Source organism: Actinokineospora bangkokensis, from assembly GCF_001940455.1.
Taxonomy (GTDB): domain Bacteria; phylum Actinomycetota; class Actinomycetes; order Mycobacteriales; family Pseudonocardiaceae; genus Actinokineospora; species Actinokineospora bangkokensis.
The window spans coordinates 1-56,555 of the sequence record NZ_MKQR01000009.1; the positions used below are offsets into that span (position 1 = coordinate 1).

Consider the following 56,555-nt stretch of genomic DNA (forward strand, 5'->3'; position numbering starts at 1 on the left):
TAGGGCCGTTCCGCGCGCACCCCCGGGCGCTCCTGCCCGGGGGTGACCGGCGCCGCCGCCACCAGCAGGGCCGCGGGCAGCGCGAACGCCAGCACCGGGGCCACCGCGTACAGGGGCCCGAACACCATCGGCGACACCGCGCCGCCGATGAACCGGAACGCCTGCACCACCGACACCGCCCCACCCCGGTCCGGCCCACCCCCGGACAGCGCCATCGCGTTCAGGCCCACCAGCAGCAGCTGCGAGAACACCCCCGCCGACGCCCAGAGCACCGCGATCGCCGCCACCGACGGCAGCACCCCCACCAGCAGCACCGGCACCGCGCCGAGCAGCACCCCGGCCACCACCGCCCGCCGCGGCCCCACCCGGTCGACCCCCTGCCCGACCAACCGGGCCGTCAGCAGCCCCACCACGCCGAACCCGGTGAGCAGCAGCCCGCGCTCGGCCGCGCCGAGACCGAACACCCCACCCAGCCGGATCGCCACCAGGAACGACAGCCCACCCAGGCACGACCAGCCGACCAGGGCCACCGCGCCCGCGCGTAGCACCCGCGGCCGCCACGCCGAGCGCACCGTGGCCCTGCCCTCCCGGCGCAGGTCGCCGGGCAGGCCCACCACCGCGAGCCCCAGCGCCACGACGCCCACGACGACGAAGGCCAGCCGCCAGTCGACCTCGGCGGCCAGCCCGCCCAGCAGCGGCGCGCTGGTCTGCCCGGCGGCCTGCATCGAGGCGAACAGGCCCAGCGCGCGGCCGAGCCGGTCCGGCGGGGTGATCGCCGCGACGGCGGCCAGCAGCAGGGGGGTGGTGAACGCGTTGGCCGCACCCTGCGCCGCGCGCGCCGCCAGGAAGGGCCACCACGCGGGCGCGAGCACGCACACCACCGAGGCCACCACGTAGACCAGGTAGGCCACCCGCACGGCGCGCTGGGCGCCCCACCGGGACCCCAGCGCGCCGGAGAACAGCATCAGCGCCGCGAACGGCACCAGGTAGGCCGTCAGCGAGTACGTCGCCACCTGCGGGGAGACGTCGAAGTCCGCCCCCAGCTCCGGCAGCATCGAGGTCGGCACCCCGCCCGCGAACGGGCCCAGGAAGCCGCCCGCGTAGAGCGCGAGCCGCGCGAGGCGCTCCCTCACACCCCCGTGGGCCCGGGGCCGGAACCGCCGCGGCCGGGACCAGGGCGGCGCCTGCGCAGGTACCGCTCGAACTCGGCGGCGATGACGTCGCCGCTGGCCTCGTCCAGGGAGTCGTCGGCGTCGCCGCGCTCCTCCAGGGCGCGCACGTAGTTGCGCACGTCCTCGTCCTCCTCGGCCATCTCGCTGACCGTGGCCGTCCACTCCTCGGCCTGTTCGGGCAGCGCCCCCAGCGGCACCTCCACGTCCAGGATCTCCTCGACCCGGTGCAGCAGGGCCAGCGTCGCCTTGGGCGAGGGCGGCTGGGAGACGTAGTGCGGCACCGCCGCCCAGATGGAGATCGCGGGCACCCCGGCCTGCACGCAGGCGTCCTGGAACACCCCCACGATGCCGGTGGGCCCCTCGTAGCGGGAGCGCTCCAGCCCGTAGCGGCTCGCGGTGTCGGCGTCGTAGGCGGTGCCGGTCACCGGCACCTGCCGGGTGTGCGGGGTGTCGGCGAGCAGCGCGCCCAGCGTCACCACGGTGCTGATGCGCAGGTCGTCGATGTGCTGGAGCAGCTCGGCGCAGAACTTGCGCCAGCGCATGTTGGGCTCGATGCCGTGCAGCAGGACCACGTCCCGGCTCGACCCCGGCGGCCTGCAGATCGACAGCCGGGTCGTGGGCCACTCCACCCGCCTGGTGACGCCGTCGACCAGCTTGACCGTGGGCCTGGTCACCTGGAAGTCGTAGTACTCGTCGGGGTCGAGCTCCAGCAGCGGTGTGGCGTCCCAGGTCAGCTGCAGGTGCTCGACGGCGGTGCTCGCCGCGTCGCCCGCGTCGTTCCAGCCCTCGAACGCCGCGACCAGCACGGGGTCGACGAGGTCGTGGGCGTCGGGGCTGGGCGCGCGCTCGGCGGCCTTCTGCGGGTCCGGATCGGTCACCCGTCCAGCCTACGGCCCAGGGCCGGTCCGGGGAGATCGTAGGCTGGGGACATGCCGAGCCAGCGCGTCGACCCAGCCCTGCCCGCCGCCGTGCTGTGGGACATGGACGGCACCCTGCTCGACTCGGAGAAGCTGTGGGACATCCCGCTCTACGAGTTCGCCGAGCGGCTGGGCTTCACCCTCTCCGCCGAGACCCGCCGCGCCATGATCGGCAGCAACGTCCCCACCACCATGCGGCTGCTGTTCGCCGAGGGGGGAATCGATCCCGCGCCCGAGCAGGTCGCGGAGGCGGTGTCCTGGGTCGACTCCCGGATGGCCGAGCTGTTCGCCACCGACCTGGTGTTCCGCCCCGGCGCCCCGGAGGCGCTGCGGGCCGTGCGGGCCACCGGCCTGCCCACCGCCCTGGTCACCTCCACCGAGCGCCCGCTGACCGAGATCGCCCTGGACGCCATCGGCCGCGACCTGTTCGACACCACCGTCTGCGGCGACGAGGTGGACCGGCGCAACAAGCCCCTGCCCGACCCCTACCTCAAGGCCGCCCACCTGCTCGGCGTCGACCCGGCGCGCTGCGTGGCCGTGGAGGACTCCCCGACCGGCGCCACCTCCGCGGTGGCCGCGGGCTGCCTGACCGTCGTCGTCCCCTGCGAGGTGCCCGTGCCCGCGGGCCCCCGCCGCGTGCAGCGCGACTCGCTGATCGGGTTCGACGCCGACACCCTGCGCGCGCTGGCCCCGCTGACCAGGGTGCCCGCCGAGGAGTGGCAGGATCGCACCCCGTGAAGACCTTCGACGAACTCTACGCCGAACTGCTCGACCGGGCCGCCACCCGCCCGGAGGGCTCGGGCACCGTCGCCGCCCTCGACGCCGGCGTGCACGCGCAGGGCAAGAAGGTCCTGGAGGAGGCGGGCGAGGTCTGGATCGCCGCCGAGCACGAGTCCGACGAGCAGCTGGCGCTGGAGGTCTCCCAGCTGCTCTACCGCGTCCAGGTCCTCATGATCGGCCGCGGCATCACCCTGGAGGACGTCTACCGCCAGCTCTGAGTCCCCTGTGGACGTGAGGACCCCGGCCGCGCGCCGGGTCGGGCCCGACCCGGCGCGCGCTCACCAGCGGGGTGCGCTCACCTGAGGTGCCGCGCGAAGAACCGCCCCACGTCGTCGGCCTCGAACCCCGGCACCCCCGTGTGCCCCCCGGTGTTGGCGTGCAGCGTCTTCTCCGCCGAACCGAAGGCGTCGAACAGGTCCAGCGCCAACTGCCGGTCGTTGTGCTCGTCGTCCCACTGCAACAGCACCAGCAGCGGGATCGACACCCGCCGCGCGTCGGCGAACATCACCCGCGGCACGTAGCTCCCCGCGAACAGCACCGCCGCCGAGATCCGCGGCTCCACCACCGCCAACCGCGTGGCCACGGCGATCACCCCGCCGGAGAACCCCACCGGGCCCCCGATCCCGGGCAGTGACAGCACCGCGTCCAGCGCGGCCTGCCACTCCGGCACCGCCAACTCCACCAACGGCAGCACCAACCGGTCGACGATCCCGTCGACCGGCTGCTTGTCGTGCAGCGCGTCGCGGAGGTCGGCTCGGGCTCGTTCCAGCTCGGGGATCCGCGGCCGCTCCCCACCCCCCGGCAACTCGATGGTCGCCGCCGCGAAGCCCTGGGCCACGGTGTGCCGCGCCCGCTCGGCCAGCCGGGGGTACATCCTGTCCACCCCACCGGGATGCCCCAGCAGGACCAACGGCACGGGCTCCGGGCCGCGCGCAGCCGCGGGTGTCCACAGGAGTCCTGGGACCTCGCCCAGGGTGAATCGACGTTCGAGGGCCCCGCCCTCAAGGACCTGCTCGGAATCGAACTTCATGGCACAGCCTTTCCAGGAGAACCGCAACCGGCGCTCCCGGACGACCTACCGCCCCACCGCGACCCCGAAGGGGAGCACCCACGTCACACCAAGCACGGGTACCACCCCCTTCTCTCCACACGGCGTGCCCGACCCTACCGCCTCTCCCTTCCCCTGCGCTCTCCCTTTTCCGCTGCGCTCTTCCTTCCGCTGCGCGGGGCCTTTCCGGCTGCGCCGGTTCTCCGCTGCGCGGGGCTCTGGACAAGCGGGTGGCTTGGGTGGTGGGCCCGGTTGGGTGGATCCGCTTGGTCGGGGCCCCTATGACGATCATGTGCTGTCGGGCGGGGAAAAGGCGGGCTGAAAAGACGCCCGCCCGTCCCGTTGGGTAGCACATGATCGTCACCCCCGACCAAGCGGATCCACCCAACCGGGCAGTGCCTGCTGTCCGGGCTCGGGTCCGTTGGTGGGCGACTCCTTGGAAGCACAAGCGTTCTTGCTTCGCTTGGGTTTGCCTGCGAGGTACCACTGGCGGTTCCACCGCGTCGAGCTGGCCGGAAACCCCCTGCGATCAAGGCTCGATACCGCAGACGAGGAGAACACGCAGCAAGCCTGCGAGCGGCCTCAGTCTGCCCTGTCCAAAGCCGACTCCTCGCCCGCGTCGGGCTCCGGCCAGCCGGGGTACTCCGGGGGGGTGCCGCCGAAGGCGGGGCAGAAGGCCTGGTGGGAGCACCAGCCGCAGAGCTTGCTCTGGTTGGGGCGGAAGTCGCCGGTCTTGCCCGCGTGCAGGATGGCCTTCCAGATGGCGTCCAGGGTGCGCTCGAAGCGGGCCAGTTCGGCCTCGTCGGGGGCGTAGGCGAGGTTCTGGCGGTCGGCCAGGTACATGAGCTGGAGCCTGCTGGGGACGACGCCGCGCAGGCGCCAGAGGGCGAGGGCGTAGAACTTCATCTGGAAGAGGGCCTTGGCCTCGCCGATCTCGCGGGGGGCGGCGCCGGTCTTGTAGTCGACGACGCGGATCTCGCCGGTGGGGGCGACGTCGACGCGGTCGATGAAGCCGCGCAGCAGGACGCCGGAGTCCAGTTCCGTCTCGACCATCAGCTCGCAGGCGTCGGGCTGGAGCCTGCGGGGGTCCTCCAGCTCGAAGTAGCCGTCGAGCAGGCCGCGGGCGGTGTCGAGCCAGGCGCGCAGCTCGTCGGCGTCGGCCTGGTCGTCGAAGATGGCGGCGAACTCGGGGCGCTCGGCGAGCAGGTCGGCCCAGGTGGGGTCGAGCAGGCCGTGGGCGGTGGTGGGGGTGCGCTCGTCGGCGGGCAGGGCGTAGAGGCGCTCAAGCACCGCGTGCACGACGGTGCCGCGGACTTGGGCCTTGGACGGCTGCTCCGGGAGCCGGTCGACGGCGCGGAAGCGGTAGAGCAGGGGGCACTGCTTGAAGTCGCTGGCCCGGGAGGGGGACAGCGCGGGGCGCCTGCGGGCGCGCCCCCGGTCGTCGACCTGGGGTGCCGCCGGTCCGGTGTCGGTGCCTGCTGCCATGCCCCCGACCCTAGTGAAGCCCACCGACAATCCCGCGCGCCCCGCCACGTCACACCGAGAATCACCGCCACGGAGAATCACCGCCACGCGGAGGATCACCGCCACACCGGGAATCACCGCCGCCCCACACCGCGCGGCCTACCCTGGGCTGATGACGAGCGCCGCCCACCCGTCGGCCGAGCCCGCCCAGGGCGGGCTGCTGCTGTTCCGGTACGCCGGGGTGCCGGTGGTGCTCGCCCCGTCGTGGTGGCTCGGGTCGCTGGCGGTGGTCGTGTTCTACGCGCCGCTGGTGCGGACCCTGCTGCCGGGGGTGTCGGCGGTGACCGCCGTGCTGCTGGCCGCCGCCTTCGCCGTGCTGCTTGGTGTGTCGGTGCTCGCGCACGAGCTGGGGCACTGCGTGGTGGCGCTGCGGCTGGGCCTGCCGGTGCGCCGGGTGCGGCTGTTCCTGCTCGGCGGGCTGTCGGAGATCGCCAGGACCCCGCGCAGCCCCGCGCACGAGGGCGTGGTCGCGGCGGCGGGGCCCGCCGTGTCGGTGCTGCTGGCCGCCGCGTGCGGGGTGGGCCTGCTGGCGATGCCGTCGGAGGGGGCAGTGTGGCTGCTGGTGCTGGAGTGCACCCTGGCCAACACCGCCGTCGCCGTGTTCAACCTGCTGCCCGGCCTGCCCCTCGACGGCGGCCGGATGCTGCGGGCGGGGGTCTGGGCGCTGACCGGGCGCCGCGGGTTCGGCACCAAGGCCGCGGTCGTGGGCGGGTGGCTGGTGGCCGCGCTGCTCGTCGTCTGGGCGCTGTGGGGCGTGGTCGAGGGCAGCGACGACCGGTGGCTGCGGTTGGGCGTGTGCCTGCTGACCGCGTGGTTCGTCGTCGCGGGCGCGGGTGGGGAACTGGCCGCGGAGCAGACCCGCCAGTGGCCCGCGGACCTGCGCCTGGCCGACCTGGTGCGGCCGGTGCTGCAACTGCCCGCCGAGAGCCCGGTGGCCGACGCGCTGGCCGCCGCCGCGGGGCGCGGGGTCGTGCTGGTGCGCGCGGACGGGGTCGCCGCGGGCCTGCTCGACGAACCCGCCGCGCGCAGGCTGGCCGAGGTGGCGCCGTTCACCCCCGCCGAGCGCGCCGCCGAGCCCATCCGCCCCGAGTCGGTGCTGCTGGCCTCCGAACCGGGCGAGGACATCGCCGAGCGCGTGCACGGCACCGCCGCCTGGCAGTTCGTGGTCGTCGACGACGAGGGCCGCCCGTGGGGCGTGCTGCACCGCGAGGACCTCAGCGCCGCCCTGCGCGGCCGCCGCTAGCGCGCTTCCCCAGGAGGCGACGTCAGCTCGTTTCTGGTTGTTCCCGGTTGCCCGGGGCGGGGCTGACGGCCGTGGTGGCAGGTGGGGGACGGTGCCGGGTGGGGACGCGGGGGTGGGTGGCGGGTTCGTGAACACAGCCCCGGCCGGGTGACCGCGGTCCGGTCTGCGACCATTCCAGGTCGATCCCCCCAGGCGAGGCCGGGTGCGGGGCAGCCGGAAGAAGAGAGGCCAGGCACGTGCGCAAGGTCAGCGGTCCGTTCGAGGTGGGGGACCGGGTGCAGCTCACCGACCCCAAGGGCAGGCACTACACCCTGGTGCTGGCCGAGGGGGAGAAGTACCACACCCACCGCGGCGCGCTCGCCCACGACGACCTGATCGGGCTGCCCGAGGGCTCGGTCGTGCACTCCGCCGCGGGCACCGGCTACCTGGCGCTGCGGCCGCTGCTCAACGACTACGTGCTGTCCATGCCGCGCGGGGCGCAGGTGATCTACCCCAAGGACGCCGCGCAGATCGTCATGCAGGGCGACATCTTCCCCGGCGCCCGGGTGCTGGAGGCCGGTGCCGGGTCGGGCGCGCTGACCTGCTCGCTGCTGCGCGCCGTGGGCCCCACCGGGACGGTGACCTCCTACGAGATCCGCCAGGACCACCTCGAGCACGCCGAGCGCAACGTGCGCCAGTTCTACGGCGAGCACCCGGCGAACTGGACGCTGACCCTGGGCGACCTGGCCGACCACGAGGGCGACGTCGACCGGGTCATCCTCGACATGGTGGCGCCCTGGGAGGTGCTCGGGACGGTCAAGCGCAGCCTGATCCCCGGGGGTGTGCTGGTGGTCTACGTGGCCACCACGACCCAGCTGTCCCGGGTGCACGAGGCGCTGCGCGAGCAGGAGTGCTGGACCGAGCCGCAGGCGTGGGAGACCCTGGTGCGCCCGTGGCACTCGGTGGGCCTCGCGGTGCGCCCGGAGCACCGGATGATCGCCCACACCGCCTTCCTCATCACCTGCCGCAGGCTCGCCGACGGCGTCGTGGCCCCCAAGCCGCAGCGGCGCCCCAGCAAGGGGTAGTCCGGGAACGGCAGGAGGGGGTGGACCGGGAACCGGTCCACCCCCTCCTGGGTCCTGGGGTCAGAGCGAGACGCACCAGCCCTTGTCGCCCTTGCGGAACACGATCGGGAAGTCGATCGGGTCGCTGGAGCCGATGGTGACCTGGGTGTCGACCTTGCCGTCGGACGGGCCGAACTCGGTGGGCGAGCCCACGACCTTCACCTTGCCGCCGTTGGGGGCGACGCTGGTGTACATGATGCCGGGGGAGCCGTCGCAGCTGAGCGCGGAGGCGGCCGCCTCGTCCTTGGCGTTGACCGCCGCGACGTACTTGTCGCCCGCGGCCTTGAGGTCGGCGCCGCCGCCGCCGGAGTCGCTGCCGCCGCCACCGCCGTTGTCCTCGGAGGTCTCCTCCGTGGTCTCCTCGTCGGAGGTCTCGGTGGTCTTGCGGGTGCTGGTCGACTTCTTCGAGGTGGTCGTCTGCTCAGCGCTGGTCTCGCCACCGCTGGGCGCGGCCGTGCCGCCGTTGTCGTCCTTGTTGCCGAACAGGAAGTAGGCGCCGACACCGGCACCCGCGAGCACGACCACCACGGCCAGCACGATCGCGACGATCTTGCCGGTGTTCTTCTTCGGCGGCTGACCGCCGGGGCCGCCGAACTGGTCGTAGCCCGGCTGCTGCGGGTACCCGGGCTGCTGGTAGCCCTGCTGCTGGCCGTACGGGTCCTGCGCGGGGGTGCCGTACGGGTTCGACGAGGGGTACTGCTGCTGGTTCGGGTCGTACCCGCCCTGCTGCGGCTGCTGGTACTGCTGGGTCGGGTCGTAGCCGCCCTGCTGGGGCTGCTGGTACTGCTGCGTGGGGTCGTAGCCGCCCTGCTGCGGTTGCTGGTACTGCTGGGTCGGGTCGTACCCGCCCGGCTGCTGGCCGTAGGGCTGCTGGCCCTGGGGGTCCTGGCCGTAGGGCCCTGGCTGCTGGGGTGGGTAGGTCATCGAACCCTGGCTCCTCGCTGCTCACCGGTGCCTGCACCGGTCGGTCGTCGCGCCGCGCGACGACCGGTGCCGGGGGCTGCCCGGCCGGACTCGCCCCGGGATGATACGCGTGCGGCCCGGGGTCGTGGACGATCACCGGGGGCGGGTCGTGGCGGGTCCACCCCGGCGGGTGGTCGCCCCCACCACCGCAGGTGAGCGGGGCGCGACCGGGTGTGCGCGGCTCAGGTCTTCTCGCCGCAGAACTTCCAGCCACCGGACTCCTTGACGATCTTGATCTCGATCGTCACGTCCCGGTCCTCGCCGAGGTCGCTGGTGAGGTTGAGGTCGAAGCGGCCGGTGGCCACCGTCCCGCTGACCTCCGGCTCGCCCTTCTCGGTGGCCTGGATCTTGTACGGGCGCAGCTCGTCCTCCAGCGCGCTCGTGTCGGTGCCGTACTTCTTCTTGTAGGCGGCGCAGGCGTTGGACACCACCGCCGAGAACGACTTGGTCTCGTAGGCCCGCATGTACTGGCGCACGATCTCCTGCGGCTCGGGCTCGCCCGACCCGGAGCCCTCCGAACCGCTGGTCGGCGGCGCCGACCGGCTGGTGGTGGGGCGCTTGGTGGTGGTCGATCCGTCGTCGTCGCCGCTGCTGTCGGAGGTGGGCGCCGCGCTGCTGCTGGGGCCGGGGGCGGCGGACTGCCCGTCGTCCTTGAGCAGGAAGTAGGCGCCGACGCCACCACCGCCGAGCAGCACCACCACGGCGAGGACGATGCCGACGACCAGACCGGTCCTGGACTTCTTGGGCGGCTGCCCGCCGGAGAAGGCGACCTGCTGCGGGTAAGCGGCGGTCTGCGGGTACTGGCTGCCGTAGCCCTGCTGGTCCTGGCCCCCGTACTGCCCCGTCTGACCGCCGTACTGGCCGTACTGGTCCTGACCCCCGTACTGGTCCTGACCCCCGTACTGGTCCTGACCGGAGTACTGGCCCTGGCCGGAGTAGTGCCCGCCGTACTGTCCGCCGTACTGACCGGTCTGACCGCCGTAGCCGCCCCCGCCGCCCTGTCCGCCCTGGTTGTCGCCGTACCCCCAGCCGCCGGGCTGGTCCGGCCCGCTCTGGTGCCCGGGCTGCGGAGGATAGGTCATGCTCGCCCCTGACTCGTGCTGCTCGCTGTCCCTGCTGAGGTGGACGCCCGGGAGCGGCGACCCGTTCCACCGCGGCCACCCGAACGGGCAACCCCACCTCGCCCCCAGCGTAGTGTCCGCCGCACCGCCCGTAGTCCCGGCGGTCCGGACCCGCGCGACCGGTGTCGGTGCGCCAGGGCGGCACCCCCGCCGAACCGGGACCCGCTTGCCTCAGTTGACGCCGATCCCGCCCACGGTCAGGTTCCGCACGCACCAGTCCCCGCCCGCCTCGCGCTCGCGCAGGTCGAGCTGGGCGGTGAACGAGCGGCCGTTGGTCAGCTCCACCGCGACCTCCGCCGAGGCCCTGCCGTTGGTGCCCTCGTCGTCGGCCCTGGTCACCTCTGCCCGCTTCACCTTCGTGGTGCTCTCGCCGCCGCGGGCCGCGCCGCGGCCGAGGTCGCCGTCGTCGAGCGCGTCGGAGGGGTCGCACACGAGCTTGTTGAAGGCCGCGACGTCTTGGGCCCCAATGGCGTCCGCCGCGCTCTCGGCGGTCGCGCCGGGGCTGCCGGTGCCCCCTCCGGAGGTCAGCACGAGCACCAGGGTGACTGTGAGCCCGATCACAGCGAGGGCGGCGATGCCGATCACCCACGGCGTCTTGCCGCGGCCCGGACGGGGTCCGAAGGCGTCACCCGGAAGGCCGTAGGGGTTCGACTGCGTTGCGTAGCCACCAACTCCCGGGTAACCCCCCTGGTAGGGGGGCTGCTGGCCCAGCGGCTGCCCGGTGGTCGGGTCCACCTGCGGGTACGGCCCGGCGGGATCCCCCGGGTACCCGGGAGCGGGCGGGTACTGGCCCTGCGGACCCCCGAACTGGCCCGGCTGCTGCGGGAACGGTTGCTGCTGCCACCCCGGCTGCGGGGGCGGGTAGCCGCCGGGCGGCGGGAACTGGCCGGGGTGCTGACCGCCGTCGTGGGGCGGCTGCGGCGGCTGGGTCATCGGGTCTCCCCCGGGGTTGTGGTGCGCGGTGGTGGGCTCGCGCTGCGTGTCCGGGTGGGTGCGCGCGGTCGGCCTAGTGCCTCGACGCACCGTAGCGGTCGACCGGTTCCCGCACGTACCAGGTGGACCGCCCGCGGGCCGCGCGGCGGGTGTTGCGGTGGGGTGACGCGCAAGTTCCGACATCCGGATGGTCTGTCCTTGTCGGTGATCGCCGGTACCGTAGGGGTACGAGTTCGGGAGGAGGTGCCGACATGCAGCACGATCGTCCCGGCAGTCGGCCAGAAGACGCCGAGAACGAGCACGGTGACGCGCCCGACGCCGGGGCCCAGCGCCCTGAGTCGGAAGCCGCGCAGATCCGTTTCCTCGAAGAGGAAGTCGCTCTGCTGCGCCGGAAACTGACGGAATCCCCACGGCATTCGAGGCTGCTGGAGCAGCGGCTGGCGGAGGCGTCCGAACGGGTGAGCCAGCTCACCGAGCGGAACGCCAAGCTGGTCGACACGCTGCGCGAGGCGCGCACCCAGCTGCTCGCCCTGCGCGAGGAGGTGGACCGCCTCGCCCAGCCGCCCAGCGGCTACGGCGTGTTCCTGGAGCGGTTCGACGACGGCACGGTGGACGTGTTCACCGCGGGCCGCCGGATGCGGGTATCGGTCTCGCCCTCGGTCGAGGGCGAGCTGCTGCGCCGCGGCCAGTCCGTGCGGCTCAACGAGGCGCTCACGGTGGTCGAGGGCGGTGGCTTCGAGCGCACCGGCGAGGTCTCGACGCTGCGCGAGCTGCTGCCCGCCGAGACCGACGACGGGCCGGTGCGCGCGCTGGTGGTCGGCCACGCCGACGAGGAGCGCGTGGTCTGGCTGGCCGACCCGCTGGCCGACGCGCCGCTCAAGGCGGGCGACTCGCTGCTGGTCGACGCCAAGTCCGGCTACGCCTACGAGCGGGTGCCCAAAGCCGAGGTCGAGGACCTGGTGCTGGAGGAGGTGCCCGACGTCGACTACCACGACATCGGCGGCCTGTTCCGGCAGATCGAGCAGATCCGCGACGCGGTGGAGCTGCCCTTCCTGCACAAGGACCTCTTCGCCGAGTACGAGCTGCGCCCGCCCAAGGGCGTGCTGCTCTACGGCCCCCCCGGCTGCGGCAAGACGCTCATCGCCAAGGCGGTGGCGAACTCGCTGGCCAAGAAGGTGGCCGCGGCCCGCGGCGACTCCGCGCCCAAGGACGCCAAGTCCTACTTCCTCAACATCAAGGGCCCGGAGCTGCTCAACAAGTTCGTCGGCGAGACCGAGCGGCACATCCGGCTCATCTTCCAGCGGGCCAGGGAGAAGGCCTCCGAGGGCACGCCGGTCATCGTGTTCTTCGACGAGATGGACTCGATCTTCCGCACCCGCGGCTCCGGGGTCAGCTCGGACGTGGAGACCACCATCGTCCCGCAGCTGCTCAGCGAGATCGACGGCGTCGAGGGCCTGGAGAACGTCATCGTCATCGGCGCCTCCAACCGCGAGGACATGATCGACCCGGCGATCCTGCGCCCCGGCAGGCTCGACGTGAAGATCAAGATCGAGCGGCCGGACGCCGAGGCGGCCAAGGACATCTTCTCCAAGTACCTCACCGCCAACCTGCCCATCCACGCCGACGACCTGGCCGAGTTCGGCGGCGACCGCAAGACCTGCGTGGACGCGATGATCCAGCACACGGTCGAGCGGATGTACGAGGAGACCGACGAGAACCGGTTCCTGGAGGTCACCTACGCCAACGGCGACAAGGAGGTCCTCTACTTCCGGGACTTCAACTCCGGCGCGATGATCCAGAACATCGTCGACCGGGCCAAGAAGTCGGCCATCAAGTCCGTGCTGGACACCCGCCAGCCCGGCCTGCGCGTGCAGCACCTGCTGGACGCGATCGTCGACGAGTTCGCCGAGAACGAGGACCTGCCGAACACCACCAACCCGGACGACTGGGCGCGCATCTCGGGCAAGAAGGGCGAGCGCATCGTCTACATCCGGACCCTGGTGACCGGCAAGAACACCGAGACCGGGCGGGCGATCGACACCGCGAACAACACCGGCCAGTACCTGTAGCACCCCGCAGCACCGAGCAGGCCCCGCGCACCCGCTGCGCGGGGCCTGCCCGCGTCCCGGGGTGCAGGATGGGGGCGTGTCCACCCCGCACCGCCTCGCCCTGGGCCTCGCCGCCCTGGGCCGCCCCGCCTACATCAACCTCGGCCGCGAGGACGCGCTGCCCGCCCACCGCGGCGTCGACGAGCTGCGCGCGCACTGCTGGGACGTGCTCGACGCCGCCCACGCCGCGGGCGTCCGCCGGGTGGACGCCGCCCGCTCCTACGGCTTGGCCGAGCAGTTCCTGGGCGGCTGGCTCACCGACCGCGGCCACACCGACGTCGTCGTCACCTCCAAGTGGGGCTACGCCTACGTCGGCGGCTGGCGGCTCGACGCGCCGGTGCACGAGCAGAAGGAGCACACCCTCGACCGGTTCCGCGCCCAGCTCGCCGAGACGCGCGAGCACCTGGGGGAGCGGGTCTCGCTCTACCAGGTGCACTCGCTGACCGCCGACAGCCCGCTGTTCACCGACGAACCGCTGCTCGACGCGCTGGCCGAGCTGGCGGGCACCGGGCTGCGCCTGGGCTTCTCCACCTCCGGGCCCGCCCAGGCCGACACCGTCCGCCGTGGACTGGCCCTGCGCCGCGGCGGGGTCCGCCTCTTCACCGCCGTGCAGTCCACCTGGAACCTGCTGGAGACCTCGGTCGGCCCCGCGCTGGCCGAGGCGCACGGCGAGGGCGTCGAGGTCACGGTGAAGGAGGCCCTGGCCAACGGCAGGCTCGCCGTGCAACCCCCGGCGGCGGTGCGCGCGGCCGCGGCGACCGAGGGGGTGGGGCCCGACGCCATCGCCCTGGCCGCCGCGCTGGCGAACCCCTGGGCCGACGTCGTGCTCCTCGGCCCGGCGGGCACCGGCCAGCTGCGGGCCAACCTCGCCGCGCTCGACCTGCCGACGCCGACCCTGCCGGGGCTGGCCGAGGACCCCGCGGCCTACTGGGCGGCGCGGTCGTCGCTGCGCTGGGGCTGACCACGCGGGCGGGTGGCACCCTCGCACCGGTCGGGTGATCGCTGCCGGTAAGTTGCCGGTGATCCCCACCGCCGAGCCGAAGGACGTCCGTTGCGCCGCGTGCACGCGTTGGCAGCCTGCGCCACGGCCCTGCCCGCCGCCCTGCTCGCGGGGTGCTCGGGTCGGGCGAACGACCTCTCCACCTACTACGACGACCCCGCCGCGGTGTCCTCCGCGCCGCCGTCGACGAGCACCGCCGCGCCCGCGACCAGCACCACCCCGCCGGGCCCCGCGCCCGCCGAGCTCGTCGCCGAGGCCGCGCTCACCCAGGCCGACCTCGTCGAGGAGGGCGTGACCCCGGTCGGCGCGCCCGCGTCCTCGCTCGCCATCGCGCTGCCCGACTGCGCCATCAACCTGGGCGCCGGGGCCGACGCGGGCCTCACCGCCCAGTGGCGCTACGCCCGCGGGTCGGTGCTGCGGCAGTACGTCGTGCACACCCCGGAGCAGTCGGGCGTCACCGCCGCGGTCGAGGCCGCGCGGGACGCGCTGGACTGCCGCTCCTTCACCGTCAGCGGCACCCGGTTCCTCATCGATGACGGGTTCACCCTCGACGAGGTCGACGGCGCCGACCGCCAGCTGTCCTGGTGCGCGGGCGCGAACACCCGGGTCAGCTGCACCGTCGTGCTGGCCAGCGGCGACCTGCTCACCGCTGTCTCCGTGGAGTCCACGACGACCAAGGCCGCCCGCGACGCGATCACCCGCGTCGCCCCTGTCGCGGCCACCGCCCTGGGCCGCGCGCGGGCTTGACCCGCGCGGCACCGGCCACCCGGGTGATCCGGCCCGCGCGGCGCGGCTCACGGCGCCCCCGGGCGGCCGGGGCCGTAGGCTGGCGGCATGCGGCGGATCATGGGGACCGAGGTGGAGTACGGCATCGCGGTGCCGGGCGACCCGACAGCGAACCCGGTGTTGACATCGACCCAGGTCGTGCTGGCCTACGCCGCGGCGGCGGACATCCCGCGCGCCCGGCGCGCCCGGTGGGACTACGAGGTGGAGTCCCCGCTGCGCGACGCCCGCGGCTTCGACCTGGGCGTGCCCGGGATGGCCCCGACCGACCCCGACGTCGAGGACCTGGGCGCGGCGAACGTCATCCTCACCAACGGCGCCCGGCTCTACGTCGACCACGCGCACCCGGAGTACTCCGCCCCCGAGGTCACCAACGCCCGCGACGCGGTCATCTGGGACAAGGCGGGGGAGCGGGTCATGGAGGAGGCCGCCATCCGCGCGGCCAGCGTCCCCGGCCAGCCCCGGTTGCAGCTGTACAAGAACAACATCGACAACAAGGGCGCCAGCTACGGCACCCACGAGAACTACCTGATGGCCCGCAGCACCCCGTTCACCGCGGTGATCGGCGGGCTCACCCCGTTCTTCGCCTCCCGCCAGGTGGTCTGCGGCTCCGGCCGGGTCGGCCTGGGCGCCTCCGGCGACGAGCCGGGCTTCCAGCTGTCGCAGCGCGCGGACTACATCGAGGTCGAGGTCGGCCTGGAGACCACGCTCAAGCGCGGCATCATCAACACCCGCGACGAGCCGCACGCCGACGCCGACAAGTACCGCCGCCTGCACGTCATCATCGGCGACGCCAACCTCGCGGAGACCTCGACCTACCTCAAGGTCGGCACCACCGCGCTGGTGCTGGACCTGATCGAGGCCGGGGTCCGCTTCGACCACCTCAAGCTGGCCGACCCGGTGCGCGCGGTGCACGTCATCAGCCACGACCCCACGCTCAAGGCCACCGTGGAGCTCTCCGGCGGGCGCAAGTTCACCGGCCTGGACATCCAGGCCGCCTACCACGAGCTGATCGCGGAGAACATCGAGCGCGCCGAGGTCGACCGGGTCGGCCGCGACGTGCTCGACACCTGGGGCCAGGTGCTCGACCAGCTGCGCCGCGACCCGATGGAGACCGCCGACCGGCTGGACTGGACGGCCAAGCTGCGGCTGCTGGAGGGCTACCGCGCCCGCGACGGCCTGAACTGGAACTCCCACCGGTTGCAGCTGGTGGACCTGCAGTACTCCGACGTGCGGCTGGACAAGGGCCTCTACAACCGGCTGGTGGCCCGCGGCTCGATGAAGCGGCTGGTCAGCGAGGAGGAGGTGCGCGCGGCCATCACCACCCCGCCGCAGGACACCCGCGCCTACTTCCGCGGCCGCTGCCTGGAGCGCTACGCGGCCTCCATCGCCGCCGCCTCCTGGGACTCGGTCATCTTCGACGTGGGCCGCGAGTCGCTGGTGCGCATCCCCACCCTGGAGCCGCTGCGCGGCACCAAGCAGCACGTCGGCGCCCTGCTCGACGCGGCGAACACCGCCGAGGAGCTGGTGGACGCGCTGACCGGGGCGAGCAGGAAGTAGCGGGCGGCGGGTTCGCCCGCAGCCGAAAACCGAGCACGGCACCGGCCCGGTCGCAGACGGATGTCGGTCCGGGTCGGTAGTGTTCTGGTAGGCCAGCCACGACCGGGAGGCGACATGTCCCAGGAGCAGACGCAGCGGCAGGGCGGCGGGGACGGCGACGAGGGGGTCGACGAGACCACCGCCGCCGGTCAGGAGCGCCGGGAGAAGCTCGGCGACGACACCGACGCCATCCTCGACGAGATCGACGACGTCCTGGAGGAGAACGCCGAGGACTTCGTCCGGGCCTACGTGCAGAAGGGCGGCGAGTGAGCCGCCGCTAGGCCAGGCGAGACGCTCACCCACCGCGCGAGGGAACGAAAGCAGGCATGGAACACAGCACCCCCACCGGGATGGGCGCCGCCCTCCCGCCCGCGTACCTGTCCGCGGGCACCTCGTCGTTCACCGACTTCCTGCGCACCCAGGCCCCCGAGCTGCTGCCCGGGGGCCGGGGCGGGCGCCCGGTGACCGTCGACGCCCGCCGCGGCGACCACCGCGACGACGTGCCGCACGGCACCACGATCGTCGCGCTGACCTACGACGGCGGCGTGCTCATCGCCGGTGACCGGCGGGCCACCCAGGGGCACGTCATCGCGCAGCGGGACATCGAGAAGGTCTACCTGACCGACGAGTTCTCCGCGGTGGGCATCGCGGGCACCGCGGGCCTGGCCGTGGAGATGGTCAAGCTCTACGCCCTCGAACTCCAGCACTACGAGAAGATCGAGGGCGTGCCGCTGTCGCTGGACGGCAAGGCCAACAAGCTGTCGAGCATGGTGCGCGGCAACCTCGACATCGCGCTGCAGGGCCTGGCCGTGCTGCCGCTGTTCGTCGGCTACGACCCCGAGGCGGCGGACCCGGCCCGGGGCGGGCGGATCGTGTCCTACGACATCACCGGCGGCAAGTCCGAGGAGCGCGCGGGCTTCCACTCCATCGGCTCCGGCTCGGTGTACGCCCGCGGCGCGCTGAAGAAGCTGTACGACCCCGCCGCCGACCGCGCGGCCGCCATCCGCGTCGCGGTGGAGGCGCTGTGGGACGCCGCGGACGACGACGCCGCCACCGGCGGCCCGGACCTGGCCCGCCGCATCTACCCCAGCATCGCCACCGTCACCGCCGAGGGCGCCGTCCGGGTGTCGGAGGAGGAGGCGGGCGCGGTCGCCGAGGCCGTGGTCGCCGGGCGCGCCGAGCGGCCCCGCGGATGAGCAGCAGCACCCCGATGAGCACCAGTGAGGAGCCCGCACCGTGACGATGCCGTTGTACGCCTCGCCCGAGCAGCTGATGCGCGACCGCTCGGAGTACGCCCGCAAGGGCATCGCCCGGGGCCGCAGCGTCGTCGCGCTCAAGTACGCCGACGGCATCGTGCTGCTGGCGGAGAACCCGTCGTCGACGCTGCACAAGATCAGCGAGATCCACGACCGGATCGGCTTCGCGGGCGTGGGCCGCTACTCCGAGTACGAGAGCCTGCGCCGCGGCGGCATCCGGCACGTGGACCTGTGGGGCTACTCCTACGACCCCCGCGACGTCTCGGCCCGCCAGCTGGCCAACGTCTACGCCCAGACCCTCGCCACCATCTTCACCGAGCAGGTGAAGCCGATGGAGGTCGAGCTCTGCGTGGCGGAGGTCAGCGCCAACCCCGACAAGGACCAGCTGTACCGGCTCACCTACGACGGGTCCATCGTCGAGGAGCCGCAGTTCCTGGTCATGGGCGGGCAGACCGACCCGATCACCAGCCACCTCAAGGAGCACTACACCGAGGGCGCGTCGCTGCGCGACGCCGTGGCGCTGGCCCTGGCCGCGCTGACGGCCCAGGCGAACGCCAACGGGGGCAACGGGGACGCCAAGCCGGGCAAGCTGGAGGTGGCCACGCTCGACCGGACGCGGCCCCGGCGGCTGTTCCGGCGGATCGAGGGCGCGGCGCTGGACGCGCTGCTGCCCGCGGGCGAGGAGCAGGTGGAGCCGGAGTCCCCCGCGCCGCCGGTGGAGGACGTCCAGCTGCCGCCGGACTCCGCTGAGTAGTCCGGGGGCCGTCGAGGTTCCCGGGATGTGAGACCGCCACGAGGGGTGGCCCGGTCCGAGTGGGCGGCTGTCATCAGCTGCTCCCACGGACCGGGCCACCCCTCGCGCGTCACGCCCGGCTTGAACCGCTGGACCATCCCCCGATAGACGATCCCGCGGCTAGACGATGCCGCCGTTGGCGCGCACGACCTGTCCGTTGACCCACCGGGCAGGCCCGGCGAGGAAGGCGACGACCTCCGCGATGTCGGCGGGCTCGCCCAACCGCTCCAGCGGCGGCTGCTTGGCCATCCGCTCGACCAGTTCCGGGCTCTTGCCCTCCAGGAACAGGTCGGTGGCGGTGGGGCCGGGGGCCACGGCGTTGACGGTGATGTCGCGGCCGCGCAGCTCACGGGCGAGGATCATGGTCAGCGCCTCCACCGCGCCCTTGCTGGCGGCGTAGGCGCCGTAGGTGGGCAGCGAGAGGCCGACCACCGAGGTGGAGAAGGTGATGACCGCGCCGCCGTCGCGCACCCGGCGGGCCGCCTGCTGCGCGACGACGAACGTGCCGCGGATGTTCGTGCGGTGCAGGGCGTCGAGCTCGTCCAGGGACAGCTCCGCGACCGGGGCGAGGTGCATCCTGCCCGCGGCGTGCACCACCACGTCGACGCCGCCGAAACGCTCCTGCGCCGTGTCGAACAGGGCGCTGACCTGCTGCTCCTCCGCGACGTCCGCCTGCGCGGCGACGGCCTCGCCACCCGCCGCCTCGACCTCGCGCACGACCTCGGCGGCCGCGTCGGCGCTGCCCGCGTAGCCGACCACGACGGCGAAGCCGTCCCGGCCCAGGCGCGCGGCGGTCGCCCGGCCGATCCCGCGCGACCCCCCGGTGACGATGGCGACCCTCATGGCGAACCTCCTGTTAGCGTTGCTCTCGTCCAACCAAGAACAACGCTAACACCGGAGCGTTAGCGACGCAAACGGTCGAGCGTTAGCGGCGTTAGCAGTCGCGGTAGATCGCCAGCGCCCCGGACACCGAGCGGAAGTGGAACCCGCTGCCCAGCGGCCCCACCTCGCCGTCGGTGGCCACCCTGCGGTGCCCGTCGAGCAGCCGCACGTCCAGCTCGGCCACGTCGCGCTGCCGGTAGACGTGGCTGCGGGCCAGCGTCCTGGTCAGCGTCGCCACCACGAACCGCGCCCGCGAGTAGGGCACGTCCGCGCGCAGGTAGCGCACGTCCAGCAGGCCGCTGTCCAGGTCGGGCCGCCGCGACGGCGCGAAGCCCTTGGGCCGGTACGACCCGTTGCCGACGAACACCATCCACACCAGCTGCGGCGCCCCGTCCAGCGCCACCCTCATCGGCTGGGCGGCGCGCAGCGTGCGCACCAGCGCCACCGCGCCCGCGGGCCACTTCGCCCACTTGCGCGACTCCAGGTGCTCGCGCAGCCGCACCATCTCCGGGTAGCCGCCCAGGCTGGCGGTGTTGACGAACCACCGGGCCTCGGGCTCCCCGCTCGGCCCGGTCACCCGCACCTCGCCCAGGTCGACCCGCACCCCGGTGCCGTGGCGCACCGACTCCACCGACTCGGCCACCGACTCCACCCCGACGTCCCTGGCGAAGTGGTTGAGCGTCCCGGCGGGGATGAGCACCAGCGGCAGCCCGAACTCCGCCGCGACCGCCGCGACGGCGGCCACGGTGCCGTCGCCGCCCGCCACGCCCAGCGCCCGGGTGTCGCCGGGGGAGGCGGTGATCAGGCCGGCGAGCTGCTCGATGATGCCGGTGTCCGGCAGCGGGTTCACCACCGTCGCCCTCGGCCAGCGCCGCGCCACCTCCTCGCCGGGGTCGACGGCCTGCGGCCCGGACTTGGGGTTGACCAGCACGAGCAGGCCGTCGCCCTGCCCCAGGGCGGGCAGGTCGGCGCACAGCGCGCTCTCGCCCGGCCCGGTCGGCCGGTCCGAGCGGGGCCACCAGTGCCGGGTCGCCCACGCCGCGCCCAGCCCGATCGCCGAGCCCGCGGCGACGTCGGTGGGCCAGTGCACGCCGTTGTGGACCCGGGAGTAGGCCACGGCCGCGGCCAGCGGCAGCAGCGCCAGCCCCACCAGCGGCGACTCCATCGCCACCGCCGCGGTGAAGGCCACCGCCGAGGCCGAGTGGCCGGAGGGGAACGACGAGCTGGTCGGCCGCTTGACGAGCCGCCGGTGCAGCGGCAGCAGCTCCGCGGCGGGCCGCCTGCGCGGGAACAGGTTCTTGGCGACGAGGTTGGCGCTGGTGCTCGCGATGGCGATGGCGCCGACGCCGCGCAGCGCGGCGCGCCGGTGCGCCCCGCCCGCCAGCGCCAGGGCGCCCGCCACGGCGAACCACAGCCTGCCCTTGTTCGCCGAGGTCGACAGCGCCTTCATCACCGGGTCGAGCGGGGTTCTGGGCAGGTCCGCGCAGCGGGTCATCAGGTCGAGGTCGACCCGCCCCACCGTGCGGAACGACTTGCGCACACGTCCGGACACGACCCCGGATTCAACCGGAGTCCGACCCGCTCCGCCGGGTGGGCGCGCCCACCCGGTCACGGTGCGCTGGATAACAAGATGTGGACCACCCCGATCGGCGCACGGTCAACGTCGGCCGGAGCGCCTAGGCTTGGGGGATGCAGCGGCGGATCTTCGGCATCGAAACCGAGTTCGGCGTGACCTGCACGTTCCACGGGCAGCGCAGGCTGTCCCCGGACGAGGTCGCGCGGTACCTGTTCCGGCGGGTGGTTTCGTGGGGGCGTTCCTCGAACGTTTTCCTGCGCAACGGATCACGCCTCTACCTCGACGTCGGCTCGCACCCGGAGTACGCGACCGCGGAGTGCGACGACCTCGTGCAGCTGGTCACCCACGACAAGGCGGGGGAGCGGATCCTGGAGGACCTGCTCGTCGACGCCGAGCGCAGGCTGGCCGACGAGGGCATCGGCGGCGACATCTTCCTGTTCAAGAACAACACCGACTCGGCGGGCAACTCCTACGGCTGCCACGAGAACTTCCTGGTCACCAGGGCGGGGGAGTTCTCCAGGATCGCCGACGTGCTGCTGCCGTTCCTGGTCACCCGGCAGCTGATCTGCGGGGCGGGCAAGGTGCTGCAGACCCCGCGCGGGGCGGTGTACTGCCTGTCCCAGCGCGCCGAGCACATCTGGGAGGGCGTCTCCAGCGCCACCACCCGGTCGCGGCCGATCATCAACACCCGCGACGAGCCGCACGCCGACGCCGAGCGCTACCGGCGGCTGCACGTCATCGTCGGCGACTCGAACATGTCCGAGTCGACCACCCTGCTCAAGGTCGGCACCGCCAACCTGGTGCTGGAGATGATCGAGGAGGGGGTGCAGTTCCGGGACTTCTCCCTGGACAACCCCATCCGCGCCATCCGCGAGATCAGCCACGACCTCACCGGCCGCAGGCTGGTCCGGCTGGCGGGCGGCCGGGAGGCCTCGGCGCTGGACATCCAGCGCGAGTACCACGCCAAGGCCGTCGAGCACGTCGCCCGCCGCTCGCCGGACCCGCTGGCCCAGCGCGTGGTGGACATGTGGGGCCGGGTGCTCGACGCGGTCGAGCAGCAGGACCTGTCCCGCATCGACCGCGAGGTGGACTGGGCCATCAAGCACCGGCTGATCGAGCGCTACCGGGCCAAGCACGACCTGGACCTGTCCAGCCCGCGCATCGCCCAGCTCGACCTGGCCTACCACGACATCCGCCGCGGCCGGGGCATCTTCGACCTGCTCCAGCGCAAGGACCTGGTGGCCAGGGTGACCGACGACAGCGAGATCGAGCTGGCCAAGGACACCCCGCCGCAGACCACCCGGGCCAAGCTGCGCGGCGACTTCATCGCCGCCGCCCAGCAGGCGGGCCGCGACTTCACCGTCGACTGGGTGCACCTCAAGCTCAACGACCAGGCCCAGCGCACCGTGCTGTGCAAGGACCCGTTCCGCGCCGTGGACGAGCGCGTGGAGCGGCTGATCGCCTCGCTGTAGGACCCCGGACGCGCCAGGGCCCGGCTCCCCGAGGGGGCCGGGCCCTTCGCTGTCCGCGCGCCGCGGGCTCGCCGCGGCCGGAGGTGCTACTGCGGGACGACCTTGTCCGCCTGCGGGCCCTTGGGGCCCTGCACGACCTCGAACTCCACCGCCTGGTTCTCCTCCAGCGTGCGGTACCCGTTGGTCTGGATCGCGCTGAAGTGGACGAACACGTCGGGCCCGTTCTCCTGCGCGATGAAGCCGTAGCCCTTTTCCGCGTTGAACCACTTCACGGTGCCAGTCGCCATGCCTGTTCCTGTTCACACCCCGGGTGCCGCCGATCAGCACCCTCGTCCCGATCAACGATAGCGCCGCAGGCCTGCTGGACCCACGTGTCTTTCGGCAGAAAATCCAGCAATCGCCCGGTCGGCCCCCTGCTGCGCGCGCCGCCCCTTCCGCTATCCCGATATGCGGCCCGGTGTTGCTCGTGCGCTTCCGGTGAGGGGTTTGCGCACCCCGGACCGGCATGCGCGCAACAGGGCTGCGCCCGGGTGCCAACTTTGTCGCTTGCGCACTAACAATCAACTATGAGCTATCAAGATAACCGGTTCGTCGAGCCTGTCGTTGCTCTCGCAAGAGTGCTGGTGCGGCCGGAACAAAGACACCCGGACCTGGTGAACTTTTCTGTCACCTCTCACCAGGTGTGAGCTTCGTGTCACGTTCGCGTGAACCCGGGCCGATCGCACGGGTGTTCGGGCGTGGTGGCTGTCGACGCACGGCTGGCGGGCGTTATGGTGCCCCGGTGTCCGTCGCACGCGCCGAACGACTAGTCAACCTGGTGCTGTGCCTGCTCTCCACGAGGCAGTACCTCACCGCGAACCGGATCCGGAAGATCGTCCCCGGGTACGCCGACGCGCCCAGCGACGAGGCCTTCTTCCGGACCTTCGACCGGGACAAGACCGAGCTGCGCGAGCTGGGCATCCCGCTGGAGGTGGGCCGCAACAAGGTCGACGACCCGGTCGACGGCTACCGCATCGCCCGCCGCGACTACGAGCTCGGCGAGATCGACCTAGCCCCCGACGAGGCCGCCGCGGTCGCGCTGGCGGTGCGGCTGTGGGACTCCCCGGAGCTCACCGGCGCCGCCCAGGGCGCGCTGGTGAAGCTGCGCGCCGCCGGGGTCGACGTGGACGTCGACCGGGGCGCCCCGACGCTGGTCGAGTCCAAGGTGCGCACCACCGAGCCCGCCTTCGGCCCGCTGCTGGCCGCGGTGCAGGCCGGGCAGGCGGTGGCCTTCGACTACCGCAGGCCCTCGCCCGCCGAGCTGCGCGAGCGGGTGCTGGAGCCCTGGGGCGTGGTGTCCTGGCGCGGCCGCTGGTACGTCGTCGGGCACGACCGCGACCGCGGCGCCCCGCGCTGCTTCCGGCTGAGCCGGGTCGTGGGGCAGGTGCGCAAGGTCGGCAAGCCCGGCCAGGTGCACCGGCCCGACGACGTGGACCTGCTGCGGTTCGTGGCGAGCACCGGCGGTGAGCCGCAGCCCCCGGCGGGCGTGCGGGTGTGGGTGGCCGACGGGCGGGCCGCGGGCGTGCGCCGGTGGGCCTCGGTCGTCGGGCGCCGGGAGGTCGACGGCGTGCCCGGCGACGTGCTGGAGCTGGACCTGGCCTACCCGGACTCGGCGGCCAAGTGGCTGGCCGGGTACGGCGCGGACGTGCTGGTGCTGGAGCCGGACGTGCTGGCCAAGGCGGTGCGCGAGCGGCTGCTGGCGGTGGCCGAGGGCTACCGGGTGGGCGGGGAACCGCTCGCCGCGGACGGGGCGGAGGCGCGCCGGTGAGCACCCAGGACCGGTTGCCCCGGCTGCTGTCGCTGGTGCCCTACCTGCTGGCCAGGCCGGGCATCCGGATCGACGACGCGGCCGCGGACTTCGGCGTGGCGCCCAAGCAGCTGCGCAAGGACCTCGAACTGCTGTGGATGTGCGGGCTGCCGGGCTACGGCCCCGGCGACCTGATCGACATCTCCTTCGAGGAGGACACCGTCACGGTGACCTTCGACGCGGGCATGTCCCGGCCGCTGCGGCTCACCGGTGCCGAGGCCACCGCGCTGCTGGTGGCGCTGCGGGCGCTGGAGGAGACCCCCGGGGTGGACGCCGACGCGATCCGCCGGGCGGTGGCCAAGATCGAGGCCGCGGCCGGGCAGGCGCGCCCGGTGGGCGTGGCGGTGGGGCTCGGCGTGCGCGAGGGGGCCGGGGCCGCGCGGGCCCGGGAGGTCGTGCAGGAGGCGCTGGCCGCGGGTCGGGCGCTGCGCATCACCTACTACACCGCGTCCAAGGACGAGGTGACCGAGCGCGTGGTGGACCCGATGCGGATGCTGCTGGTGGACGGGCGGGGCTACCTGGAGGCCTGGTGCCGCCGGGCCGAGGACACCCGGCTGTTCCGGCTGGACCGGGTCGACGGCGCCCGGGTGCTCGACGAGCCCGCCGCGCCGCCGCCGCACGCGGCGCCCACCGACACCTCGGCGGGGCTGTTCCAGGCGGCGCCGGACCAGCTGGTCGCGGTGCTGGTGCTCGACGAGGACGCGCGCTGGGTGTCGGAGTACTACCCGGTGGAGGGCGTGGAGGAGCTGTCGGGCGGGCGGCTGCGGGTGCGGATGCGCTACGCGGACCCGTCGTGGCTGGCCCGGCTGCTGCTCGGGCTCGGCGGGGACGTGACGGTGGAGCACCCGGTGGAGCTGGGGGAGCGGTTGCGGGCGCAGGCTGCGGCCGCGGTGGCCCGGATGGACCGCCACCTCGCGTCCACCTAGCCGATCCCGGTTGCACGTCCCGGGGAGTGCGGCCGGTCACCTCGGGGCGGGTAGGGTGGTCGCGTGCTGTACCTGCTGAGCGCCGCCCTGGTCGTGGTCGGGCTGACCGTCGTGGTCGTCGCCGTGGTCCGGGTGCTGCGCGGCGCGGGCCGGACCCGCTCCGCGGTGGGTGCGGCGCGGTCGGGGATCGACGACCAGGTCGGTCTGCTGCGGGCCAGGACCGCCGCGCTGCGGGTGGCCCTCGCCGACCGCGTACCATCGGGGAAGCGGACGAGACAGGAGGATGGGCGATGAACTTGGGTGCCACCGAGATCATCATCATCGCGGTCGTGGTGCTTCTGCTCTTCGGGGCGAAGAAGATGCCGCAGATGGCCCGCTCGCTGGGGCAGTCCATGCGGATCATCAAGGCCGAGACCAAGGGCATGCGCGAGGACGACCAGGCCGACGTGGCCAAGGCCGAGGCCGGGCAGCCGGTGGCGGCCACCCCGCCCGCGCAGCTGGGCGTGGCCAAGGCCGAGCCCGCGCCCACCGCGGCGGAGGCGGAGAACGCCGAGCTCAAGCGCCAGCTTGCCGTGGAGGCCGAGAACGCCGAGCTCAAGCGCCAGCTGGCCGCCTCGCGCGAGCAGGCGCAGAAGAACGCCGGCTGACCCGGCCGACCTGACGGAGAGGCCCGGTCCCCACGGTGGCGAGCGAGCGGCGGAAGCTGCGCAGCCGCAGGCACAACCCCGATGGCACGATGGCGCTGCGGGAGCACCTGTACGAGCTGCGCAACCGGCTCGGGTTGGCGGTCCTGGCCATCCTGGCGGGCGGGGTGTTCGGGTTCATCTGGTTCTTCACCCGCTTCGGCCCGGTGCCGTCGCTGGGCGACATCCTGCTCCAGCCGTACTGCTCGCTGCCCGCTGACCTGCGGTTCAACCCGAACGGGTCCTGCCAGCTGCTCCAGACCCAGCCGTTCGAGGCGTTCCTGGTGCAGTTCAAGGTGGGCATCGCCGCGGGTGCGGTGATCACCGCGCCGCTGTGGCTGTACCAGGTGTGGGCGTTCATCACCCCGGGGCTGCACAAGCACGAGCGGCGCTTCGCCGGGACGTTCGTGCTGTTCGCCTCGCTGCTGTTCCTGGCGGGCGGGTTCCTGGCGTTCTACGTGATCCCGCAGGGCCTGGAGGTGCTGGTCTCCTTCGGCGGGTCGTTCTTCATCACCGCGCTCAACGCCAGCGACTACATCTCGTTCGTGCTGGTCATGCTGCTCATCTTCGGGGTGAGCTTCGAGATGCCGCTGCTGGTGATCATGCTGAACCGGGTGGGCGTGCTGCCGTACGCCAACCTCAAGCGGTGGCGCCGCGGGATGATCTTCGCGCTGTTCGTCTTCGCGGCGTTCGCCACGCCGGGCACCGACCCGATCTCGATGGTCGCGCTCGCGGTGGCGATGACGGTGCTGCTGGAGGTCGCGGTGCAGGTCTCGCGGGTGCACGACCGGCGCAAGGCGCGGCGGGAGGCCGCGGCGCTGGGCGGCCCGCTCGACGACGACGAGGCGACGCCGTCGTCGGCGCTGTTCGCCACCGAGCCGGACCCCGCGGCGGACCCCCAGCCGGTCCAGCCCGCCGAGCAGGTCAAGCGGACCGACGACATCACCTGACCGGACCCGCCCCGCGACCCCCGCGCGCGGGGGATGATGTGCGCCGGTGATCGGGAGGTGGCGGTGGCGGGTCTGCGGGTCGCGGTGGTGGTGCACGCGGCGTCCGGCCACGGTGCGGCGGCGCGGGTGGCGCCCCGGGTCGTGGAGCGGTTGTCCGGCGTGGTGTCGCGGGTGACGGTGGTGGAGGCCGACACCGTCGAGCGGTCGCGGGCGGGGTTGCTGCGGGCCAGGGACGCGGGGCTGGACGTGGTCGTGGTGGTGGGTGGGGACGGGTCGGTCCACCAGGCGGTGCAGTTCTGCGCGGAGCACGGGGTGGCGCTGGCGGTCGTGCCGTCGGGGACGGGCAACGACCTGGGGCGCGCGCTCGGGGTGCCCGCGCGGGCCGCCGAGGCGGTGGAGGCGGTGGTGGCGGCGCTGGGCGCGGGTGCCCGGCGGCGGGTGGACCTGGGGCGGGTCGCCGGTGGGGCGTGGTTCGCGAGCGTGCTGTGCGCGGGGTTCGACTCGGCGGTGAACGAGCGGGTGAACCGGATGCGCTGGCCGCACGGGCGCAGGCGCTACGACCTGGCGATCGTGGCGGAGTTGGCGGCGCTGTCGCAGCGGACGCTGGTGGTGGACACCGACGGCGGGCGGTTGGAGTTGGCGGCGACGATGGTGGCGGTGGGCAACACCGGCTTCTACGGCGGGGGCATCCCGGTGTGCCCGCGGGCCGATCCGGCGGACGGGGTGTTCGACCTGACCGTGGTGGGGCAGATGTCGAGGTGGGACCTGGTGCGGATGCTGCCGACGCTGCGCACGGGGGAGCACGTCGGGCACCCGGCGGTGCGGACGCTGCGGGCGCGGCGGGTGTCGCTGGGCGGGGACAACGAGTGGGTGGCCTACGCCGACGGGGAGCGGTTGGGGCCGCTGCCGGTGGTGGTGGAGTGCGTGCCGGGGGCCTTGGAGGTGGTCGGGTGAGGGCTGGTCGGGTGGGGTGCGTGCGGAGTTCGCGCGACGAGTGTCGGGGTGTTGTGGAAGTCTTGGGGTGTGTCTGACAGTTCCCCCTTGTCCCCCGCCGAGCGGTACGCGGCGTCGCGGCGCAGGTCGCAGAACCCGAGGTTGACGGAGTTCGCGGCCGGGTTGTCCTTCGAGATGGACCCCTTCCAGGTTCGCGGGTGCGAGGCGCTGGAGCAGGGGCACGGCGTGCTCGTGTGCGCGCCGACCGGTGCGGGCAAGACCGTGGTCGGGGAGTTCGCGGTCCACTTGGCGCTGTCGGAGGGCCGCAAGTGCTTCTACACCACGCCGATCAAGGCGTTGTCGAACCAGAAGTTCGCGGACCTGACCGCGCGGTACGGGGCGAAGTCGGTGGGGCTGCTCACCGGTGACACCTCGATCAACGGCAGCGCGCCGGTGGTGGTGATGACCACCGAGGTGCTGCGGAACATGCTCTACGCGGAGTCGACGGCCCTGGAGGGGCTGGGCTACGTGGTGATGGACGAGGTGCACTACCTGGCCGACCGGTTCCGCGGCGCGGTGTGGGAGGAGGTGATCCTGCACCTGCCGGAGTGGGTGACGCTGGTGAGCCTGTCGGCCACGGTGTCCAACGCCGAGGAGTTCGGCGAGTGGCTGGTGGCGGTGCGCGGGGACACCTCGGTGGTGGTCGACGAGCACCGGCCGGTGCCGCTGTGGCAGCACATGCAGGTCGGCACCCGGATGATGGACCTGTTCGCGGGTGAGGAGCAGGGCGGCGGGGACCTGGCGATCAACCCGACGCTGCTGCGGCGCACCGAGGAGGCGGGCAGGCTGCACGCGCCATGGCACGGTCCCAAGGCGCGCGGGGGTCGGGCCGGTGGGCAGCGGGGGCCGCGGTTCCGGCCGCCGTCGCGGGTGGAGGTGGTGGAGCGGTTGGGGGCCGCGGACCTGCTGCCCGCGATCGTGTTCGTGTTCTCGCGCGCGGGGTGCGAGGCGGCGGTGTCGCAGCTGGCCCGGTCGGGGTTGCGGTTGAACTCCGAGGAGGAGGCGGCCGAGGTCCGGGTGATCGTGGAGTCCAAGACCCGGGAGCTGCCCGACGCGGACCTGGCGGTGCTGGGGTACTGGGAGTGGCGCGACGCGTTGGAGCGGGGGTTCGCCGGGCACCACGCGGGGATGCTGCCCGCGTTCAAGGAGACGGTGGAGGAGCTGTTCGTCCGCGGGCTGGTCAAGGCGGTGTTCGCGACGGAGACGCTGGCGCTGGGCATCAACATGCCCGCGCGCACGGTGGTGCTGGAGCGGTTGGTCAAGTACAACGGCGAGGCGCACGTGGAGCTGACGCCGGGGGAGTACACGCAGCTGACCGGTCGGGCGGGGCGGCGGGGGATCGACGTGGAGGGGCACGCGGTCGTCGTCTGGCAGCCGGGGGTGGACCCCAAGCAGGTGGCGGGGTTGGCCTCGACGCGCACGTACCCGCTGCGGTCGTCGTTCCGGCCGGGCTACAACATGGCGGTGAACCTGGTCGACCGGATGGGGGCGGGGCGGGCGCGGGAGATCCTGGAGCAGTCGTTCGCGCAGTTCCAGGCGGACCGGTCGGTGGTGGGCCTGTCGCGCAAGGTCGACCGCAACCGCGACGCGCTGGCCGGGTACGCCGAGTCGATGACCTGCCACCTGGGTGACTTCACCGAGTACGCCTCGCTGCGCAGGCAGATCGGGGAGCGGGAGAAGGCGTTGTCGCGGCAGTCGCGGGCGGTGGGGCGCGCGGAGGCGGCGCACTCGCTGGAGCAGCTGCGCAAGGGGGACGTGATCGCGGTGCCGACCGGGCGGCGGTCGGGGTTGGCGGTGGTGATCGACCCGGGGGTGGACGCGAGCGGTGAGCCGCGGCCGCTGGTGGTGACCGAGGACCGGTGGGCCGGGCGGTTGTCGGTGGCGGACTTCCCCGGGCCGGTGTCGGCGCTGGGGCGGGTGCGGTTGCCCCGGCAGGTGGACACGCGCTCGCCGCGGTCGCGGCGGGACCTGGCCTCGGCGTTGCGCGACAGCGGCATCAGCGTGCCGACGCGGTCGCGGCGCGGGCGCCGGGGTGGGGAGTCGGGGGAGGACGCGGACCTGGCCGCGCTGCGGCGGGCGCTGCGGGCGCACCCGTGCCACGGGTGCCAGGACCGGGAGGCGCACGCCCGGTGGGCCGAGCGCTACCAGCGGTTGCTGGCGGAGACGGAGTCGGTGGAGCGCAAGGTGGCGGCGACGACGCACTCGCTGGCGCGGGCGTTCGACCGGATCCGGGCGCTGCTGGCCGACCGCGGGTACCTGGCCCCGGGGGAGGGGGAGCGGGCGGGTGAGCAGGTGGTGACCGAGCACGGGCGGCGGTTGGCGCGGCTGTACTCGGAGTCGGACCTGTTGGCCGCGGAGTGCCTGCGCAACGGGGTGTGGGAGGGGTTGCCGGGGCCGGAGCTGGCGGCGGTGGTGTCGTGCCTGGTGTACGAGGCGCGGCGGGACGGGCCGATGGAGTCGCGGTTGCCCGGTGGGGCGGTGGCCGACGCGGTGGCCGAGACGCAGCGGTTGTGGGCGGAGCTGGAGGCCGACGAGCGCCACCACCGGTTGGACCGCACGCGCCAGCCGGACCCCGGGTTCGCCTGGACGGTGCTGCGCTGGGCGCGCGGGGAGTCGCTGGAGCGGGTGATCACCGCGGCGGAGTCGGTGGGCCAGGAGCTCTCCGCCGGTGACTTCGTGCGCTGGTGCAGGCAGGTCATGGACCTGCTCGACCAGATCGCGTCGGTGGTGGGCCGGGGTGACCCGGTGGGGGCCGCGGCCGACCAGGCGGTGCGGGCGATCCGCCGGGGGGTGGTGGCGCTGGCGGCCACCTGATCGCCCGATCAGGTGGTGGGACGGGCCGGTCGGGGCGGGTGCGCCGGGGTGCTGGTCCGTCCGGGTGACCGGCATAGGCCCGCCTTACGGCGGGGGTGCGACCGTGGGCGGTGCCGGGTGGGTGCGGTGGGTCAGGCTGTGGTTTGATCGCGCCCAAGCGGTGACCGGTGGGCTGGGCCCCAGGGGGTCCGGCCGCGCGACCTGAGGACTGGCGGAGGCGAGACCATGAGCAGCCCCTACGGGCCGTCCGGCGGGCAGGACCCCCAGCAGCAGTGGGGCCAGCAGCCCTACGGGGGCGGCAACCCGCCGGGGACGCCGTCCGGTGGGTTCCCGCAGCAGGGCGGTTACCCGCAGCAGCCGCAGTCGCCGTACCCGCCGGAGCAGGGCCAGTACGGCTACCAGCAGCAGTCGCCGTACCAGCCGACCCAGCAGCAGCCCCAGCCCGGTCAGCCCCAGCCGACGCAGCAGTACCCGAACCAGCCGCAGGGCTACGGGCCGCCGACCGGTCAGCAGGCGGCGCCGTTCGGGCAGTACAACCCGAACCAGCCGCTCAACCCGAACCAGCCGCAGGGTGGTCCCGGTGGGTTGCCGCCGGGCTACCCGGGCGCGCCGCCCGCGAAGAAGCGCGGTGGGGCGGGCATCTGGATCGCCGTGGTGGTCGTGGTGCTGCTGGTGGGGGCGTTCGCGGTGACGGCGTTCGTGACCCCGGGCTTCCTGGTGACGAAGGTGTTCGACCAGGGCGCGGTGCAGGACGGGGTGAAGGGCGTCCTGACCGGCAAGTACTCGGTGGCCGACGTGGAGTCGGTGTCGTGCCCGGCCGACCAGGAGGTCAAGAAGGACGCGCGGTTCTCCTGCAAGGTCACCATCGGCGGCCAGGAGAAGACGGTGAACATCACCGTGCGCAGCGATGACGGCGAGTACGAGGTCGCCCCGCCGCTCGACAACTGACCGGGTCCCACCCGTCGCGGCTCCCCGGGGGCGCGCGCCCGCTATTGCGGTCGCGCGCCCCCGGTGCGTGCGGGCAGTATCGGGTGGGTGAGCGACTTGGAGATCCGCCCGCTGCGCGAGGACGAGCAGCGCCCCGCCCAGACCTTGTTCATGCGCAGCCTGCACCGGCCGCCGGTGTCGGACGCGCAGTGGGAGTGGTTGGGGGACTCGTTCGAGCCGGGGCGCACCTGGGGCGCGTTCGCGGGGGACGTGCTGGCGGGGACGGCGTTGTCGTGGGGTTCGCGGTTGCGGGTGCCGGGCGGGCAGGAGCGCGGGGTGGCGCTGGTGACCAGGGTGGGGGTGCGGGCCGACCACCGGCGGCGGGGCGCGTTGACGGCGTTGATGCGCGCGCAGTTGGCGGACGTGGCCGCCCGGGGTGAGGTGTTCGCGGCGCTGCGGGCGACGGAACCGGTGATCTACGGGCGGTTCGGCTACGGCGTGGGGGTGCTGGCGCAGCGGGCGGTGGTGGTGCGGGACAAGGCCGTGTTCCACCCGGGGCTGCCGGTGGCCGGTGAGGTGCGGTTGGTGGGGACCGAGGGCGTGGTGGACCTGCTGTCGGCGCTGTACGACCGGGTGGCGCGCGACCGGGTGGGGTCGGTGGCGCGGCCGCGGGCGCTGTGGAACACCTCGATCGGGTGGTCGACCGGCACCGACACCCACCAGCAGGTCGCCGTCCACACCGGTCCGGACGGCGACGACGGGTTCGCGGTGTTCTCCACCGCGCGGTCCGGGGACAAGACGGTGGCGACGGTGACCGACCTCAAGGGCGCGACGCCGGAGGCGGTGAACGCGCTGTGGCGGTTCCTGGTGTCGATCGACCTGCTCGACGAGGTGGACGTGCTCTCCCGCCCGCTGGACGAGCAGGTGCGGGCGATGTTCACCGACCCGCGGGCGGTGCGGGAGGTGACCCAGTCCAACGACCTTTCCCTGCGCCTGGTGGACGTGCCCGCCGCGCTGGCGGCGCGGTCGTGGGCGGGGGAGGCGGTGCTGCGGGTGGCCGACCCGTTCCTGCCGGAGAACTCCGGCACCTACCGCGTCTCGCCCTCCGGTATGTCCACTGTGGAGGAGGTGGCGGACGTGGAGCTGGGGGTGGACGTGCTGGCGCAGCTGTACCTGGGCGCGGTGCGGCCGTCGGCGCTGGCCGACGTCGGCAGGCTGCGGCTGTCCGGTGTGGACGCCGCGGCCCGGGTGGACGCCGCGTTCGCGGTGGACCGACCCGCGTGGGCGGGCACGTTCTTCTGACCCGGCCCGCTCAGGCGCCCAGGGCGGTGAGGAGGCGGTCGACGGCGCTGCCGAGGCCCCAGCGCTCCTGCAACGACCTGACCCGGTCCACGTCGGCCACCGGGTGCGGCACCTCGGGCACCCCGGTGGCCTCGATGGCGGCGTCGGTGGCCACCTGCACCACCAGGGGTGCCTTGGCCAGGTAGTCCGCGTCGGCCTCGAACGCCGAGCGCACCCGCAGCGGCACGTCCCCGTCCCCGCGCGCCGCGGCGTCGACCAGGGCCGCCAGCGACCCGAACCGGGTGATGAGCTTGGCGGCGGTCTTCTCCCCGATGCCGGTGATGCCGGGCAGGCCGTCGGAGGGGTCGCCGCGCAGCACGGCCATGTCCGCGTAGGCCTGGCCCACCGGCGGCAGCCCGTACTTGGCCGCCAGTTCCGCCGGGCCCACCACCTCGGCCTTGGACCAGCCGCGGCCGACGTAGACCACCCGGACCGGCGTCGGCTCGTCGCGCACGCACTGGAACAGGTCGCGGTCGCCGGTGATGACCTCCACCGGGGCGGCGCGCTCGCGGTGGGCGAGGGTGCCGATGACGTCGTCGGCCTCGTAGCCGCGGGCCTGCGCGGTGGCGATGCCCAGCGCGTCGAGCAGGTCGAGGATGATCGGCACCTGCGGGGTGAGGGTGTCGGGGACCTCCTCCTCGTTGCGGGCGGGGTCGGCCACCCGCTGCGCCTTGTAGCTGGGGATCGCCTCGACCCGGAAGGCCGGGCGCCAGTCGGCGTCGAGGCAGGCGACCAGCCGCGAGGGGCCGCGCTCGGTGATGACCTGGGCGATCATGCCCGCGAACCCGCGCACGGCGTTGACCGGCACCCCGTCCGGGGAGGTCATGGACTCGGGCAGGGCGAAGAAGGACCGGAAGTACAGGCTTGCCGAGTCCAGCAGTACGAGGGGGCCGCTCACGGGGGCAGCCTGCCACACCGCGGGGCGTGGGCGGGGCGGTCCCGGTCCCCGTGTCGGGTGCGCTTCGCGGCTCCGCGGTGTCGGTGGGCGGCGATAGGGTGGGGCCATGGTGAGTGCGGACTTGTTGCGGGCGCGGCTGGACCGGGCCAGGGCGGCGGCGGCCGAGGCGGGGGTCGGGGCGCTGGTGGTGGCCCCGGGGTCGGACCTGCGGTACCTGGTGGGCGGGACCGTGGTGTCCCACGAGCGGTTCACCAGCCTCGTGCTCCCGGTGGCGGGTCCGCCCGTGCTGGTGGTGCCCAAGCTGGAGGCGCCCGGGTACGCCCCCTACGACCTGCCCGGCCTGGGCGTGGAGTTCGCGACCTGGGTCGACGGGGAGGACCCGTACGCGCTGGTGCGCGCGGCGGTGGGTGAGCCGGGCGCGGTGGCGCTGGGGGACATGCTGCCCGCGCTGCACGTGCTGGGGTTGCGCGCGGCGCTGCCCGGGGTCGAGCAGGTGCTCGCCGGGCCGGTGCTGCGCGGGCTGCGGATGGTCAAGGACGCCGCCGAGGTCGAGCAGCTGCGGGCTGCGGGCGCGGCCATCGACCGGGTGCACGCCAGGATGGGGGAGTGGCTGCGCGCCGGGCGCACCGAGGCCGAGGTGGCCGCCGACATCGCCGCGGCCATCGTCGCCGAGGGGCACGCGACGGCCAAGTTCGTCATCGTCGGCTCCGGGCCCAACGGGGCCAGCCCGCACCACGACGTGTCCGACCGGGTCATCGAGACCGGGGACGTGGTGGTCGTCGACATCGGCGGCCCGCTGGGGTCGGGGTACTGCTCGGACTGCACCCGCACCTACGCCGTCGGGCAGCCGCGCGACGCCGACGTGGCCGAGGCCTACGCGGCCCTGCAGCGGGCGCAGGCGGCGTCGGTGGCCGCGGTGCGCCCGGGGGTCAGCGCCGAGTCGGTCGACGCGGTGGGCAGGCAGGTGCTCGCGGACGCGGGCCTGGCCGAGTTCTTCATCCACCGCACCGGCCACGGCATCGGCCTCGACGGGCACGAGCACCCCTACATCGTCGCGGGCGACACCACCGAACTCGTCCCGGGCATGGCGTTCAGCGTGGAGCCCGGCGTGTACTTCCCCGGCCGCTGGGGCGCGCGGATCGAGGACATCGTGGTGGTCACCGACGACGGCGTGGAGCCGCTCAACACCCGCCCGCACGAGCTGGTGGTGCTGGGCTGATGGCCGAGCTGGAGCCGCTGGACAAGGCCATCGCCCGCGAGCTGGCCGCCGACGGCCGGTGCAGCTTCACCGACCTGGCCGAGCGGGTGGGGCTGAGCGTGTCGGCGGTGCACCAGCGGGTGCGCAGGCTCGAACAGCGCGAGGTCATCCGCGGCTACGCCGCCCGGCTCGACAGCCACGCCATCGGCCTGCCCCTCACGGCGCTGATCTCGCTGACCCCGATCGACCCGGCCGCCCCCGACGACTACCCGCAGCGGCTGGAGCACATCGCCGAGATCGAGTCCTGCTACTCGGTGGCCGGGGACGAGTCCTACGTGCTGCTCGTGCGCGTGCGCACCCCCGCCGACCTGGAGGAGCTGCTGCGCAAGATCCGGGAGGCGGCCAAGGTGTCCACCCGGACCACGGTGGTGCTGTCCACCCCGTACGAGGGGCGCTCGCCCGCGCTGTAGCCGGAAGGTGGCGATCCGCAGGCCGGGGACCGGGGTCGTGGTGCCCGTCCTGGTGAACCCGGCGGACTCGTAGAGGGCCACGGCGGGGGCGTTGTCGGCGCCGGTGGACACGGTGAGGTCGCCGGTCGTGCGGTCCAGCACCGCCGCCACCAGCCGAGCGCCCAGCCCGCGGCGGAACCAGGCCGGGTCCACGCACAACCGGTCGATGTCGTTGTCGGCGTAGGCGGCGAACGCCACCGGGCCCGGGGCGAGCACCCCCAACCAGGTCAGCGGCCGCGCCCGCAGCTGGGTGAGGTCCTCGCCCAGCGCGGGGATCCCGGCGAAGCCGATCAGCTCGGCCTCGACCCGGTAGGCGCGCAGACCCACCTCGTGCACGGCCGTGGCCACGGCGTCGTCGTCGATGTCGAGCTCCACGACCTCCACACCGGTGTTCTACACCCGGGGCGGCCGCGCCGCAGGCGCGGACCACCGCTGGGGCCTGCCCGATCGGCGGCGGGTCGCGCGGGGCAGGTCAGCTGGCGGCGATGGCGTCGGCGACCATCGCCATGGTGCTGCGGGCCCGCACGGGGTCCTCGGTGAGGAAGTAGTGGTCGACGCCGGGGGTCTCGTGGTGGGTGACCGCCACCCCCGCTTGGCCCAGCCGCCGCACGTAGGTCTCGCCGTCGTGGCGCAGGGTGTCGCGGCCCGCGGTGAGGACGAGCGCGGGGGGCAGCCCGGACAGGTCCGGGGCCAGGGCGGGGGAGGCGTAGGGGTGCGAGCGGGTCGCCGGGTCCGGGAAGTACACGCGGCGCACCAGGGCCCGCAGCTCCGGCGAGATCATGCCCGGACCGGTCGGCAGCTCGGAGGCCAGGTCGAGCGCGGGCACGCCGAGCACCTGCAACCGCGGCGCGCACGACCCGCTGTCGCGCGCTTGCAGGCACACCGACGCGGCCAGCCCGCCGCCGGAGGAGAACCCGCCCACGCTCACCCGCCCGTAGCGGCCCGCCGCCCACGCGGTCACGTCGTGGCACTGCTCCTGGGCCACCGGGAACGCGACGTAGGGCCCGGTGCGGAAGTCGACGTTGAGCACCGCGCGGCCGGTGGTGGCGGCCAGGTAGCGGCACCACCAGTCGTCCATCCCCGGGTACCGCATCAGCCACGCCCCGCCGTGGAAGTGCACGTGCGCGGCGGAGTCGTCGGCCTCCGGCGACCGGTAGACGCGCACCGGCACCCGCCCGTGCCGGGTGCCCACCCGCACCTTGGCGGGCCGGGGCAGGTCGCGCCCGGCGAAGCGCAGCCGCTCGCCGTAGCGCACGGTGAACCGCGCCGTGGCGTGCATGATCATCGCCGACACCCGGTCATCCAGACGCACCCCCTGGGTTCGCCGCCCGGCCCGGCGCGGATTGGCCGCGGGTCCTCAGCCCGCGCCGATGCCCTCCACGGCCGCGACCAGCCAGCCCCCGGGGGTGCGGGTCATCGACACCGCGTACGAGGCGTGGCGGGCGGTCGGCGCGCTGCCCGGGGCCTCCACCAGCACCCCGACCGCGGCCAGGACGGTGGCCGTGCCCGCGTCCGGGTCGACCTCCTCCACCGCCGCGTCGTGCACCACCGCCGTGCTGCGCGTGCGGGCGCCCACGACCGCCTGCCGGTCGGCCGCGCGGCGGGCGCGCACCGCCTCCAGCTGCGCGCCGGTCGAGACCTGCTCCTGGGCGTCGAGGTCGGCGTCGATCGAGGTCCACCGCTCGGTGTTGAGCGCGGCCACCCCGCGCCGGGCCGCGGCGAGTGCGCCGTCGCGGGCGTCGGTGAGGCGCACCTCCACCGGGTCCTGGTCGAGCGGGCTCGCCGAGACCCGGCTGCCGCCCGCGGACAGGGCCAGCACCAGCACCCCCGCCGCGACCGCCACCGCGACCAGCGCGCTCACCAGCGGCAGCGCCCACCCCCGGCGCGACCCGGGCCTCATCGCACGCCGTAGAGGTCGATGCCGGTCGCCTTCCACACGCCCTCGTCGCGCACCAGCGCCACCGTGAACCGGGTGGGCGTGGAGCGCACCAGGTCGGTGCCCGCCCGGCCGGTGCGCCGCTCGGCGAACACCACCGCGCTCGCGGAGCGCGCGTCCAGCGACCGCACCGCCACCCGGGACACCGTCGTCGTCTGCACCACCCCGCCGCCCGCCGCGCCGACCTGGCGCGCCAGGGTGCCCAGCTGGGTGGACAGGCTGCCCGCGGTCAGCTCGCGCACCCGCGCCCGGTACCCGTCGACATCGCCCGTGGAGTAGGACAGCAGCGCCTCGGACACCGCCACGACCTGCCGCCGGACCTCCGCGGTGCCCCGCGCGTCGACCAGCGCCCGGTTGACCCCGCCCATCGGCTGCGCGGTCGCCGCGGTCGGGCACAGCAGCGCCACCGCCGCGACCGCGACCGCCAGGCACGCCCCCCGCATGGCCCCTCGACCCATGCCCGGAGTATCCCAGACGCGAGTGCGCCTCACCGGGCGCCGAGCTGTCGGGCGGACCACAGCCCGCCTACAGCCAGGCCGGGTCCAGGTCGGTGGTGGTGCGGTCGAGCGCGGCCAGCAGGTCCAGCTGCGGGCCGGTGCGCGGCAGCTCGTAGCGGAAGAAGTACCGGGCCGCGGCCCGCTTGCCCGCCCGCAGGTCGTCCTCGCCGTCGCCCGCGGTGAGGAACTGCTCCAGCCACACCCACGCCACCACGACGTGCCCCGCCGCCTCCAGGTACAGCGACGCGTTGGCCAGCCGCACCGTCGGGTCCGGCTCGGTGTGCAGGGCGGCGGTGACCTCCAGCAGCCTGCCCAGCGAGCCGTCGAGCGCGGCGCCCAGCTCGGCGGCCTCGCCCCCGGCCGCGCGGGCGCGGGCCGCGGTGGCGGAGAGCAGCTCGGCCAGCGCCGCCAGGGCGGCGCCGCCCGCCATGGCCGTCTTGCGCCCGAGCAGGTCGATGCCCTGGATGCCGTGGGTGCCCTCGTGGATGGGGTTGAGCCGGTTGTCCCGGTAGTGCTGCTCCACGTCGTACTCGCGGGTGTAGCCGTACCCGCCGTGCACCTGGATGGCCAGGTCGTTGGCCGCCAGGCACCACTGCGACGGCCAGCTCTTCGCGATCGGCGTCAGCACCTCCAGCAGCAGCCCGGCGCGCGCCCGCTCGGCGTCGGACTCCGCGGTGCGCTGCTCGTCGAGCAGCCGCCCGCAGTAGAGCACCAGCGCCAGCGCCCCCTCGACGTAGGACTTCTGCGCCAGCAGCATCCGCCGCACGTCGGCGTGCTCGACCAGCGGCACCTGCGGCTGCGCCGGGTCCTTGCCCGCCACCGGGCGGCCCTGGGCGCGGGTGCGCGCGTACTCCAGCGACTTGAGGTAGCCGGTGTAGCCCAGCGCCGCCGCGCCGGTGCCCACGCCCACGCGCGCCTCGTTCATCATGTGGAACATGGCCGCGAGGCCCTGGTTCTCCTGCCCCACCAGGTAGCCGACCGCACCGGCCTCGCCGCCGGGGGTGTGCGCGCCCTCGCCGAAGTTGAGCAGGGCGTTGGTGGTGCCGCGGTAGCCCATCTTGTGGTTGAGGCCCGCCAGCGCCACGTCGTTGCGCTCGCCCACCTCGCCGTCGGCGTCGAGCAGGAACTTGGGCACCACGAACAGCGAGATGCCCTTGACCCCCGGCGGGCCGCCGGGCACCTTCGCCAGCACCAGGTGCACGATGTTCTCACCGAGCTCGTGGTCCCCGCCGGAGATCCACATCTTGTTGCCGAAGAGGCGGTGGGTGCCGTCCCCGCGCGGTTCGGCGCGGGTGGTGATGTCGGCCAGCGACGAGCCCGCCTGCGGCTCCGACAGGCACATCGTGCCGTGGAAGCGGCCCTCCAGCATGGGCCGCACGAACCGGTCCACCTGCTCGGTCGAGCCGTGCGCGGTGAGCAGGTTGGCGTTGCCGATGGTGAGGAACGCGTACGCCCAGGTGCCCACGTTGGCCGCGGCGAAGTGCGCGGCGCAGGCGGTCTGCACCACCTGCGGCAGTTGCAGCCCGCCGACCTCGGCGTCCATCGCCGCGCCGAGGAACCCGGCCGCCGCCACCGCGTCCAGCGCAGGCCCGACCTCCTCGTGCACCACCGCGCGGCCGTCGGCGAAGCGCGGCTCCTCGACGTCGTTGCGCCGGTTGTGCGTGGCGAACCGCTCCGCGGCGATGTCCCGGCACAGGTCCAGCACCGCGTCGAAGGTCTCCCGGGAGTGCTCGGCGAACCGCTTGCGCGCGGTCAGCCCCGCCACGTCGAGCCAGTCGTAGAGCAGGAACTCCACGTCGCGGCGGGACAGCAGCTGGGACGGCGCTGGCATCGGTGCTCCAGTGGTCGCGGCACGGGTGGGCGGGCCGGGTGGTCCGGCCCGGGCGGTGCGGCCAGGTTAACCCCGGGCGGTCGCGCCCGCGCCCGGTTGTCCACAGCACCGGGCGGACCACCAGACCGCGCGACACACCACCGGGGACACCGCCGAGGGCGCCGACCCGGACAAACACCCGGGTACGGTGTCCCCGTGGTGGCGGAGGCGGGTCGATCGCAGCGGGCGGAGCAGGTGGACGCGACCCGCCAACTGCTGCTGGGCACCGCCGAGCGGCTGTTCGCCGAGCAGGGCCTCTACGCGGTGTCCAACCGGCAGATCAGCGCCGCCGCGGGCCAGGGCAACAACGCCGCCGTGGGCTACCACTTCGGCACCAAGGCCGACCTGGTGCGCGCCATCCTGCTGCGCCACACCGCCCCGATGGAGGCGCTGCGCGCCCCGCTGCTGGAGCGCGCCAAGCGCACCGGCGAGCTGCGCGACTGGGTGGAGTGCCTGGTGCGCCCGCTCACCGACCACCTGTCCGCCCAGGACGGTCCCACCTGGTTCGCCCGGTTCTGCGCCCAGGTGCTCGCCGACCCCACCTTCCGGCCGCTCGCGGAGTCCGACGCGCTGACCTCCCCGGCGCTGCAGGAGGTGCTGGAGGGCCTGCGCGGCTGCCTGGCCGAGCTGCCCGAGCCCACCAGCACCGCCCGCCGCGACATGGTCCGGCTGCTGCTCGTGCACGGCATGGCCGAGCACGAGCTGGCCGCGCCGGAACCGGACTGGGAGACCATCGCGCGCACCACCGTGGACGCGATCACCGGCCTGCTGCTGGCACCGGTGTCCCCGGGCTGACCCCGGACGGCCTCAGGCGCGCCGCCCGACCCCCGTGGGCCTGGCCCCGCCGCGGCGCAGCGCGGGCTCCTGGAGCGCGGGCGGGGTGTAGTAGCTGTCGGCCCGGTTGAGGTCGACCCCCGGCGGCACGATCTCGTCGATGCGGTCCAGCACGTCGTCGCCGAGGACCGTGCCCGCCCCGTCGAGCAGGGAGTCCAGGTGCTCGGCGGTGCGCGGGCCGATGATCACCGACGTGATCGCCGGGTGGGCCAGCACGAAGCCCACGGCCAGGTGCGGCAGCGTCAGGCCCGCCTCGGCGGCCACCTCGGCCAGCGCCGAGACCGCCTCCAGCTTCCTGGCGTTGCCCGGCACCGACGGGTCGAACTTCTGCCCTTCGAGCTTGGCGCGCCCGCCGTCGCCGCGGGTCAGGTCCGCGGCGGAGGTGTAGCGGCCGGACAGCCAGCCCGCCGACAGCGGCCCCCAGCTCAGCACGCCCATGCCGTACTTCTGCGCGGTGGGCAGCACCGCCGCCTCCACCCCGCGCGCCAGGATCGAGTAGGGCGGCTGCTCGGTGCGGAACCGCACGTGCCCGCGCTTCTCCGACACCCACTGCGCCTCGACGATCTGCTCCGCAGGGAACGTCGAGCTGCCCACCGCCCGCACCTTGCCTGCGCGCACCAGGTCTGTCAGGGCCGCCAGGGTCTCGTCGACGTCGGTCGTGGGGTCGGGCCGGTGGATCTGGTAGAGGTCGACGTGGTCGGTGCCCAACCGGCGCAGGCTCGCCTCCAGCTCGCGCACCAGCCAGCGGCGGGAGTTGCCGCTGTGGTTGGGGTCATCGCCCATCGACCCGTGCGCCTTGGTCGCCAGCACCACGTCGTCGCGGCGCCCCTTGAGCGCCTTGCCGACGATCTCCTCGGACTCGCCGCGCGAGTAGATGTCAGCGGTGTCGATGAAGTTGATGCCCGCGTCCAGCGCCCGGTGGATGATCCGCACGCTGTCGTCGTGGTCGGTGTTGCCCATCGCGCCGAACATCATCGCGCCCAGCGCGTACTCGCTGACCGAGATGCCGGTCCCACCCAGGATCCTGTGCCGCATCAGCAGCTCCTCCCCGTCCAGGTCTTCGTCGTCCGCCCCCCACCGTGCCGGTGCCCGCCGTGGCCCGCCAGGGCAGGCGCATCCTGGGCCTGCCAGGGCCACCCGGCGGATAATGGGCCCATGGGCCACGTCGAAGTCGAGATCACCCCCTTCCTCAAGGCGCGCCGGGCCGCGCTCGACCCGGCCGAGCTCGGCCTGACCGACGGCCTGGCCCGCAGGCGGGTGCGCGGCCTGCGCCGCGAGGAGGTCGCCGCCCGCGCGGGCATCAGCGTGGACTACTACACCCGCATCGAGCAGGGCCGGGCGCCGACGATCTCCGACTCGGTGCTCGACGCGATCGCCAGGGCGCTGTGCCTGACCGCCAACGAGCACACCTACCTGCGCAACATCACCGCCCCCGGCCGCCGCTCGGCCCTCGGCGCCTGCGGCAGCGACGAGCGGCCCCTGGTGCGCCCGCAGCTGCGCGAGCTGCTCGACGCGATGGCCGACTCCGTGCCCGCCGTCGTCTACGGCCCCGGCGCCGACGTGCTCGCCTGGAACCGGCTGGGCGCCCGGATCGGGTTCGACTTCGACGCCCTGGCCCCCGAGGAGCGCAACGCCGCGCGGTTGCTGTTCACCCACCCCGACGCGCGGACCGTCTACCCCGACTGGGAGACCGCCGCGGAGAGCACCGTCTCGCAGCTGCGCGCCGAGGTCGGCCGGTTCCCCGACCACGCCAGGGTGCACCGGGTGGTGCACGAGCTGCGCGGGCTGAGCCAGGAGTTCCGCCGGTTCTGGGACGCCCAGGACGTGCTCGACCGCGAGCGCGGGGTCAAGCGGGTGGTCAGCCCGCACGTGGGGGAGCTGCTGCTGACCTTCGAGTCGTTCCTCGTCCCGGCCGAGCCGGACCTGCGGCTGTGCACCTACACCGCCCCCCGCGGCTCGGTCACCGAGGAGCGGCTGCGGCTGCTGGCGGGCGGGGTCACCGCGGCGGTGTGACGCGCGTCCCCCACCGCGCCCGGCCGGGAACAAAACCGGTCGCGCCCCGCGCTGGCCCTGGGGTACCTGTTGCCCCGGGGGTGGGAGACCATGACCAACTCGCAAGCGGTCGCGCGCGGACCGCGGGCCCGCGTCATCCTGGTGCTGGGCGCGCTCATCGCGCTCGGCCCGCTCACCATCGACATGTACCTGCCCGCCCTGCCCGAGCTGGGCACCGAGCTGCGGGCGGCGCCGTCGATGGTGCAGCTGACGCTGACCGGCACGCTCATCGGGCTGGCCCTGGGCACGCTGGTCATCGGGCCGCTGTCGGACGCGCTGGGCAGGCGCAAGCCGGTCGTGCTGGGCATCTCCGTGCACGTGGCGGCCTCGCTGCTGTGCCTGGTCGCGCCGTCGATCGAGGTGCTGGGCCTGCTGCGGGTCGTGCAGGGCATGGGCGGCGCCGCGGCCTCGGTGGTCGCCTTCGCCGTCGTGCGCGACCTGTACGAGGGGCACGCGGCCGCGGTCGCGATGACCCGGCTGATGCTGGTGATGGGCACCGCGCCGGTGCTGGCGCCGTCGCTGGGCGCGGCGGTGCTGCTGGCCGGGTCGTGGCGCTGGGTGTTCGCCGTGCTGGCCGGGCTGGGCCTGGTGCTGATCGCGGTGGCCCACTTCCTGCTGCCGGAGACCCTGGACCAGGCCCGGCGCAGGCCGCTGGCCCTGCGCTCGGTGCTGGGCACCTACCGGGGGCTGCTCGCCGACACCCGGTTCGTCGTGCTCGCCGCGGTGGCCGCGCTGTCGATGGGCGTGCTGTTCGCCTACGTCGGCGGGTCGAGCTTCGTGCTCCAGGACCAGTTCGGCCTCGACGAGCAGCAGTTCGGGCTCGTCTTCGCCGTCGGCGCGGTCTCCCAGTTCGGGCTGTCGCAGTTCAACCCGCTGCTGCTGCGCCGGATGCCGCCGGAGCGGGTGGTGTTCTGGGCGCTGAGCGCGGGGCTGTTCTTCGCCGTCGTCCTGCTGGTGGTCACCACCACCGGGTTCGGTGGGCTGGTCGGCTTCCTGGTGCCGGTGATCGCGCTGCTGACCTCGGTGGGCTTCGTGCTGCCGAACGCGCCCGCGCTGGCCCTGTCCCGCCACGGCGAGGCCGCGGGCACCGCCTCGGCCCTGCTGAGCGCCGCGCAGTTCACCACCGCCGCGCTGGTGGCGCCGCTGGTGGGCGTGCTCGGCAACGACGGCCCGGCGATGGCGGCCACCATGGTCGGCGGCCTGGTCATCGCCTGGGTGGCGCTGGTCGCGGTCAACCGCGCCGGGGCGAGGCGCGCGGAACTGGTCACGGCCTAGGCGTCAGCTCGTTCGTCGTCGTGTCGGGCTGCCTCGGGCGTTGGTGGCTGATGTGCGGCGGTATGTCCAATCCTGGCTCAGCGGCGCGGGTGGTCGCGGAAGACGACGTCGCCGTGGATGGTGCCCGCCTGGATGACGTTGCCCGCGTTGCCGGTGATCGTGTTGTGCACGGTGATCCGCTCGCCGGGCGCCTGCTGCGCCCGGCGAGCACCGTGCCAGCCGGGGGCGCCGTCGTCGGGGGAGGCCGTCACCGCCAAGGCGTTGTCGACGACCCTGGCCGCGAGCGCGGCGGTGTCGGCGATGAGCGCCCGCGGGGGTTCGCTCGCCAACCGGGCCCTGAGCGCGTTCGCCTCGGCGTGGATGTCCTTTTCGGTCATCAGCTCCCCCTCGACCAGTGGGCGGCGGTGTGGTGGCAGTCGGCCGCCAGCAGCACCCCCAGGCGCACCGCTTCCAGCGCGTGCTGCGCGCCCGGCAGGCGGGTGCCCATCTTCTCCAGCGACTCCGCGAGGTCCGCGTGCCGCCGGAAGACCTCGTGCAGGGGCTTGCCCAGCTCTCGCGCGAGGGCCTGGTGCTCCTGGGACCGGGTGAGCGCGGCGCGCAGTGCGTAGACGTCGCCGTTGAGCACGTGCGCGGTGTGCACCAACTCGGTAGGCGTATCCCCCAACTCGGTGACGAGCGCTGTGCTGTTCCCGCCAGCAGAGCGGATTGCCGCATGCGCGGTGTGCAGGTGTGCGCTGACGTCGAGCACACCGCGCAGCACGTTCGCCGTCAGCACCTCGACCGTCTCCCCGTTGTCGCACAAGGCCGGGTCCAGTGCGGGGGAGTCGACCAGCGCCCGCGCGACGGCGTGCACGCCCCGCCGGTAGACCCCTGACTCCGGCGACTCGAACCGCAGTTCGCGCCAGTCGCGGAACTGGTAGCGGTTCACCAGCGCCACCGCCGGGTCCGGCGCGGACGAGCGCGCCGACGGGTAGTCCAGGTACAGCAGCGGCAGCACCACCCGCCCGTCCTGCCGCCCACCCCGGGTGAACACGTTCAGCTCGCGCCTGCACTCGACCCGCTGGAAGAACCGCGGTGTGAGCACCGGGATGAAGTAGGCGACCGCGCGCAGCGCCTCGCCCACCTCCTCGTGCCAGGGCGCGCCCCAGTCCAGGTGGTCGAGGTCGAGCCACACCTCGGTGGGCACCCCGCTCGTCATGGTCAGCTCCGCGCCGAGGTCGCGCGCCAGCCGGGAGATCCGCCCGCCCTCGGCCTCGTCGTCGTGGCGCGAGTAGGACCAGAACGCGATCGTGCCGCTCATCCGCCGTCCCGTCAGCAGTCATCCCCCGGGGGAGCAGGGTAGCCGTCCCGCTCGCGGCGGGAGAAGGACAGAAGGCTGTCAGCTCACCCCCTTCGGCGTGGCGGCACCGAGCCCCGCAGCCCGGGTGGCGGTCGCGGAACGGCCACCCGGGCAACGGGTCACAGCAGGCCGAGGGCGGCCAGGTCGTCGGCGTACTTGGTGATCAGCGCCGGGGTGAGGTGCGGGATGTCCGAGCCGGTCGCGCGGACGGCCGCGTGGAACAGCGGTGCCGGGACGACCGAGGAGTTCACCGCCGGGGTCGGGTGGGCGAAGGCGTCCATCAGCGGCAGCAGGGATCGTTGGCGCTGCTGCTCGGGCAGGCCGCGCAGGGCCGTGGTGAGCCGGTCGACCCACTGGCCGTGGTCCTCGATGCGGACGACGCGGTGGCCCGCCTCGACGAGCCAGTCGACGAAGGTGTCCAGGCCGATCCCGTCCGCGTGCGGGTTCAGCACGTTGTACGTGGTGTACCCGTCGGTCGGGGCCGCGCCGAGGTCGCTGATGGCCTTGGCGGTGAAGTCCACGGGCAGGCCGTCGTAGTGCGCGGGCCCGCCACCGGTGTGGAACGAGCGCGGGGCCAGACCGGTGACCAGGACGCTGAACAGCAGGCGCGTGAACATGTCCGGCACGTTGAGCTGCCCGGTGTAGCGGGTGTGCGCGAGGATCATGTCCGACCGGAACGCCCGCACGGGCAGACCGAACGCCTCGTGCGCCTCGCGCAGCAGCACCTCGCCCGCCCACTTGCTCGCCGCGTACCCGGTGGCGTACGAGGAGCCCAGCGCCCGCACGGGGGAGGCCTGGCGGATGTCGGCCTCCTCGTCGATGGCCGGGTCGTCGAGCACGGCCACCGTCGACAGGTACAGCAGCGGCTTGAGCCGGGTGGTCAGCGTCACGCGGATCAGCTCCGCCGTGCCCACGACGTTGGGCCCGAACAGCTGGTCGTAGGGCAGCACGTGGTTCACCAACGCCGCGGGGTGCACGACCAGGTCCACCGACTCGGCCAACCGCCGCCACGTCCCGGCGGGCAGCCCGAGGTCCGGGTCAGCCACGTCCCCGGCCAGCACCTCCAGGTGGTCGGCGGCCACGGCGCGGAAGCGCTCCAGCAGGGCCTCGTCGCCGCTGTCGAACGCCGACTCCAGCCGGGCGCGCGCCGCGGCGGCGTCGGCGCCGCGCACCAGGCAGACCACCGTGCCGCCCACGGCCGCCACCCGGTCGAGCCACTCCAGGCACAGGAAGCGGCCCAGGTACCCGTTGGCGCCGGTCAGCAGGACCGTCCTCGGGGTGCCGGTGGGGCGGGGGAGCGCGGCGGCCGCGGCGAGGGTGTCGGCGTCGAGGAACTTCTCCAGGGTCAGGTCGGCCGCGCGGACCTCGGTGGCGCCCGCGCCGTGCACGCTCGCCGCGGTGGGGCGGGTGCCGCCGGAGGCGCGCTCGGCCTCGATGTGCGCGGCGATCGCGCGCAGGTCGTTGGCGGGGCTGATGACCACGCCCACCGGCACCGGCACGCCGAAGGTCTCGTGCAGCACCGTGGAGAACGACAGCGCCGACAGCGAGTCGCCGCCCAGCTCGGTGAAGTGGGCGTCCGGGCTGATCTGCGCGCCCGGCTGGCCCAGCAGCGCCCGCGCGGCCGAGCGCACGGTCTCCAGTACCGGGCGCTCGGCCGCGGTCCGGCGCAGCTCGCGCAGCTCCTCGACCTCGGCGCGGGCCAGGTCGGCGTAGAGCTGCTCCAAGCGGTCGCCGTAGCGCTCCTTGAGCCGGGGGCGCAGCAGCTTGCGGAGGTCGGAGAGCAGGCCGTTCTCGGTGGTGAAGGGGGTGTGCTCGACGAGGAAGTCGCGGGGGATCTCGTAGGAGTTGAACGAGCGGTCCGCCGCGACCTGGCGCAGCGCCGCGGCCAGCAGGGCGCGCAGCGCGTTCTCGTCGCCGCCGGACTCCGCCAGCGCCTGCTCGGACGGGACGAGCACCGCCAGCAGGTAGGCGCGCTCGCTGTTGCCGTAGACGTAGGACTGGCTGATCGCCGGGTGGGTGTCGAACGCGGCCTCCAGCACCGCCACCGTGACGAACTCGCCCTGCGACAGCTTCAGCACGTTCTTGCGGCGGTCGAGGTAGGCCAGCCGGTCCGGGCCGATCTGGGCCATGATGTCGCCGGTGCGGTAGAAGCCGTCCTCGTCGAAGACCTCCGCGGTCAGCTCCGGGCGCTTGTAGTAGCCGGGCACCTGCTGGGCCGACTTCACCAGCAGCTCGCCGCGCGGGTGCGGCACGTCGGTGGTGAAGTACCCCAGCTCGGGGACGTCCACCAGCTTGTAGTCCAGCACCGGGGGCCGCATGACGTAGCCCTCGACGATGATCATCCCCGCCTCGGTGGAGCCGTAGGCGTCGAACACCGGCCTGCCCACCACCGAGGCCAGGAACGCCGCCAGCTCCGGGGCCACCGGGGCGGTGCCCACCGCGGCGTGGGTCAGCCTGCCGCCGAGCACCCGCTCGCGCAGCTCGGCCTTGACCTGCTCCTCCTCACCCGGCCTGCGGTCGAGCTCGGCCTGGTAGCGCTGGAAGAGCATGTCGCACACCCGCGGCACCAGCAGCACCTCGGTGGGCCGCGCCAGGCCCATGTCCTCCAGCAGCGTCGACAGGTCGCTGCGCGCGGTGAAGTAGCCGCAGCCGCCCATGCTCAGCCCGCCGTAGAGGGCGACCCGGCCCGCAGCGTGGCTCATCGGCATGAAGTGGAACGTCACCGGGTCGGTGTTGTCGTTCCACCGCGCCGCCCACAGGCTCGCGACCTTGCGCTCGGTGTAGATGGCGCCCTTGGGGGCCCCGGTGCTGCCGGAGGTGTAGATCAACAGGCGCAGCGGGTCCGGGTCGCCGCCGGGGTCGGGGGCGGGGGCGGGTACCTCGGGCAGCGCGGCACCGGCCTCCCGCACCGACGCCAGGGTGCTCAGCCGCACCTGGGAGCCCGCCTCCGCGAGCGTGCGCCGGGCCTCGGCCACCGCCTCGCGCTCGTCGTCGACCTCGGGCCGGTGGTCGAACACCACGACCCGGCGCACGCACCCGGTGGCCAGCGCGATCCGCACCGCGGCGCCCACCCGCTCGGCGCTGGTGGCCAGCACCAGCGGCTCGGCCTCCGCGACCACCGGGATGAGCTGCTCGGCCGGGGAGTTGGCCTGCAACGGCACCGCCACCGCCCCCGCGATGAGGATCGCCAGGTCGACGGTGGTGTACTCGCGGCTGGTGAAGCCGAGGGTGGCGACGAACCCGCCCGGGGGCAGCGGGTCGCGCTCGTCGTGGTGCCACTGGGCGGCGATGGCGGCGGCGTCCGCCCACAGCCGCGCGTAGGTGGTCGTGGAGAACGACGGCAGCAGCCGCGCCGCCGTCCGCCCGGTGGCCGGGTCGGTCACCAGCTCCACGTCCCGCTCGGCGAGCGCGGGCCGGTCGGCGTGCTGCGCCATCGCCGCGCCCACCACGTCGCGCAGCCGCGGCCCGCCGGGCGACCCGACTTCCCGCAGCGCGCTCAACACCGTCGTCATGTGCCGCCCCTCGGTCCGCCCCACCCCGCCGGGTGGGTGCACCAGGAAAGGTACGTCGTCGGCACCGGTGCCCCCAGTGAGATCAACGACACGGCGCGTGACACCCCCGGTACGCGGCGTGCGGCTGCCGGATGTGCCCGGAAGGTCCGCTCCCGCCGTTCGCTACCGTCGTGGTGTGGCACTCCTCGACGTCGACCCCGAGCCCGGTTCCGCGCTGTCCGACCCGGACACCCGGGAGCTGGTGGCGCGGCGGGTCGTCGACCGCGAGTGGGGTGCCCTGGAGCGCCGGTCGTGGGTCGTGGAGCAGTCCTACAACCCCGAGGCCATCGTCAACGTCCTCGCCCACCACCCCTGGCGGGAGCTGCGGTACAAGTACGGGCGCTGGTACCACGACCTGGTGTTCGCCGAGCTGAGCGGGCTGCTGCCCTGGCGGCAGTGGGCGCTGCGGAAGAAGACGCTGCTGCTGCTCGACGCCGACGGGGACGAGGTCGGGGAGTTCGGCGGGCTCAAGATCCCGGTCGCGGGCGCGGAGGGGACCCTGCTGTTCGCGGGCGACCCCGCCTACGCCGGGGTGATCAGCGCCGTGGGCGAGGACGGCGAGCGGGACGTGGTGCTGGTGGGCAACGTCCGCCTGGGCCACCCCGACCTGCCCGTGACGATCGGTGAGCGCGCCCGCGACGTGGCCAGGACCCTGCGCCCGGGCCGCGACGTCGACGTGGTGCTGCACGACGTGCCCGAGGCCGAGGCGGCGCACTTCGGGCCGTGGGTCGTCGACCACCCCAAGCGCCCGCCCAAGCCCGCCAAGCGCCGCCGAGGCGCGAACCAGTAGCGCGCCGACCAGCCTGGTGCCAGCTCGTTCGTCGTTGTGCCGGGTTGTGAAACGACTCAACGCTCTGGCCGGGGCAGACGCGTGTGCTGCGCGTCCAAGTGGTCGCGCAGGTCGGTGAGGGCGGCGCGGTAGTTCTCCGAGTGCACGTCCGGGTGCGCCGACGCCGCTTCCCGCCACAGCGCGACCGACTGGCGCAGCGCCGTCAGCGCCTCCGCGCCCCGGTCCACCCGGTCCAGGCAGTGCGCCGACCGGCGCAGGGCCGCCGCGAGCGGGCCGATCCCCGCCTCCCGGTTCACCTCGTGCAGTTCGCGCAGCAGCGCGACGGCCTCCTCCGCGACCTTGACCGCCTCGGCGTCCTCGCGCACCCCCAGCAGGTGCCCGGCCAGGGCGTGCAGCCACGCGCCCAGGTGCGGCAGGGCCCGGTGCCGGTTCCACTCCGCCAGCTCCCGGCCCGCCTCCACCGCCGCCCGCATCGACCCCGCCGCGTCGTCCGGCCGCCGGACGGCGCGCAGGCACTCCGCGCGCAGGGCGAGCGCGGTGCCCAGGCCGCGCAGGTGGGTCCGCCGGTCGACCGCCACCAGCACCCGGAAGTGGCCCAGCGCCTCGTCGGCGACCGGCAGCGCCTCGGCGGCCCGGCCCGCCGCGCGCAACCGGTCGGCCACCGCCAGCAGGGTCGTGGCCAGGTCGGGGATGCCGTCGCGCAACCGCCGCCGCTGCGCCAGCGCCTCCTCGACGGCGGAGAGGGCCTCGGCGGGGCGGCCCAGCTTGTCGAGCCGGTCGCTCAGGCTCGTCAGCACCGTCGCCAGCGCCGCCACGTGGGAGACCTCGTCGTGGCCGCGCAGCAGCGCGATCGCCTGCCTGCCCGTGGCGACGGCCTCGTCGGGGCGGCCCGCGAAGTCGAGGCTCACGCTCAGCTCGTCGAGGTCCGCCGCCCGCGCCAGCCGGGTGCCCGAGGCGGGGGAGCGGCGCGCGACGTCGACGGCTTCCTCGTAGCGGCCCAGGTAGCGCAGCCGCTCGACCAGCGTTCCCCGCACCCACCACAGCAACCCGGGGGCGTCCGCGTCCGGTGCCCGCTCCACCGCGGCCACGGCGTCCTGCGCGGCGGCGAGCGCCCCCTCCGGGTCCCCCAAGTCGGCCAGGCAGTCGCTCACCGCGGTCAACGAGCGGGCCACCCCCTGCGGCGCGTCGTCGCGGTCCCACGCCCCCTGCCACAGCGCGAGCGCCTTGCGGTGCGAGGACAGGGCGTCCGCCGAGTGCCCGAGCACCCGCCACTGCATGCCCAGCAGGTCCCACGCCCGCGCGGTGTCCACCCGGTCCGCGCGCGGGTCGGCCAGCACCACCTGGATCTGGCGGATCGCCAGCGCCAGCCGCAACCGGGCGAACCCGCGCGGCGCCTCCTCCACCGCCAGCGACGGCACCTCGGGGGCGTCGCGCACCACGGCCGCCAGCATGGCGTCCACGGCGATGTCCCCCGGCAGGACCGCGAACACCGCGCGCAGCCCCGGGTCCAGCACGCCGCGGTTCGCGGTGAAGACGTGCTTGAGCAACCCCAGCACGTGCTCGGGGAAGTCCTGGTGGGTGCGGGTCAGCAGCCGGACCACCGGGCCCGCCGTCTCCGGGGTCAGCCGCGTCAGCGCCTCGGGCTCCAGGTGGTTGGCCACCAACCACTCCGCCACCGCCATCGGCCGCAACCGGGGGCGGTGGTCGGTGCCCGGCGGGTAGCGCTGCCACACCCACTCCACCACGGCCACGAGCGCGGCGGTGGGGTGGTCGGCGAAGCGCGGCAGGCACCGCAGGGTGATCACCCCCGCGTAGGGGTCCGGGGCGGGCACCGCCACCAGCGCGGCGACGGCGGCGAGCAGGTCGTCACCGGGCAGCGGCGCACCGCGCCACCGCACGGTCTCCAGCGTCAGCAGCTCCGCGGCGACGTCCCGGGCGGTCACCGAGCGGGAGTCGGTGCGGTGCGCCACCGCGAGCAAGGCCCTGGCGTGCACGAGGAACACCGTGTCGCCGTCCGCACCCACCCCCGCGGCGCCGAACGGCGGCACACCGGTGCGCAGCTCCTTGGCGTAGGCGCGGACGGCGTCGGTGTACCAGCGCACCCGGTCGGTCGGCCCGCCGAACGCCGAGAGCACCACCGGTGGCGCGTCGACGCCGAAGCCGAGCGAGGCGCGCAGCCGCTCGGCGTCGCGCGCCAGCAGCAGGACCCGCACGGGCACGGTCGCCCGCGCCACCACCGCCAGCAGCTCGGGCAGGTCCGACCGCAGCTCGGCGTCGTCCACCAGCACCAGCGAAGGCCCCCGCACCGCACCGGTCAGGCCGTCCACCCGACGCAACCACCCCGCCGACCACGGCCGCGGCAGCGCCTCGGCCACCGCCACCGCCAACCGGGTCTTGCCCACCCCCGCGGGTCCGCCCAGCACCCGCACCGACACGCCCGTCCCCGAACACCACTCCACCAGCTCGGCGCGCTCGCGCCGCCACCCCCACAACCGCGTCACCGGCGCCGAGAGCAACCACAGCGGTTCGGTCGACCGCGTGGGCCGGACCGGCGCGAACACCCGCTCCCACGCCACCGCGCGCCGGTCCCGGCGCCTGCGCCGCCGCCGGAGCACCACCCACACCGCGGTCGCGAGCAGCACCGAGGCGCCGGCGGCCGCGGCGTAGCGCCCCCAGCCCCGCGTCCACGCCTCCGCCAGCCAGCCCACTGCCCACCTCCGCGGCGCACGCCCAGCCTTCCCACGGTCGCACACGCGGGCGCCGATGCCCACCGCCATTCCGGGGGTGCGCCCGGCGGCGGCGGGCACGCGCGGTGACACCCCGGGCCCCCGTCACCTGTCGGGTGGCGGACCCCCGGGGTGCCGAACTATGGTCCAGTCCAATCGGACGTCCCCGGGACAGGTCGTCCACACGCCCGCCCCGTGAGGAGAGCTGTGAAACGCCTGTTCCTGCCCGCCGCCGCCGTCCTGGCCGCGGCGGGGGTCTGCGCGGTCGCCCCGGCGGCCACGGCGGGCGCCGGCCCCGCGCCCGCCGCCTGCGCCCAGCCGTCCGACCCCGACTTCGGCCCCAACACCAGGGTCTTCGACCCCGGCATGCCCGCCGAGTCCATCCAGTCCCAGCTCGACGCCGACTTCGCCGCGCAGAAGGACACGCTGGTCGACCAGATGGCCGACGGCCGGGTGGCGCACCTGTTCAAGCCCGGCCAGTACGCGGTGCACGACAACGTCGGCTTCTACACCTCCGTGCACGGCCTCGGGCAGAACCCCGGCGACGTCGTCATCAACGGCGACATCACCGTCGACGCGTTCAACGAGTCCGACGGCGGCGTCGCGCTGCAGAACTTCTGGCGCTCCACCGAGAACCTGGCCGTCAACCCCAGCGCGGGCGCGACGCGCTGGGCGGTGTCGCAGGCCGCGCCCTTCCGCCGCATGGACATCCGCGGCGACCTCCAGCTCTACCCGGCCAGCTACGGCTACTCCAGCGGCGGGTACATCGCGGACTCCAAGGTGTCCGGCAAGACCGCGTCGGTGTCGCAGCAGCAGTGGTACACCCGCGACAGCGCGTACGGCAGCTGGGAGGGCGGCGTCTGGAACATGGTGTTCTCCGGCACGTCCGGTGCCCCGGCGAACACCTTCCCGAACCCGCCGGAGACCACCCTCGCCACCACCCCCGTCTCCCGCGACGTGCCCTACCTCTACGTCGACGGCGGTGGCGCGTGGCGGGTGTTCCTGCCGGACCTGCGCACCAACGCCTCCGGGCCCAGCTGGGCAGGCGGCAGCACCCCGGGGAGTTCCCTGCCCATCAGCCAGTTCTACGTCGCCACCCCCGGTGCCAGCGCCGGTGACGTCAACGCGGCGCTGTCCTCGGGCTGCAACGTCCTGTTCACCCCCGGCATCTACCACCTCGACCAGACCCTGCGCGTCACCAACCCGAACACCGTGGTGATGGGCCTGGGCTACGCAACCCTGGTGCCGGACGGCGGGATCACGGCTATGGAGGTGTCCGACGTGGACGGCGTGCGGCTCAAGGGCCTGCTGTTCGACGCGGGCACCACCAACTCCGCCAGCCTGCTCACGGTGGGGGAGCAGGGTTCGGGCGCGGACCACGCGCAGAACCCGACGACCGTCCAGGACGTGTTCTTCCGCGTCGGCGGCTCCATCGCCGGCCACGCCACGAACAGCCTCGTGGTCAACAGCGACGACGTCGTCATCGACCACACCTGGGCCTGGCGCGCCGACCACGGCAACGCGGGCACCTGGGGCTGGACCGAGGCCACCGGCGACACCGGCGTGGTCGTCAACGGCGACGACGTGCTCGCCACCGGACTGTTCGTCGAGCACTACCAGAAGTACCAGGTGATCTGGAACGGCGAACGCGGGCGCACCATCTTCTTCCAGAACGAGATGCCCTACGACGTCCCGGACCAGGGCGCGTGGAACGCGCCCAACGGCGTCACCGGGTACGCCGCCTACAAGGTCGCCGACGGCGTGTCCGCGCACGAGGCGTGGGGCCTGGGCAGCTACTGCTTCTTCAACGTCAACCCGTCGGTGCGCGCCGAGCACGCCTTCGAGGTGCCGGACAACGGCGGCGTGCGGCTGCACAGCCTGCTCACGGTGTCGTTGAACTACAAGGGAACCATCACCCACGTCGTCAACGGCGTCGGCGGCACCACCCCGGACGGCACCGTCCCGGTGAACGTCGTCAGCTACCCCTGACACCCTGGCGCGCCGCCCGGGACTGCCCGGGCGGCGCGCCCCTCACAGCAGGTCGCGCAAGGACTCGACGGTGTAGTCCAAGTCCTCCAACCAGAAGCTGTGGCGCACCTGCGGCGCCCGCCGCACCTCCCAGCCCCGCCCCGCCAGGCCCGCCGCCAGCTCCTCCGGCACGACCTGCCCGCTCTCCGCAGACAGCAGGACCGTCGACGGCACGGCCGGGTCCTCCGGCGCGCGCATCTTCGTCAGCGCGGCGTCGTGGAACGTCGGGATGATCATCGCCGGGTCCGCGTCCGCCTTCGCCCGCTGGAGCAGCGCGCGCACCCGCTCCGAGCAGCCCGCCTCCCGCTTGCGGGTCGCGGGCAGCCCCAGCAGGCCGACCACGCCCAGCGACAGCTTCGGCGCCGCCCAGAACAGCTTCGCCGCCGCGCCCTCCACCGGCAGCCTGATGCCGAACCCCGGGTCCAGGTAGACCGCGCGGGCGGGGGCGAGGCGTCCGGCGGCGAACCGCAGCACCGACCCGCCCAGCGAGTGCCCCACCACCAGGTCGAGCCCGGCGGGCAGGGTCTCGACGAGGTCGTCGGCGTAGGCGGCCATCGTGTAGTCGTCCGCGCGCGGGCTCGCCCCGTGCCCGCGCAGGTCCGGCGCCAGCACCGTCCAACCCCGCTCGGCCATCCGCTCGGCCAGCGGACCCCAGGTGGCGCCGGAGTTGCCCAGCCCGTGCACCAGCGCCGCCCGCCGGGGGCCGCTGCCGGTGGTCGCCACGCGCAGCTTCACGCCGGGATCACCTTCCCCGGGTTGAGGATCCCCGCGGGGTCCAGCGCCGCCTTGACCGCCCGGTGCATGTCCAGCACGGCCGGGGACAGCTCGGCGGCGAGCCCGCCGCGCTTGAGCAGGCCGACGCCGTGCTCACCGGTCACCGTCCCGCCCAGGTCCAGCGCGTCGGCCACGATGTCGTCGAACGCCGCCTGCGCGCGCACCCGCGCGTCCTCGTCGCCGCGCGGGGTGATGAGCAGCGGGTGCAGGTTGCCGTCGCCCGCGTGGGCGATGTTGGCGATCAGGGTGTCCCGGCGGGCCGCGGTGCGCTCGATCCGGGCCAGCATCTCCGGCACCGCCGCCGCGGGCACGCACACGTCCTCGGTGAGCACGGGGCCCAGCCGCTCCAGCGCCGGGTAGGCCAGGCGCCGGGCGGCGAACAGCGCGTCCGCCTCCACCGGGTCGGTCGAGCGGGCGGCCCACGTGGCGCCCGCGCCCTCGAAGCAGGCGAGCACCGCCGCCGCGGCGGCCTCCCCGGCCTCGCCCGGCTCGTCGACCCGGCCGAGCAGCAGCACCTCCGCGTCGACGGCCAGCCCCATGTTCTTCCAGTCGTCCACCGCCTTGAGGCAGTGCCGGTCGACCAGTTCCAGCGCCGAAGGCGTCAACCCCGCCTCCGCCACCGCCCGCACCGCCGCGCCCGCGTCCACCACCGACGCGAAGTGCCCGGCGATGGTGCGCGGGGCGGGCGGCAGGGGCCGCAGGCGCACAGTCACCTCGGTGACGATGCCCAGCGTCCCCTCCGACCCCACCACCAGGCCCACCAGGTCGTACCCGGCGACGCCCTTGGCGGTGCGCCTGCCCAGCCGCACGACTTCGCCGGTGCCGGTGACGACCTCCAGGGCCAGCACGTAGTCGCGGGTGACGCCGTACTTCACGCAGCACACGCCGCCCGCGTTGGTGGCCACGTTCCCGCCGATGGTCGACCAGGGCGAGCTGGCCGGGTCCGGCGGGTACCACAGCCCCCGCTCGGCGACCGCCGCGCGCAGGTGGTCGTTGACCACCCCCGGCTGCACCACCGCCAACCGCTCGACCGGGTCGACCTCCACCACCGCGTCCATCTTGTCCAAGGCGACGACCACGCAGCCGTCCACCGCGTTGGCCCCGCCGGACAACCCGGTCCCGGCGCCGCGCGCCACCACCGGCACCCGGTGCCGGTGGCAGGCCTTGACCACCTCGGCCACCTCCCGCGCCGAGCGCGCCCGCACCACCGCCACCGGCTTGCCCACGGGCGCCCACTCCGCCTCGTCGTGGCTCAGCGCGGCGGTGACGTCGGGGTCGGTCAGCACCCGGTCGGCGGGCAGGGCGGCGCCGATCTCGGCCAGCAGGTCCACTCAGAGCTCCTTCAGGAAGGCCAGCAGCACGGCGTTGAACTCCTCGGGCCGGTCGAGGTTGGCGGCGTGGCCGCAGTCGTCGAGGACGTGCGACCGGCCGTCGCGGGTGCGCTCGACGGCGGCCGCGGCGTGCTCGCAGGGCCAGTACTGGCTGTCGCGGCCCGCCACCATCAGCACCGGCACGTCCGCGCGGG

The 56,555-nt window shown here is 74.2% G+C and carries 51 protein-coding genes and 1 pseudogene (1 of these 52 running past the window's edge); 28 read left to right on the top strand and 24 right to left on the bottom strand.

Going from position 1 to position 56,555, the window contains the following annotated elements; genetic code table 11:
• Both BJP25_RS08550 and BJP25_RS08555 read right to left on the bottom strand, forming a co-directional pair.
• Positions 1–1,133, bottom strand: a 1,133-nt coding sequence (locus BJP25_RS08550; protein ID WP_075974306.1) for an MFS transporter, incomplete at its 3' end; no start/stop codon positions are given.
• Positions 1,130–2,050 carry a PAC2 family protein gene (locus tag BJP25_RS08555; protein ID WP_075974307.1) on the bottom strand — a complete coding sequence of 307 codons (921 nt, stop codon included), beginning with the start codon at positions 2,048–2,050 and terminating at the stop codon, positions 1,130–1,132. The genes BJP25_RS08550 and BJP25_RS08555, both read right to left, overlap by 4 nt.
• Before the next feature lie 51 nt (positions 2,051–2,101).
• Here BJP25_RS08555 and BJP25_RS08560 point away from each other — a divergent pair, with 51 nt between their 5' ends.
• Positions 2,102–2,827 carry an HAD family hydrolase gene (locus tag BJP25_RS08560; RefSeq protein ID WP_075974308.1) on the top strand — a complete coding sequence of 242 codons (726 nt, stop codon included), beginning with the start codon at positions 2,102–2,104 and terminating at the stop codon, positions 2,825–2,827.
• Positions 2,824–3,087 carry a phosphoribosyl-ATP diphosphatase gene (locus tag BJP25_RS08565; protein ID WP_075974309.1) on the top strand — a complete coding sequence of 88 codons (264 nt, stop codon included), beginning with the start codon at positions 2,824–2,826 and terminating at the stop codon, positions 3,085–3,087. Before BJP25_RS08560 ends, BJP25_RS08565 begins: the two co-directional genes overlap by 4 nt.
• Before the next feature lie 77 nt (positions 3,088–3,164).
• Here the strand turns inward: BJP25_RS08565 and BJP25_RS08570 are convergent, their stop codons facing one another.
• A complete protein-coding gene (locus tag BJP25_RS08570) occupies positions 3,165–3,899 on the bottom strand; it encodes a dienelactone hydrolase family protein (protein WP_075974310.1) in 735 nt (244 codons plus the stop codon).
• Between the two features lie 600 nt (positions 3,900–4,499).
• Positions 4,500–5,402, bottom strand: a complete 903-nt coding sequence (locus BJP25_RS08575; protein WP_075974311.1) for a RecB family exonuclease — start codon at positions 5,400–5,402, stop codon at positions 4,500–4,502.
• A gap of 151 nt (positions 5,403–5,553) precedes the next feature.
• Here BJP25_RS08575 and BJP25_RS08580 point away from each other — a divergent pair, with 151 nt between their 5' ends.
• Complete coding sequence (locus BJP25_RS08580; RefSeq protein ID WP_075974312.1) at positions 5,554–6,684, top strand: site-2 protease family protein; 1,131 nt, start codon at positions 5,554–5,556, stop codon at positions 6,682–6,684.
• A gap of 236 nt (positions 6,685–6,920) precedes the next feature.
• On the top strand, positions 6,921–7,748 hold the full coding sequence (locus tag BJP25_RS08585) for a tRNA (adenine-N1)-methyltransferase (protein WP_075974313.1): 828 nt from the start codon (positions 6,921–6,923) through the stop codon (positions 7,746–7,748).
• A 60-nt stretch (positions 7,749–7,808) separates the two neighbouring features.
• Here BJP25_RS08585 and BJP25_RS08590 read toward each other — a convergent pair whose 3' ends face one another.
• From BJP25_RS08590 to BJP25_RS08600, 3 genes are all read right to left on the bottom strand, one after another.
• On the bottom strand, positions 7,809–8,711 hold the full coding sequence (locus BJP25_RS08590; RefSeq protein WP_075974314.1) for a hypothetical protein: 903 nt from the start codon (positions 8,709–8,711) through the stop codon (positions 7,809–7,811).
• A 221-nt stretch (positions 8,712–8,932) separates the two neighbouring features.
• Positions 8,933–9,832 carry a hypothetical protein gene (locus BJP25_RS08595; RefSeq protein ID WP_075974315.1) on the bottom strand — a complete coding sequence of 300 codons (900 nt, stop codon included), beginning with the start codon at positions 9,830–9,832 and terminating at the stop codon, positions 8,933–8,935.
• A gap of 210 nt (positions 9,833–10,042) precedes the next feature.
• Positions 10,043–10,804: a hypothetical protein gene (locus tag BJP25_RS08600; protein WP_075974316.1), complete on the bottom strand. Its 762-nt coding sequence runs from the start codon at positions 10,802–10,804 to the stop codon at positions 10,043–10,045.
• 251 nt (positions 10,805–11,055) lie between these two features.
• Between BJP25_RS08600 and arc the strand changes: the two genes are divergently transcribed.
• From arc to prcA, 7 genes are all read left to right on the top strand, one after another.
• A complete protein-coding gene (gene arc, locus BJP25_RS08605) occupies positions 11,056–12,873 on the top strand; it encodes a proteasome ATPase (RefSeq protein WP_075974317.1) in 1,818 nt (605 codons plus the stop codon).
• Between the two features lie 76 nt (positions 12,874–12,949).
• Positions 12,950–13,873 carry an aldo/keto reductase gene (locus BJP25_RS08610; RefSeq protein WP_075974318.1) on the top strand — a complete coding sequence of 308 codons (924 nt, stop codon included), beginning with the start codon at positions 12,950–12,952 and terminating at the stop codon, positions 13,871–13,873.
• Between the two features lie 99 nt (positions 13,874–13,972).
• On the top strand, positions 13,973–14,659 hold the full coding sequence (locus BJP25_RS08615) for an RAD23 family protein (RefSeq protein WP_075974319.1): 687 nt from the start codon (positions 13,973–13,975) through the stop codon (positions 14,657–14,659).
• 87 nt (positions 14,660–14,746) lie between these two features.
• A complete protein-coding gene (gene dop, locus BJP25_RS08620; protein WP_075974320.1) occupies positions 14,747–16,255 on the top strand; it encodes a depupylase/deamidase Dop in 1,509 nt (502 codons plus the stop codon).
• 114 nt (positions 16,256–16,369) lie between these two features.
• The gene (locus BJP25_RS08625; RefSeq protein WP_075974321.1) at positions 16,370–16,564 is read left to right on the top strand and encodes a ubiquitin-like protein Pup; all 195 of its coding nucleotides are present in this window, start codon (positions 16,370–16,372) and stop codon (positions 16,562–16,564) included.
• 56 nt (positions 16,565–16,620) lie between these two features.
• Entirely contained in the window at positions 16,621–17,490 is an 870-nt protein-coding gene (gene prcB, locus BJP25_RS08630) for a proteasome subunit beta (protein ID WP_075974322.1), read from the top strand.
• 40 nt (positions 17,491–17,530) lie between these two features.
• Complete coding sequence (gene prcA, locus BJP25_RS08635) at positions 17,531–18,304, top strand: proteasome subunit alpha (protein ID WP_075974323.1); 774 nt, start codon at positions 17,531–17,533, stop codon at positions 18,302–18,304.
• 159 nt (positions 18,305–18,463) lie between these two features.
• On the opposite strand, the gene BJP25_RS08640 is transcribed toward prcA, so the two are convergent.
• Entirely contained in the window at positions 18,464–19,186 is a 723-nt protein-coding gene (locus BJP25_RS08640) for an SDR family oxidoreductase (protein WP_075974324.1), read from the bottom strand.
• 91 nt (positions 19,187–19,277) lie between these two features.
• Entirely contained in the window at positions 19,278–20,720 is a 1,443-nt protein-coding gene (locus BJP25_RS08645; protein ID WP_075974764.1) for a bifunctional phosphatase PAP2/diacylglycerol kinase family protein, read from the bottom strand.
• Positions 20,721–20,914: 194 nt separating this feature from the next.
• Here BJP25_RS08645 and pafA point away from each other — a divergent pair, with 194 nt between their 5' ends.
• Positions 20,915–22,273, top strand: a complete 1,359-nt coding sequence (gene pafA / locus BJP25_RS08650; protein WP_075974325.1) for a Pup--protein ligase — start codon at positions 20,915–20,917, stop codon at positions 22,271–22,273.
• 86 nt (positions 22,274–22,359) lie between these two features.
• On the opposite strand, the gene BJP25_RS08655 is transcribed toward pafA, so the two are convergent.
• Positions 22,360–22,560, bottom strand: coding sequence for a cold-shock protein (locus BJP25_RS08655; RefSeq protein ID WP_075974326.1), 201 nt, complete (start codon positions 22,558–22,560; stop codon positions 22,360–22,362).
• A gap of 494 nt (positions 22,561–23,054) precedes the next feature.
• On the opposite strand from BJP25_RS08655, the gene BJP25_RS08660 reads away from it, so the two are divergent.
• The 9 genes from BJP25_RS08660 (at position 23,055) to BJP25_RS08700 (ending at position 32,714) form a co-directional block, all read left to right on the top strand.
• Entirely contained in the window at positions 23,055–24,080 is a 1,026-nt protein-coding gene (locus BJP25_RS08660) for a helix-turn-helix transcriptional regulator (protein ID WP_075974327.1), read from the top strand.
• Positions 24,077–25,045 (top strand): helix-turn-helix transcriptional regulator, encoded by a 969-nt coding sequence (locus BJP25_RS08665; RefSeq protein WP_075974328.1) that lies wholly within the window; start codon positions 24,077–24,079, stop codon positions 25,043–25,045. Before BJP25_RS08660 ends, BJP25_RS08665 begins: the two co-directional genes overlap by 4 nt.
• Before the next feature lie 63 nt (positions 25,046–25,108).
• The gene (locus BJP25_RS08670) at positions 25,109–25,339 is read left to right on the top strand and encodes a bacteriophage holin (RefSeq protein WP_075974329.1); all 231 of its coding nucleotides are present in this window, start codon (positions 25,109–25,111) and stop codon (positions 25,337–25,339) included.
• Positions 25,336–25,692, top strand: a complete 357-nt coding sequence (gene tatA, locus BJP25_RS08675; RefSeq protein WP_075974330.1) for a Sec-independent protein translocase subunit TatA — start codon at positions 25,336–25,338, stop codon at positions 25,690–25,692. Before BJP25_RS08670 ends, tatA begins: the two co-directional genes overlap by 4 nt.
• Positions 25,693–25,781: 89 nt before the next feature.
• Positions 25,782–26,678: a twin-arginine translocase subunit TatC gene (tatC, locus tag BJP25_RS08680; protein ID WP_084793878.1), complete on the top strand. Its 897-nt coding sequence runs from the start codon at positions 25,782–25,784 to the stop codon at positions 26,676–26,678.
• A gap of 72 nt (positions 26,679–26,750) precedes the next feature.
• The gene (locus BJP25_RS08685) at positions 26,751–27,632 is read left to right on the top strand and encodes a diacylglycerol/lipid kinase family protein (RefSeq protein WP_233158006.1); all 882 of its coding nucleotides are present in this window, start codon (positions 26,751–26,753) and stop codon (positions 27,630–27,632) included.
• Between the two features lie 69 nt (positions 27,633–27,701).
• Entirely contained in the window at positions 27,702–30,485 is a 2,784-nt protein-coding gene (locus BJP25_RS08690) for a DEAD/DEAH box helicase (protein ID WP_075974332.1), read from the top strand.
• Between the two features lie 225 nt (positions 30,486–30,710).
• The gene (locus tag BJP25_RS08695) at positions 30,711–31,433 is read left to right on the top strand and encodes a DUF4333 domain-containing protein (protein WP_075974333.1); all 723 of its coding nucleotides are present in this window, start codon (positions 30,711–30,713) and stop codon (positions 31,431–31,433) included.
• Positions 31,434–31,520: 87 nt separating this feature from the next.
• Positions 31,521–32,714, top strand: a complete 1,194-nt coding sequence (locus BJP25_RS08700) for a GNAT family N-acetyltransferase (protein WP_075974334.1) — start codon at positions 31,521–31,523, stop codon at positions 32,712–32,714.
• 10 nt (positions 32,715–32,724) lie between these two features.
• Here the strand turns inward: BJP25_RS08700 and BJP25_RS08705 are convergent, their stop codons facing one another.
• Positions 32,725–33,651, bottom strand: a complete 927-nt coding sequence (locus BJP25_RS08705) for a 5'-3' exonuclease (protein WP_075974335.1) — start codon at positions 33,649–33,651, stop codon at positions 32,725–32,727.
• 106 nt (positions 33,652–33,757) lie between these two features.
• On the opposite strand from BJP25_RS08705, the gene BJP25_RS08710 reads away from it, so the two are divergent.
• Both BJP25_RS08710 and BJP25_RS08715 read left to right on the top strand, forming a co-directional pair.
• Positions 33,758–34,870, top strand: a complete 1,113-nt coding sequence (locus tag BJP25_RS08710) for a M24 family metallopeptidase (RefSeq protein WP_075974336.1) — start codon at positions 33,758–33,760, stop codon at positions 34,868–34,870.
• On the top strand, positions 34,870–35,319 hold the full coding sequence (locus BJP25_RS08715) for an Lrp/AsnC family transcriptional regulator (protein WP_075974337.1): 450 nt from the start codon (positions 34,870–34,872) through the stop codon (positions 35,317–35,319). The genes BJP25_RS08710 and BJP25_RS08715 overlap by 1 nt, the downstream gene beginning before the upstream one ends.
• Before the next feature lie 15 nt (positions 35,320–35,334).
• Here BJP25_RS08715 and BJP25_RS36530 read toward each other — a convergent pair.
• The 5 genes and pseudogenes from BJP25_RS36530 to BJP25_RS08740 form a co-directional block, all read right to left on the bottom strand.
• A pseudogene (locus BJP25_RS36530) lies at positions 35,335–35,742 on the bottom strand (GNAT family N-acetyltransferase); the annotation flags it as partial.
• A gap of 88 nt (positions 35,743–35,830) precedes the next feature.
• Entirely contained in the window at positions 35,831–36,643 is an 813-nt protein-coding gene (locus BJP25_RS08725; protein ID WP_075974338.1) for an alpha/beta hydrolase fold domain-containing protein, read from the bottom strand.
• Positions 36,644–36,715: 72 nt separating this feature from the next.
• The gene (locus BJP25_RS08730) at positions 36,716–37,258 is read right to left on the bottom strand and encodes a hypothetical protein (RefSeq protein WP_075974339.1); all 543 of its coding nucleotides are present in this window, start codon (positions 37,256–37,258) and stop codon (positions 36,716–36,718) included.
• The gene (locus BJP25_RS08735; RefSeq protein ID WP_143218956.1) at positions 37,255–37,752 is read right to left on the bottom strand and encodes a hypothetical protein; all 498 of its coding nucleotides are present in this window, start codon (positions 37,750–37,752) and stop codon (positions 37,255–37,257) included. Before BJP25_RS08735 ends, BJP25_RS08730 begins: the two co-directional genes overlap by 4 nt.
• 67 nt (positions 37,753–37,819) lie before the next feature.
• The gene (locus BJP25_RS08740) at positions 37,820–39,622 is read right to left on the bottom strand and encodes an acyl-CoA dehydrogenase (RefSeq protein ID WP_075974341.1); all 1,803 of its coding nucleotides are present in this window, start codon (positions 39,620–39,622) and stop codon (positions 37,820–37,822) included.
• Between the two features lie 195 nt (positions 39,623–39,817).
• Between BJP25_RS08740 and BJP25_RS08745 the strand changes: the two genes are divergently transcribed.
• Positions 39,818–40,456 (top strand): TetR/AcrR family transcriptional regulator, encoded by a 639-nt coding sequence (locus tag BJP25_RS08745; RefSeq protein WP_233157975.1) that lies wholly within the window; start codon positions 39,818–39,820, stop codon positions 40,454–40,456.
• 12 nt (positions 40,457–40,468) lie between these two features.
• Here the strand turns inward: BJP25_RS08745 and BJP25_RS08750 are convergent, their stop codons facing one another.
• Entirely contained in the window at positions 40,469–41,530 is a 1,062-nt protein-coding gene (locus tag BJP25_RS08750; protein WP_075974342.1) for an aldo/keto reductase, read from the bottom strand.
• A 120-nt stretch (positions 41,531–41,650) separates the two neighbouring features.
• On the opposite strand from BJP25_RS08750, the gene BJP25_RS08755 reads away from it, so the two are divergent.
• Positions 41,651–42,508: a helix-turn-helix domain-containing protein gene (locus tag BJP25_RS08755; protein WP_075974343.1), complete on the top strand. Its 858-nt coding sequence runs from the start codon at positions 41,651–41,653 to the stop codon at positions 42,506–42,508.
• Positions 42,509–42,598: 90 nt separating this feature from the next.
• Entirely contained in the window at positions 42,599–43,822 is a 1,224-nt protein-coding gene (locus tag BJP25_RS08760) for a multidrug effflux MFS transporter (RefSeq protein WP_075974344.1), read from the top strand.
• Between the two features lie 77 nt (positions 43,823–43,899).
• Here BJP25_RS08760 and BJP25_RS08765 read toward each other — a convergent pair whose 3' ends face one another.
• The 3 genes from BJP25_RS08765 to car all read right to left on the bottom strand — a co-directional run bounded on the left by BJP25_RS08765 (position 43,900) and on the right by car (position 48,673).
• The gene (locus BJP25_RS08765) at positions 43,900–44,199 is read right to left on the bottom strand and encodes a hypothetical protein (RefSeq protein WP_075974345.1); all 300 of its coding nucleotides are present in this window, start codon (positions 44,197–44,199) and stop codon (positions 43,900–43,902) included.
• Complete coding sequence (locus BJP25_RS08770) at positions 44,199–45,122, bottom strand: toll/interleukin-1 receptor domain-containing protein (RefSeq protein WP_075974346.1); 924 nt, start codon at positions 45,120–45,122, stop codon at positions 44,199–44,201. Before BJP25_RS08770 ends, BJP25_RS08765 begins: the two co-directional genes overlap by 1 nt.
• A 158-nt stretch (positions 45,123–45,280) precedes the next feature.
• On the bottom strand, positions 45,281–48,673 hold the full coding sequence (gene car, locus BJP25_RS08775) for a carboxylic acid reductase (RefSeq protein WP_075974347.1): 3,393 nt from the start codon (positions 48,671–48,673) through the stop codon (positions 45,281–45,283).
• A 175-nt stretch (positions 48,674–48,848) separates the two neighbouring features.
• Between car and BJP25_RS08780 the strand changes: the two genes are divergently transcribed.
• Positions 48,849–49,502 carry a hypothetical protein gene (locus BJP25_RS08780; RefSeq protein WP_075974348.1) on the top strand — a complete coding sequence of 218 codons (654 nt, stop codon included), beginning with the start codon at positions 48,849–48,851 and terminating at the stop codon, positions 49,500–49,502.
• A 56-nt stretch (positions 49,503–49,558) separates the two neighbouring features.
• On the opposite strand, the gene BJP25_RS08785 is transcribed toward BJP25_RS08780, so the two are convergent.
• Positions 49,559–52,210 carry a tetratricopeptide repeat protein gene (locus BJP25_RS08785; protein ID WP_075974349.1) on the bottom strand — a complete coding sequence of 884 codons (2,652 nt, stop codon included), beginning with the start codon at positions 52,208–52,210 and terminating at the stop codon, positions 49,559–49,561.
• A gap of 213 nt (positions 52,211–52,423) precedes the next feature.
• On the opposite strand from BJP25_RS08785, the gene BJP25_RS08790 reads away from it, so the two are divergent.
• Positions 52,424–54,217 (top strand): hypothetical protein, encoded by a 1,794-nt coding sequence (locus BJP25_RS08790; protein ID WP_075974350.1) that lies wholly within the window; start codon positions 52,424–52,426, stop codon positions 54,215–54,217.
• A gap of 42 nt (positions 54,218–54,259) precedes the next feature.
• On the opposite strand, the gene BJP25_RS08795 is transcribed toward BJP25_RS08790, so the two are convergent.
• The 3 genes in view from BJP25_RS08795 to BJP25_RS08805 are tightly spaced (each overlapping or abutting the next) and all read right to left on the bottom strand, a layout consistent with a single transcriptional unit that may run on beyond the window.
• Positions 54,260–54,991 (bottom strand): alpha/beta fold hydrolase, encoded by a 732-nt coding sequence (locus BJP25_RS08795; RefSeq protein WP_075974351.1) that lies wholly within the window; start codon positions 54,989–54,991, stop codon positions 54,260–54,262.
• A complete protein-coding gene (locus BJP25_RS08800) occupies positions 54,988–56,361 on the bottom strand; it encodes an FAD-binding oxidoreductase (protein WP_075974352.1) in 1,374 nt (457 codons plus the stop codon). The genes BJP25_RS08795 and BJP25_RS08800 overlap by 4 nt, the downstream gene beginning before the upstream one ends.
• Positions 56,362–56,555: the final stretch of an alpha/beta fold hydrolase gene (locus BJP25_RS08805; protein WP_075974353.1), read on the bottom strand. The gene runs 619 nt beyond the window's last position; the window shows 194 of its 813 coding nt (coding positions 620–813); the start codon falls outside the window, past its right edge; it ends in the stop codon at positions 56,362–56,364. It abuts the gene before it with no gap.

What these genes read in the sequence shown, in the direction of transcription:
- BJP25_RS08655 (WP_075974326.1), bottom strand. Translation starts at nt 22,560, where the DNA reads ATGGCGACTGGCACCGTGAAGTGGTTCAACGCGGAAAAGGGCTACGGC.
- BJP25_RS08760 (WP_075974344.1), top strand. Translation starts at nt 42,599, where the DNA reads ATGACCAACTCGCAAGCGGTCGCGCGCGGACCGCGGGCCCGCGTCATC.
- BJP25_RS08570 (WP_075974310.1), bottom strand. Translation starts at nt 3,899, where the DNA reads ATGAAGTTCGATTCCGAGCAGGTCCTTGAGGGCGGGGCCCTCGAACGT.
- BJP25_RS08600 (WP_075974316.1), bottom strand. Translation starts at nt 10,804, where the DNA reads ATGACCCAGCCGCCGCAGCCGCCCCACGACGGCGGTCAGCACCCCGGC.
- tatA (WP_075974330.1), top strand. Translation starts at nt 25,336, where the DNA reads ATGAACTTGGGTGCCACCGAGATCATCATCATCGCGGTCGTGGTGCTT.
- car (WP_075974347.1), bottom strand. Translation starts at nt 48,673, where the DNA reads ATGACGACGGTGTTGAGCGCGCTGCGGGAAGTCGGGTCGCCCGGCGGG.
- BJP25_RS08695 (WP_075974333.1), top strand. Translation starts at nt 30,711, where the DNA reads ATGAGCAGCCCCTACGGGCCGTCCGGCGGGCAGGACCCCCAGCAGCAG.
- prcB (WP_075974322.1), top strand. Translation starts at nt 16,621, where the DNA reads ATGGAACACAGCACCCCCACCGGGATGGGCGCCGCCCTCCCGCCCGCG.
- BJP25_RS08590 (WP_075974314.1), bottom strand. Translation starts at nt 8,711, where the DNA reads ATGACCTACCCACCCCAGCAGCCAGGGCCCTACGGCCAGGACCCCCAG.
- BJP25_RS08575 (WP_075974311.1), bottom strand. Translation starts at nt 5,402, where the DNA reads ATGGCAGCAGGCACCGACACCGGACCGGCGGCACCCCAGGTCGACGAC.
- BJP25_RS08740 (WP_075974341.1), bottom strand. Translation starts at nt 39,622, where the DNA reads ATGCCAGCGCCGTCCCAGCTGCTGTCCCGCCGCGACGTGGAGTTCCTG.
- BJP25_RS08755 (WP_075974343.1), top strand. Translation starts at nt 41,651, where the DNA reads ATGGGCCACGTCGAAGTCGAGATCACCCCCTTCCTCAAGGCGCGCCGG.
- BJP25_RS08750 (WP_075974342.1), bottom strand. Translation starts at nt 41,530, where the DNA reads ATGCGGCACAGGATCCTGGGTGGGACCGGCATCTCGGTCAGCGAGTAC.
- BJP25_RS08640 (WP_075974324.1), bottom strand. Translation starts at nt 19,186, where the DNA reads ATGAGGGTCGCCATCGTCACCGGGGGGTCGCGCGGGATCGGCCGGGCG.
- BJP25_RS08710 (WP_075974336.1), top strand. Translation starts at nt 33,758, where the DNA reads ATGGTGAGTGCGGACTTGTTGCGGGCGCGGCTGGACCGGGCCAGGGCG.
- BJP25_RS08625 (WP_075974321.1), top strand. Translation starts at nt 16,370, where the DNA reads ATGTCCCAGGAGCAGACGCAGCGGCAGGGCGGCGGGGACGGCGACGAG.
- BJP25_RS08645 (WP_075974764.1), bottom strand. Translation starts at nt 20,720, where the DNA reads ATGACCCGCTGCGCGGACCTGCCCAGAACCCCGCTCGACCCGGTGATG.
- BJP25_RS08560 (WP_075974308.1), top strand. Translation starts at nt 2,102, where the DNA reads ATGCCGAGCCAGCGCGTCGACCCAGCCCTGCCCGCCGCCGTGCTGTGG.
- pafA (WP_075974325.1), top strand. Translation starts at nt 20,915, where the DNA reads ATGCAGCGGCGGATCTTCGGCATCGAAACCGAGTTCGGCGTGACCTGC.
- BJP25_RS08595 (WP_075974315.1), bottom strand. Translation starts at nt 9,832, where the DNA reads ATGACCTATCCTCCGCAGCCCGGGCACCAGAGCGGGCCGGACCAGCCC.
- BJP25_RS08715 (WP_075974337.1), top strand. Translation starts at nt 34,870, where the DNA reads ATGGCCGAGCTGGAGCCGCTGGACAAGGCCATCGCCCGCGAGCTGGCC.
- BJP25_RS08735 (WP_143218956.1), bottom strand. Translation starts at nt 37,752, where the DNA reads ATGGGTCGAGGGGCCATGCGGGGGGCGTGCCTGGCGGTCGCGGTCGCG.
- arc (WP_075974317.1), top strand. Translation starts at nt 11,056, where the DNA reads ATGCAGCACGATCGTCCCGGCAGTCGGCCAGAAGACGCCGAGAACGAG.
- BJP25_RS08770 (WP_075974346.1), bottom strand. Translation starts at nt 45,122, where the DNA reads ATGAGCGGCACGATCGCGTTCTGGTCCTACTCGCGCCACGACGACGAG.
- dop (WP_075974320.1), top strand. Translation starts at nt 14,747, where the DNA reads ATGCGGCGGATCATGGGGACCGAGGTGGAGTACGGCATCGCGGTGCCG.
- tatC (WP_084793878.1), top strand. Translation starts at nt 25,782, where the DNA reads ATGGCGCTGCGGGAGCACCTGTACGAGCTGCGCAACCGGCTCGGGTTG.
- BJP25_RS08765 (WP_075974345.1), bottom strand. Translation starts at nt 44,199, where the DNA reads ATGACCGAAAAGGACATCCACGCCGAGGCGAACGCGCTCAGGGCCCGG.
- BJP25_RS08725 (WP_075974338.1), bottom strand. Translation starts at nt 36,643, where the DNA reads ATGATCATGCACGCCACGGCGCGGTTCACCGTGCGCTACGGCGAGCGG.
- BJP25_RS08580 (WP_075974312.1), top strand. Translation starts at nt 5,554, where the DNA reads ATGACGAGCGCCGCCCACCCGTCGGCCGAGCCCGCCCAGGGCGGGCTG.
- BJP25_RS08730 (WP_075974339.1), bottom strand. Translation starts at nt 37,258, where the DNA reads ATGAGGCCCGGGTCGCGCCGGGGGTGGGCGCTGCCGCTGGTGAGCGCG.